The sequence below is a fragment of the Pseudomonas sp. GW823-FHT06E10 genome (assembly GCF_058794995.1).
Genome location: NZ_JBXAHJ010000003.1, coordinates 423,508 through 479,855, shown reverse-complemented (window position 1 = coordinate 479,855; position 56,348 = coordinate 423,508). Strand labels below are relative to the sequence as shown.

The 56,348-nt window shown below is 59.5% G+C and carries 53 protein-coding genes and 1 pseudogene; 15 read left to right on the top strand and 39 right to left on the bottom strand.

Annotation, left to right across the window (positions count from 1 at the left end; translation table 11 throughout):
• Positions 1-323 precede the first annotated feature (323 nt).
• From AC1Q6Y_RS07870 to AC1Q6Y_RS07845, 6 genes are read left to right on the top strand one after another with little or no spacing between them, the layout of a single operon-like run.
• On the top strand, positions 324-1,418 hold the full coding sequence (locus AC1Q6Y_RS07870; protein WP_218496194.1) for an ABC transporter ATP-binding protein: 1,095 nt from the start codon (positions 324-326) through the stop codon (positions 1,416-1,418).
• Positions 1,418-2,533, top strand: a complete 1,116-nt coding sequence (locus tag AC1Q6Y_RS07865; protein WP_057714146.1) for an ABC transporter ATP-binding protein — start codon at positions 1,418-1,420, stop codon at positions 2,531-2,533. The genes AC1Q6Y_RS07870 and AC1Q6Y_RS07865 overlap by 1 nt, the downstream gene beginning before the upstream one ends.
• Complete coding sequence (locus AC1Q6Y_RS07860) at positions 2,530-3,396, top strand: carbohydrate ABC transporter permease (protein ID WP_008046507.1); 867 nt, start codon at positions 2,530-2,532, stop codon at positions 3,394-3,396. The genes AC1Q6Y_RS07865 and AC1Q6Y_RS07860 overlap by 4 nt, the downstream gene beginning before the upstream one ends.
• 7 nt (positions 3,397-3,403) lie before the next feature.
• Positions 3,404-4,204 carry a carbohydrate ABC transporter permease gene (locus AC1Q6Y_RS07855; protein WP_008046506.1) on the top strand — a complete coding sequence of 267 codons (801 nt, stop codon included), beginning with the start codon at positions 3,404-3,406 and terminating at the stop codon, positions 4,202-4,204.
• Positions 4,205-4,214: 10 nt separating this feature from the next.
• Entirely contained in the window at positions 4,215-4,487 is a 273-nt protein-coding gene (locus AC1Q6Y_RS07850) for a DUF2160 domain-containing protein (protein ID WP_057716585.1), read from the top strand.
• Positions 4,488-4,534: 47 nt separating this feature from the next.
• Positions 4,535-6,277, top strand: a complete 1,743-nt coding sequence (locus AC1Q6Y_RS07845; RefSeq protein ID WP_150755568.1) for an ABC transporter substrate-binding protein — start codon at positions 4,535-4,537, stop codon at positions 6,275-6,277.
• 175 nt (positions 6,278-6,452) lie between these two features.
• On the opposite strand, the gene AC1Q6Y_RS07840 is transcribed toward AC1Q6Y_RS07845, so the two are convergent.
• The 28 genes and pseudogenes from AC1Q6Y_RS07840 to AC1Q6Y_RS07705 all read right to left on the bottom strand — a co-directional run bounded on the left by AC1Q6Y_RS07840 (position 6,453) and on the right by AC1Q6Y_RS07705 (position 37,022).
• The gene (locus AC1Q6Y_RS07840) at positions 6,453-7,487 is read right to left on the bottom strand and encodes a 2Fe-2S iron-sulfur cluster-binding protein (protein WP_492624316.1); all 1,035 of its coding nucleotides are present in this window, start codon (positions 7,485-7,487) and stop codon (positions 6,453-6,455) included.
• Between the two features lie 68 nt (positions 7,488-7,555).
• Positions 7,556-8,467, bottom strand: a complete 912-nt coding sequence (locus tag AC1Q6Y_RS07835; protein WP_057714149.1) for a diiron oxygenase — start codon at positions 8,465-8,467, stop codon at positions 7,556-7,558.
• A 43-nt stretch (positions 8,468-8,510) separates the two neighbouring features.
• Entirely contained in the window at positions 8,511-9,209 is a 699-nt protein-coding gene (locus tag AC1Q6Y_RS07830) for a glutamine amidotransferase (RefSeq protein ID WP_223473542.1), read from the bottom strand.
• 446 nt (positions 9,210-9,655) lie between these two features.
• A pseudogene (locus AC1Q6Y_RS07825) lies at positions 9,656-9,772 on the bottom strand (PIN domain nuclease); the annotation flags it as partial.
• On the bottom strand, positions 9,769-9,939 hold the full coding sequence (locus AC1Q6Y_RS07820; protein WP_492624315.1) for a hypothetical protein: 171 nt from the start codon (positions 9,937-9,939) through the stop codon (positions 9,769-9,771). The pseudogene AC1Q6Y_RS07825 and the gene AC1Q6Y_RS07820, both read right to left, overlap by 4 nt.
• Positions 9,940-10,152: 213 nt before the next feature.
• Complete coding sequence (nuoN, locus tag AC1Q6Y_RS07815) at positions 10,153-11,616, bottom strand: NADH-quinone oxidoreductase subunit NuoN (protein WP_340314064.1); 1,464 nt, start codon at positions 11,614-11,616, stop codon at positions 10,153-10,155.
• A gap of 7 nt (positions 11,617-11,623) precedes the next feature.
• The gene (gene nuoM, locus AC1Q6Y_RS07810; protein WP_104447789.1) at positions 11,624-13,156 is read right to left on the bottom strand and encodes an NADH-quinone oxidoreductase subunit M; all 1,533 of its coding nucleotides are present in this window, start codon (positions 13,154-13,156) and stop codon (positions 11,624-11,626) included.
• 39 nt (positions 13,157-13,195) lie between these two features.
• Complete coding sequence (nuoL, locus tag AC1Q6Y_RS07805) at positions 13,196-15,049, bottom strand: NADH-quinone oxidoreductase subunit L (RefSeq protein ID WP_492624314.1); 1,854 nt, start codon at positions 15,047-15,049, stop codon at positions 13,196-13,198.
• Positions 15,046-15,354, bottom strand: coding sequence for an NADH-quinone oxidoreductase subunit NuoK (gene nuoK, locus AC1Q6Y_RS07800; protein WP_007946416.1), 309 nt, complete (start codon positions 15,352-15,354; stop codon positions 15,046-15,048). The genes nuoL and nuoK overlap by 4 nt, the downstream gene beginning before the upstream one ends.
• Positions 15,355-15,356: 2 nt before the next feature.
• Complete coding sequence (gene nuoJ / locus AC1Q6Y_RS07795) at positions 15,357-15,860, bottom strand: NADH-quinone oxidoreductase subunit J (protein WP_053161453.1); 504 nt, start codon at positions 15,858-15,860, stop codon at positions 15,357-15,359.
• A gap of 9 nt (positions 15,861-15,869) precedes the next feature.
• Positions 15,870-16,415, bottom strand: coding sequence for an NADH-quinone oxidoreductase subunit NuoI (gene nuoI / locus AC1Q6Y_RS07790; RefSeq protein WP_191622226.1), 546 nt, complete (start codon positions 16,413-16,415; stop codon positions 15,870-15,872).
• A 12-nt stretch (positions 16,416-16,427) separates the two neighbouring features.
• Positions 16,428-17,435 (bottom strand): NADH-quinone oxidoreductase subunit NuoH, encoded by a 1,008-nt coding sequence (gene nuoH / locus AC1Q6Y_RS07785; protein WP_090456620.1) that lies wholly within the window; start codon positions 17,433-17,435, stop codon positions 16,428-16,430.
• Positions 17,432-20,146 (bottom strand): NADH-quinone oxidoreductase subunit NuoG, encoded by a 2,715-nt coding sequence (nuoG, locus tag AC1Q6Y_RS07780; RefSeq protein ID WP_492624313.1) that lies wholly within the window; start codon positions 20,144-20,146, stop codon positions 17,432-17,434. Before nuoG ends, nuoH begins: the two co-directional genes overlap by 4 nt.
• Before the next feature lie 136 nt (positions 20,147-20,282).
• The gene (gene nuoF, locus AC1Q6Y_RS07775; protein WP_057714158.1) at positions 20,283-21,638 is read right to left on the bottom strand and encodes an NADH-quinone oxidoreductase subunit NuoF; all 1,356 of its coding nucleotides are present in this window, start codon (positions 21,636-21,638) and stop codon (positions 20,283-20,285) included.
• Entirely contained in the window at positions 21,635-22,132 is a 498-nt protein-coding gene (gene nuoE, locus AC1Q6Y_RS07770) for an NADH-quinone oxidoreductase subunit NuoE (RefSeq protein ID WP_008020715.1), read from the bottom strand. The genes nuoF and nuoE overlap by 4 nt, the downstream gene beginning before the upstream one ends.
• Positions 22,133-22,134: 2 nt before the next feature.
• Positions 22,135-23,919 (bottom strand): NADH-quinone oxidoreductase subunit C/D, encoded by a 1,785-nt coding sequence (gene nuoC / locus AC1Q6Y_RS07765; RefSeq protein ID WP_057714159.1) that lies wholly within the window; start codon positions 23,917-23,919, stop codon positions 22,135-22,137.
• Positions 23,920-23,991: 72 nt separating this feature from the next.
• Positions 23,992-24,666, bottom strand: coding sequence for a NuoB/complex I 20 kDa subunit family protein (locus tag AC1Q6Y_RS07760; RefSeq protein ID WP_046037844.1), 675 nt, complete (start codon positions 24,664-24,666; stop codon positions 23,992-23,994).
• 10 nt (positions 24,667-24,676) lie between these two features.
• Complete coding sequence (locus tag AC1Q6Y_RS07755) at positions 24,677-25,090, bottom strand: NADH-quinone oxidoreductase subunit A (RefSeq protein ID WP_003223812.1); 414 nt, start codon at positions 25,088-25,090, stop codon at positions 24,677-24,679.
• Positions 25,091-25,734: 644 nt separating this feature from the next.
• A complete protein-coding gene (gene aceA / locus AC1Q6Y_RS07750; RefSeq protein WP_034146910.1) occupies positions 25,735-27,060 on the bottom strand; it encodes an isocitrate lyase in 1,326 nt (441 codons plus the stop codon).
• A 473-nt stretch (positions 27,061-27,533) separates the two neighbouring features.
• Positions 27,534-28,295 carry a secretin N-terminal domain-containing protein gene (locus tag AC1Q6Y_RS07745; protein ID WP_492624312.1) on the bottom strand — a complete coding sequence of 254 codons (762 nt, stop codon included), beginning with the start codon at positions 28,293-28,295 and terminating at the stop codon, positions 27,534-27,536.
• Between the two features lie 361 nt (positions 28,296-28,656).
• Entirely contained in the window at positions 28,657-29,082 is a 426-nt protein-coding gene (locus AC1Q6Y_RS07740) for a GNAT family N-acetyltransferase (RefSeq protein WP_492624311.1), read from the bottom strand.
• Complete coding sequence (locus AC1Q6Y_RS07735) at positions 29,075-30,244, bottom strand: ribosomal protein uL16 3-hydroxylase (protein WP_057714162.1); 1,170 nt, start codon at positions 30,242-30,244, stop codon at positions 29,075-29,077. Before AC1Q6Y_RS07735 ends, AC1Q6Y_RS07740 begins: the two co-directional genes overlap by 8 nt.
• An 87-nt stretch (positions 30,245-30,331) precedes the next feature.
• Complete coding sequence (gene purB / locus AC1Q6Y_RS07730) at positions 30,332-31,702, bottom strand: adenylosuccinate lyase (RefSeq protein ID WP_007972090.1); 1,371 nt, start codon at positions 31,700-31,702, stop codon at positions 30,332-30,334.
• A gap of 124 nt (positions 31,703-31,826) precedes the next feature.
• Positions 31,827-32,450, bottom strand: a complete 624-nt coding sequence (gene hflD / locus AC1Q6Y_RS07725) for a high frequency lysogenization protein HflD (protein WP_057714163.1) — start codon at positions 32,448-32,450, stop codon at positions 31,827-31,829.
• Complete coding sequence (gene mnmA / locus AC1Q6Y_RS07720; protein WP_057714164.1) at positions 32,447-33,580, bottom strand: tRNA 2-thiouridine(34) synthase MnmA; 1,134 nt, start codon at positions 33,578-33,580, stop codon at positions 32,447-32,449. Before mnmA ends, hflD begins: the two co-directional genes overlap by 4 nt.
• A 59-nt stretch (positions 33,581-33,639) precedes the next feature.
• Entirely contained in the window at positions 33,640-34,086 is a 447-nt protein-coding gene (locus tag AC1Q6Y_RS07715) for an NUDIX hydrolase (protein WP_492624310.1), read from the bottom strand.
• 215 nt (positions 34,087-34,301) lie between these two features.
• Entirely contained in the window at positions 34,302-36,527 is a 2,226-nt protein-coding gene (locus AC1Q6Y_RS07710; protein ID WP_057714166.1) for an NADP-dependent isocitrate dehydrogenase, read from the bottom strand.
• 327 nt (positions 36,528-36,854) lie between these two features.
• Positions 36,855-37,022 carry a hypothetical protein gene (locus AC1Q6Y_RS07705; protein WP_218496212.1) on the bottom strand — a complete coding sequence of 56 codons (168 nt, stop codon included), beginning with the start codon at positions 37,020-37,022 and terminating at the stop codon, positions 36,855-36,857.
• Here AC1Q6Y_RS07705 and icd point away from each other — a divergent pair.
• A complete protein-coding gene (gene icd, locus AC1Q6Y_RS07700) occupies positions 37,021-38,277 on the top strand; it encodes an NADP-dependent isocitrate dehydrogenase (protein WP_007972065.1) in 1,257 nt (418 codons plus the stop codon). The two genes, AC1Q6Y_RS07705 and icd, sit on opposite strands and share 2 nt — an antisense overlap.
• 80 nt (positions 38,278-38,357) lie before the next feature.
• On the opposite strand, the gene cspD is transcribed toward icd, so the two are convergent.
• On the bottom strand, positions 38,358-38,624 hold the full coding sequence (gene cspD, locus AC1Q6Y_RS07695; RefSeq protein WP_492624309.1) for a cold shock domain-containing protein CspD: 267 nt from the start codon (positions 38,622-38,624) through the stop codon (positions 38,358-38,360).
• 224 nt (positions 38,625-38,848) lie between these two features.
• Here cspD and clpS point away from each other — a divergent pair, with 224 nt between their 5' ends.
• Positions 38,849-39,232 (top strand): ATP-dependent Clp protease adapter ClpS, encoded by a 384-nt coding sequence (gene clpS, locus AC1Q6Y_RS07690; RefSeq protein ID WP_020799529.1) that lies wholly within the window; start codon positions 38,849-38,851, stop codon positions 39,230-39,232.
• A 30-nt stretch (positions 39,233-39,262) separates the two neighbouring features.
• Entirely contained in the window at positions 39,263-41,533 is a 2,271-nt protein-coding gene (gene clpA, locus AC1Q6Y_RS07685; RefSeq protein ID WP_057714168.1) for an ATP-dependent Clp protease ATP-binding subunit ClpA, read from the top strand.
• Positions 41,534-41,896: 363 nt separating this feature from the next.
• Here clpA and infA read toward each other — a convergent pair whose 3' ends face one another.
• From infA to trxB, 4 genes are all read right to left on the bottom strand, one after another.
• Entirely contained in the window at positions 41,897-42,115 is a 219-nt protein-coding gene (infA, locus tag AC1Q6Y_RS07680; RefSeq protein ID WP_002553999.1) for a translation initiation factor IF-1, read from the bottom strand.
• 111 nt (positions 42,116-42,226) lie between these two features.
• Positions 42,227-42,934 carry an arginyltransferase gene (locus tag AC1Q6Y_RS07675; RefSeq protein WP_057714169.1) on the bottom strand — a complete coding sequence of 236 codons (708 nt, stop codon included), beginning with the start codon at positions 42,932-42,934 and terminating at the stop codon, positions 42,227-42,229.
• A 57-nt stretch (positions 42,935-42,991) separates the two neighbouring features.
• Positions 42,992-43,672, bottom strand: coding sequence for a leucyl/phenylalanyl-tRNA--protein transferase (gene aat / locus AC1Q6Y_RS07670; RefSeq protein WP_057714170.1), 681 nt, complete (start codon positions 43,670-43,672; stop codon positions 42,992-42,994).
• Positions 43,673-43,734: 62 nt separating this feature from the next.
• A complete protein-coding gene (trxB, locus tag AC1Q6Y_RS07665; protein ID WP_429521614.1) occupies positions 43,735-44,694 on the bottom strand; it encodes a thioredoxin-disulfide reductase in 960 nt (319 codons plus the stop codon).
• A gap of 307 nt (positions 44,695-45,001) precedes the next feature.
• Here trxB and AC1Q6Y_RS07660 point away from each other — a divergent pair, with 307 nt between their 5' ends.
• The 6 genes from AC1Q6Y_RS07660 (at position 45,002) to cysG (ending at position 52,639) form a co-directional block, all read left to right on the top strand.
• A complete protein-coding gene (locus AC1Q6Y_RS07660; RefSeq protein ID WP_057714172.1) occupies positions 45,002-47,413 on the top strand; it encodes a DNA translocase FtsK in 2,412 nt (803 codons plus the stop codon).
• A gap of 65 nt (positions 47,414-47,478) precedes the next feature.
• On the top strand, positions 47,479-48,102 hold the full coding sequence (gene lolA / locus AC1Q6Y_RS07655; protein WP_008049385.1) for an outer membrane lipoprotein periplasmic chaperone LolA: 624 nt from the start codon (positions 47,479-47,481) through the stop codon (positions 48,100-48,102).
• Between the two features lie 148 nt (positions 48,103-48,250).
• Entirely contained in the window at positions 48,251-49,573 is a 1,323-nt protein-coding gene (locus AC1Q6Y_RS07650) for a replication-associated recombination protein A (RefSeq protein ID WP_492624308.1), read from the top strand.
• On the top strand, positions 49,573-49,947 hold the full coding sequence (gene crcB, locus AC1Q6Y_RS07645) for a fluoride efflux transporter CrcB (protein ID WP_057714174.1): 375 nt from the start codon (positions 49,573-49,575) through the stop codon (positions 49,945-49,947). Before AC1Q6Y_RS07650 ends, crcB begins: the two co-directional genes overlap by 1 nt.
• Before the next feature lie 16 nt (positions 49,948-49,963).
• Positions 49,964-51,244, top strand: coding sequence for a serine--tRNA ligase (gene serS, locus AC1Q6Y_RS07640; protein WP_057714175.1), 1,281 nt, complete (start codon positions 49,964-49,966; stop codon positions 51,242-51,244).
• Complete coding sequence (gene cysG / locus AC1Q6Y_RS07635; RefSeq protein ID WP_057714176.1) at positions 51,245-52,639, top strand: siroheme synthase CysG; 1,395 nt, start codon at positions 51,245-51,247, stop codon at positions 52,637-52,639.
• 114 nt (positions 52,640-52,753) lie between these two features.
• Here the strand turns inward: cysG and AC1Q6Y_RS07630 are convergent, their stop codons facing one another.
• From AC1Q6Y_RS07630 to tusD, 6 genes are all read right to left on the bottom strand, one after another.
• Positions 52,754-53,755, bottom strand: coding sequence for a glutathione S-transferase family protein (locus AC1Q6Y_RS07630; RefSeq protein ID WP_492624307.1), 1,002 nt, complete (start codon positions 53,753-53,755; stop codon positions 52,754-52,756).
• 91 nt (positions 53,756-53,846) lie between these two features.
• Complete coding sequence (locus tag AC1Q6Y_RS07625) at positions 53,847-54,848, bottom strand: glycosyl transferase family protein (RefSeq protein ID WP_154946703.1); 1,002 nt, start codon at positions 54,846-54,848, stop codon at positions 53,847-53,849.
• Positions 54,845-55,180, bottom strand: coding sequence for a TusE/DsrC/DsvC family sulfur relay protein (locus AC1Q6Y_RS07620; protein WP_057714179.1), 336 nt, complete (start codon positions 55,178-55,180; stop codon positions 54,845-54,847). Before AC1Q6Y_RS07620 ends, AC1Q6Y_RS07625 begins: the two co-directional genes overlap by 4 nt.
• Positions 55,177-55,470: a sulfurtransferase complex subunit TusB gene (gene tusB, locus AC1Q6Y_RS07615; protein WP_492586112.1), complete on the bottom strand. Its 294-nt coding sequence runs from the start codon at positions 55,468-55,470 to the stop codon at positions 55,177-55,179. Before tusB ends, AC1Q6Y_RS07620 begins: the two co-directional genes overlap by 4 nt.
• The gene (tusC, locus tag AC1Q6Y_RS07610; RefSeq protein WP_154861339.1) at positions 55,470-55,832 is read right to left on the bottom strand and encodes a sulfurtransferase complex subunit TusC; all 363 of its coding nucleotides are present in this window, start codon (positions 55,830-55,832) and stop codon (positions 55,470-55,472) included. Before tusC ends, tusB begins: the two co-directional genes overlap by 1 nt.
• A gap of 1 nt (position 55,833) precedes the next feature.
• On the bottom strand, positions 55,834-56,226 hold the full coding sequence (gene tusD, locus AC1Q6Y_RS07605; RefSeq protein ID WP_429521610.1) for a sulfurtransferase complex subunit TusD: 393 nt from the start codon (positions 56,224-56,226) through the stop codon (positions 55,834-55,836).
• Positions 56,227-56,348 lie beyond the last annotated feature (122 nt).

The window sequence follows — 56,348 nt, the reverse complement described above, 5'->3', positions numbered from 1 at the left end:
CCCCCCCCCCCCCCCCCCCCCCCCCCCCCCCCCCCCCCCCCCCCCCCCCCCCCCCCCCCCCCCCCCGCTCCCACAGGATCTGCGTTTATTTCCATGTTCCGGGAAAGGCACAAAACATCCGTAGAGTGTTGTTCACTAATGTTCATTGTCAACCGTTGAAGTGTTCAGTTGTTCAGTCGCGGTTGTTCATTTGTGTTCAGCAATGAACGTGACTCTGTAGTCATTTTCAGGAATTTCAAACTGAATCAATCGTTTGCAATTTCTGGCACAAATGTCGCTATACAGCTCCGGTCGCTTGACTCCAATAAGAAAAAGGCCGAGCCATGTCACTCACCCTGGAACACGTCAGCCGCACCGTCGAGGGCCAGACCTGGATCGACGATGCCAACCTGAGTTTTGAACCCGGTTCCTTCAACGTTTTGCTGGGTCGCACCTTGTCCGGCAAAACCAGCCTGATGCGCCTGATGGCCGGTCTGGACAAGCCCGACAGCGGCCGCATCCTGATGAACGGCGTCGACGTCACCCAACGGCCCGTGCGCTTGCGCAATGTGTCGATGGTCTATCAGCAGTTCATCAACTACCCGACCATGACGGTGTTCGACAACATCGCCTCGCCGCTGCGTCAGGCCGGTGTTTCCAGCGAGCAAATTCAGAGCAAGGTGCTGGAAACCGCGAAGATGCTGCGCATCGAGAGGTTTCTCAAACGCTATCCGCTGGAGCTTTCCGGTGGCCAGCAACAACGCACGGCCATGGCCCGGGCGCTGGTCAAGGATGCCGAGCTGATCCTGTTCGACGAGCCGCTGGTCAACCTCGACTACAAGTTGCGCGAAGAACTGCGCCAGGAAATGCGCGAGCTGTTCAAGGCGCGCCACACCATCGCGATCTACGCCACCACCGAGCCCAACGAGGCCCTGGCCTTGGGCGGCACCACCACCATTCTTCACGAAGGCCGGGTGATCCAGAGCGGCCAGTCTTCGTCGGTCTATCATCAGCCGCAAACGGTGCTGGCGGCGGAGCTGTTCTCCGAGCCGCCGATCAACCTGATGCCGGGGCGCATTGCCGGCAACGAAGTGAGTTTCGCCAATTTCGTGCACTTCCCGCTGAATGTCGATCTGCGCCCGGTAGGCGAGGGCGAGTTTCGTTTCGGCGTGCGACCCAGCCATATCTCGCTGGTGCCGAGCAACGACGATGACCTCGAATTGGCGGTGACCGTCGAAGTCGCGGAAATCAGTGGCTCGGAAACCTTCCTGCACGTGCGCAACGAGCATTTCCTGCTGGTGCTGCACTTGCCCGGCGTTCACGAATACGACGTCGATGCGCCGATCCGCATCTACATCCCGACCCATAAACTGTTTGTGTTCGATACGCAGGGGCGGCTGGTCCAGGCGCCGGGCCGGCGTGTCACGAGGGTTGCCTGATGGCCGAAATCCGTTTGCAGAACCTCGCCCACAGCTACACCAAGACTCCGGCGGGGCCGGAGGACTACGCGATCCGCGAGATGGACCACATCTGGGAGCAGGGTGGCGCCTACGCGTTGCTTGGCCCATCGGGCTGTGGCAAATCGACCTTGCTCAACATCATTTCCGGGCTGCTCAGCCCGTCCCAGGGTCATGTGCTGTTCGACGGCAAAGCGGTCAACAACCTGACCCCGGAGAAGCGCAACATCGCCCAGGTTTTCCAGTTCCCGGTGGTCTACGACACCATGACGGTGTTCGACAACCTGGCCTTCCCGCTGCGCAATCAGGGCATGGCCGAGGCCCGGGTGCATAGCAAGGTGCAGGAAATCGCCGAAGTTCTCGACCTGCAGAACCTGTTGAGCAAAAAGGCCCGCAACCTCACCGCCGACGAAAAACAGAAAGTCTCCATGGGGCGTGGGCTGGTGCGCGACGACGTGTCGGCGATCCTGTTCGATGAGCCGCTGACGGTGATCGACCCGCACCTCAAGTGGAAACTGCGGCGCAAGCTCAAGCAGATCCACGAACAGTTCAACATCACCATGGTCTACGTCACCCACGATCAGCTGGAGGCCTCGACCTTCGCCGACAAGATTGCGGTGATGTACGGCGGGCAGATCGTGCAATTCGGTACGCCAAGGGAGTTGTTCGAGCGCCCGAGCCACACCTTTGTCGGCTACTTCATTGGCAGCCCCGGGATGAACCTGATCGAGGTACAGCCGCAACCGGGTGGCGTCGGTTTCGCCTCGACTCACCTGCCGCTGTCCGAGGCGATGCAGCAGCGTATTGCTGAATCGGAGTGGAAAACCCTGAAGGTCGGCATTCGTCCGGAGTTCGTCCATGTGTGGGACGAAGCCTTTGATGACGCGCTGCGGGCACAGGTCGTACACGTCGAAGACCTGGGCACCTACAAGATCATGACCCTCAACCTCGATGGCGTCCCCCTGAAAGTGCGCCTGGCCGAAGACAAGCCGGTGCCGCAAGGCACGGCGTACATCAGTTTTCCGGCGCAGTGGCTGATGGTCTACGCCGATGAATTCCTGCTCGAAGCCAATGCCAACCAAGAGGCGCAGCCATGAACAAGGTGCAGAACAACAAGGCCTGGTGGCTGGTGCTGCCGGTGTTCCTGCTGGTGGCGTTCAGTGCGGTGATCCCGATGATGACCGTGGTCAACTATTCGGTGCAGGACATCTTCGACCAGTCCAGCCGCTACTTTGTCGGCGCCGATTGGTACAAGCAGGTGCTGCTCGATCCGCGCCTGCACGACTCGTTGCTGCGCCAGTTCATCTACTCGGCTTGCGTGCTGTTGATCGAGATCCCGCTGGGGATTGCGATTGCCCTGACCATGCCGACCAAAGGGCGCTGGTCGTCGGTGGTGCTGATCATCCTGGCGATTCCGTTGCTGATCCCGTGGAACGTGGTCGGCACCATCTGGCAGATCTTCGGCCGGGCCGACATCGGTCTGCTGGGGGCGAGCCTCAAGGCCATGGGCATCAGCTACAACTATGCGGCGAACACCATGGACGCCTGGGTCACCGTACTGGTGATGGACGTCTGGCACTGGACCTCGCTGGTGGCGCTGTTGTGCTTCTCCGGCCTGCGGGCGATTCCGGATGTGTATTACCAGGCGGCGCGGATCGACCGTGCCTCGGCCTGGGCGGTGTTCCGGCATATCCAGTTGCCCAAGCTCAAGAGTGTGCTGCTGATCGCGGTGATGCTGCGCTTCATGGACAGTTTCATGATCTACACCGAGCCCTTCGTGCTTACGGGTGGCGGTCCGGGCAATTCCACGACCTTCTTGAGCCAGACCCTGACGCAAATGGCGATCGGGCAGTTCGACCTGGGGCCGGCCGCCGCATTCTCGCTGGTGTACTTCCTGATCATCCTGTTGGTGTCCTGGCTGTTCTACACCGCCATGACTCACTCCGACGCCAACCGCTGAGGCCATCATGAGCAAGAGAAAGCTGATTCCACTGCTGATCTACATCCTGTTCCTGCTGGTGCCGATCTACTGGCTGCTGAACATGTCCTTCAAGAGCAACAGCGAAATCCTCGGTGGCCTGACCTTGTTTCCGCAGGATTTCACCCTGGCGAACTACAAAGTGATCTTCACCGATCCGAGCTGGTACACCGGCTACATCAACTCGGCGTACTACGTGAGCCTGAACACGATCATTTCCCTGACCGTGGCCTTGCCGGCGGCCTATGCGTTCTCGCGCTACCGCTTCCTCGGTGACAAGCACCTGTTCTTCTGGCTGCTGACCAACCGCATGGCGCCACCGGCGGTGTTCCTGTTGCCGTTCTTCCAGCTGTATTCCTCGATCGGGCTGTTCGATACCCACATCGCCGTGGCCCTGGCCCATTGCCTGTTCAACGTGCCGCTGGCGGTGTGGATTCTCGAAGGCTTCATGTCCGGCGTGCCCAAGGAAATCGACGAAACCGCCTACATCGACGGCTACAGTTTCCCCAAGTTCTTCGTGAAGATTTTCATCCCGCTGATCGGCTCCGGCATCGGCGTCACGGCGTTCTTCTGCTTCATGTTTTCCTGGGTCGAACTGCTGCTGGCGCGAACCCTCACGTCGGTGAACGCCAAACCGATCGCAGCGGTGATGACCCGCACGGTCTCGGCATCCGGTATCGACTGGGGCGTGCTGGCGGCGGCGGGGGTGTTGACCATCCTGCCGGGCATGTTGGTGATCTGGTTTGTTCGCAACCACGTGGCCAAGGGCTTTGCCCTGGGCCGGGTATGAGGAACTGATGATGGAATGGATGAGTTGGACCGTCCCGACGGCGGCGTTCTTCGGCGTCATTGCCTTGATCCTGGTGGGCATGACCACCTGGGAATTGCGTTCGCCGAGCGTGCTCAGGCGAGGTTTTCTACCGATTGCCACCACCCGTGGCGATCGGCTGTTCATCGGTCTTCTCGGCAGCGCCTACCTGCATCTGCTGGTAATCGGCGTCACCGACTGGAGCATCTGGGTCGCCTTCGCGATGTCCCTGGTGTGGCTGTTGGCTGTGATGCGTTGGGGCTAGTCGAATCGCTCGGCAATGTTGCTCCGAAACTCAATAAGGAGGTCTCTATGTTCGACAAAAACAATAAGCTGCGACATAGCATTTCATTGGCAGCCATGCTGGCACTCAGCGGTTTGAGCGCATCTGCCTGGGCCGATGCCTATGAAGACGCGGCGAAGAAATGGATCGGCAGTGAATTCAAGCCGTCCACCCTGACAGCCGATCAACAACTCGAAGAGCTGAAGTGGTTCATCAAGGCGGCGGAGCCGTTTCGCGGGATGAGCATCAAAGTGGTGTCGGAAACCATCGCCACCCACGAGTATGAGTCCAAGGTGCTGGCCAAGGCCTTCACCGAGATCACCGGGATCAAGCTGACCCACGACCTGCTGCAGGAAGGCGACGTGGTGGAAAAGCTGCAGACCCAGATGCAGTCGGACAAGAACATCTATGACGGCTGGGTCAACGACTCGGACCTGATCGGTACACACTTCCGTTACGGCAAGACCGAATCGATCACCGACCTGATGGCCAACGAGGGCAAGAACTTCACCTCGCCGACCCTAGACATCAAGGACTTCATCGGCATCTCCTTCACCACCGCGCCGGACGGCAAGATCTATCAATTGCCCGACCAGCAGTTCGCCAACCTGTACTGGTTCCGCGCCGACTGGTTCGAACGCGCGGACCTGAAAGCCAAGTTCAAGGAAAAGTACGGCTACGAGTTGGGCGTACCGGTGAACTGGTCGGCCTATGAAGACATCGCCAAATTCTTCAGCGAAGACGTCAAGGAAATCGACGGTAAGCGCGTTTACGGGCACATGGATTACGGCAAGAAAGACCCGTCGCTGGGTTGGCGTTTCACCGATGCCTGGTTCTCCATGGCAGGCGCTGGCGATAAAGGCATACCTAACGGCTTGCCGGTGGACGAGTGGGGGATCCGCGTCGAGGATTGTCATCCGGTCGGCTCCAGCGTGACCCGCGGTGGCGACACCAACGGCCCGGCGGCAGTGTATGCGACCACCAAGTACGTTGACTGGATGAAAAAGTACGCGCCACCGGAAGCGGCGGGCATGACTTTCTCCGAATCAGGTCCCGTGCCATCCCAGGGCAACATTGCCCAGCAGATCTTCTGGTACACCGCGTTTACCGCCGACATGACCAAACCGGGCTTGCCGGTGATGAACGCCGACGGCACGCCGAAATGGCGCATGGCGCCTTCGCCGAAAGGTCCATATTGGGAAGAGGGCATGAAGCTCGGTTATCAGGACGCCGGTTCCTGGACATTCATGAAGTCCACGCCTGAGAAACAAAAACTGGCGGCCTGGCTGTACGCGCAGTTCGTGACCTCGAAAACCGTGTCGCTGAAGAAAACCATCGTCGGCCTGACCCCGATCCGCGAATCGGACATCAACTCCCAGGCCATGACCGACCTGGCGCCGAAACTCGGTGGCCTGGTGGAGTTCTACCGCAGCCCGGCCCGCGTGCAATGGACCCCGACCGGGACCAACGTGCCTGATTATCCTCGCCTCGCGCAGTTGTGGTGGAGCCACATCGCCGAAGCCGCCAGCGGCGAGAAAACCCCGCAAGAGGCGCTGGATGGCCTGGCCAAGGATCAGGACGCAATCATGACCCGTCTGGAACGCTCGAAGGCACAAGCCACCTGCGCCCCGAAAATGAATCCAGAGCGCGATGCTCAATACTGGTTCGACCAACCGGGCGCCCCGAAACCGAAACTGGCGAACGAAAAGCCTAAGGGTGAAACCGTGAGCTACGCCGAACTGCTGAAATCGTGGGAGGCGGCGCGCAAGTAAAGCACTGGAGTTGTGAAAGGCGAACGGCACCGGAAGGTGCCGTTTTTTATAGTTGCTTGTGTCACCGCATTCGCCGGCAAGTTGGCTTGTTGGGTCGCCGCATCGCAGCGAAAACGTCGTTGAAACGATGTCGATAGTTCAGATCACCGCGCCACCCTCGGTTCGTGCAAGCCGGTCAGATCTCAATTGAGAGCTCACCACCCTCGGCATATGTGCAACAAGCCAATGCGTAGCCCGACTCCAGTTCCGCAGTGCTGAGCGAGAAGTCAGGCGCTCTTTTGCATGCCCCGGAAATAACCTTGATCCTGCAACTGCCACAGATGCCTGAGCGGCACTGACTGCGGATGGGTACATGATTGGTTTCCAACGCATCAAGCAGCGTTTGTCCACTACTGACCTGGAAATGGTGGTCCTGCTGATTTGATCGAGCACAGACAGTGGTCAGCGGGCTGTGTTCGGCTGCTGGTTCTGACTGTTCCACGCTGCTGAACGCTTCAATGAAACAGGGGATGTTGTGATTCAGCTCCTTGACCAATACCTGCTGGGCGACGGAAAAGCCATGGCTGCCGCAAATGACTGCCGCGTCGACGGGAACTGAATCCGGTAAGGAAAGTTTAACCAGCCGTCCTCCGGTAAAGTGGTGAGAGTGTGTATCGATTGATTCTCGAGTAATAAAAAAACGAACGTTGAACCAGTTCGATCGAAACGCTAAGGCGAGGAGTTCCGCGAGGAAAGGTATGCTCGCAATCGTAGGTGAACTAACCAGCAGCGTTACTCTGGGAATGGGTTTATCTTTGCTTTCAAGCTCGACAAGGCTACGGATCAGCGCGATCGGCAATGTGATGCCGATACCGCCTGCCAGCATCAAGACATGCCGGTAGGCGATAATACTGTCCGAAGTGATGTTGCCACCAACGTTGGAAAAACAAAGGAGTGATCCGCAGCCGACGTTCGAATACAAAGTGTCCGATACTCCATTGTTGCCGGTGCGCTTGACCGTGATTTCAATTTGATTGATATCTCGCACCGCCGTGATCGAGTAATTACGTTGTTGTGCCGTGCCAGAGCGGTCTGGATGATTGATCGCAATATATCGTCCCGGCTTTAATTCATTGGGTTCAATGCATTGGGGCAATCGAAGCAGGTAAGTCTTCGTGTTGGTTGCTGCATCTGAGATTTTCTCGCAACTCAAGAACGTAAGCCGCTCCATGGTCGTCCCCTTCATGGTAAAGAGATAAGTACGTTTTTAATGAGTTGTTCAAGAAGTGCCAACTGATATCAGTGGGTTTCTTCGAGACCTATTCTGCTCAGCAATTTGTCGACCGACTCGGTGTAAACGTTGACTTCGCCAAGTGTTGCCGTGTCGTGGATGATGTCCGCATAGCGAGGCAGGCGAGCATGAGAAAATGCCATTTCCCACGCCCCCATTTCATTGTTTGCAAACATTGATACGGTTTTTTTAATAATGGCCTTTAAATGCGTTTTTTCATGTTGAGATAGCGTCGATATCAGATCTGCCGCTACATAACTGAATACACTGGAATGACTCCATTCATCCATCGCATGGGTCTTGGTGACTTGATGGCAAATACTTTGAACGGAGCTGTCTTCTGCCAGCGTTTTAAGATAGTCCGTAATCAGCGTTTCACTGGCGCAGGCGATACCGAAGCGAGTGAGTCTGCGCTCCCATTCGGCAGAACAGGACGATAGCACCCAATTCTTCCATTTGATCAGGTTGAAGTCGGTGAAATTCAGGTGTGCAAGATCTCTGTGGTGATAAATGTAGTTGCATGCGGTGACTGACATTTTGGTGTGCAGTGCTTCGTCAAGCAGTGCTTCGGAGATGGACTCCTGAAGCAATGCTCGATTCCTGGTTGCGCTGGGTGGCGTTTTGATGATGTCTTCGCAGGCTGGCGTGACGATGTCGCATTCGATATAAATGGTTTTCAGGTTGTAGATGATCCATGCATATGAAAGGCATGTTGATTTCATTTCGGGAGAGGCTTCGATCCAGGCAGGGTGATTTCTGAAGGGAAGCAAGCTCTCGCAAAAGTCGTTTTTGCCGGGATCGAAGGCTAGCTCGGAATAAGTAGGTTGTTTGTTATTGACTGCGGCTCGGGTGCTCCAAAGCACCGAAAGTTTTTCGAGCATCTGTGCAACCGAGTAAGTTTGAATGTCGTGAGTGTTCATGATAGTTACCTTTTGTTCTAAATAGTCGGCCCGATGTGCTTTGTTAGAGTGGCAGGTCGAGCCAGTTTGAAATGATTTTCGGGGCAACGGTTTTCAATGACTTACCGTGTAAAGCTACCTGTCGACGCAAGTCGCGAGGGTCAATTGAGGCCATGTTCAATTCGGCTGCGTGGCCGATCAGCCATTGTTCAAAGCGGTCAGGATCAATTTCCAGGTGGAACTGTAGACCCAGTATGTTTTTGCCGACACTAAACGCCTGATTGGCACAGAGTTTACTGCTCGCCAAGTGATGAGCCCCTTTGGGGATGTCGAATTGATCTCCGTGCCAATGCAATACGGCGACATCGTCGTTCAATAGATCAAGGCAGGAAGGGTGTGCGTCATTACTCAACTGTAAAGGGCTGAAGCCAATCTCCAAGTGCCCCATTGGATAAACGGAGGCTCCCAACACCCTCGCTATCAGCTGGGCACCAAGACAGATTCCCAACGTTTTTTTGTTGCTTTGCAAACGTGCATTGATAAGTGCAATTTCATTTTCTATGAATGGGTATTTTTTTTCATCATAAGCACCGATCGGCCCTCCCAATATCACCATCAGATCAGGCGTTATGGGATCAACTGCCTGCAGCTCTTCCGAAGTGGCATCAATAATATGAATATTATAATTGCGTTGAATCAACGGCTGTTCAAGTGTGCCAAGATCTTCAAAGTTTAAGTGTCGAATCACGAGTGCGTTTTTCATTGTGGCCCGTTTCTTGTAGTTGATCTGGGCGATAAATTAAACTCGGTACTCAGGTGTTGTCGAACGGCAAAATGTAAGAATTATGCAATAACATTTTTATTTGTTTGGGTTTTTATCCGTCGCCGGCCTCAATTCACTATGAATGCGAGGACTTTCTGACTCGGTCTTTAGGGGGGCGTGATGCAAACGCCGAATAAAGATTGAATATATGTGACAAGAACTGACGTTCACATGGGAAGCATCCCTTCGGAAACCTGAATCAATAGCTGTTTGCAATGCTTGGTTCTTGCTGTCGGCGATTTCTGATGGGACATACAGATATTCTCCGGCAATAGGGTGGGCATCGATCTTAAAAAAAACAAACGCAAAAACGCCACTCGGAGGTGCCGTTTTGTTTGGCCAGTGCCCCCGGATCGCCCCCGGAGCAGGCTCGCGAACAGGCCATCCGCTGCGCTGACATAAATGTCGGCAGCGTTCTCAATGAGCTTTCTGGCTTTACCCGAAAGCTGCGGATCATCACTGAGTGTCCAGAGTAAATTACGCGTGTCGAGTAGAAGCCTCATTCGTGAGTGCTTTCAAAAACATCAAGCATTTCAACTGGTAGTGGCGCGTCAAAATCTTCTGGAAGCACCAATTTGCCTTTCATCGTTCCGATTCGCTGCCCGACATTACCTTTGCGTTCGGCAGCAAAGGCATCGAAACCCTCTACGATTTCGGAAAAAAATCTCACGTTTTATTGTTAGTTCTCGCATTGGTTTACCAATCTAGAAGTCATTCAAGATAGAACCAAGTGCTCAATGCTGGATGTAGGACGAGGCGGGTAATCCCGCATGAGCTTTCGGGGATTGTCGGAGGAGGGGAGCGCGCCGGTAACATATCCTACAAACGCAAAAACGGCACCCGAAGGTGCCGTTTCTGTTTACTACTGAATGGCTCTAAGCGATCAACCCGCCAGGCCCGACTGTTGAACCAGGTTCAGCAGCGGTTGTGGGTACAGGCCGAGGAAGAAAGCCAGTACCGCGATGGCCAGCAGCATCACGCCGCCTGCCTTCTGTTCCCAGTGCAATTGAGCGTCGACGCGGCGCAGGTTTGGCTCGATCAGGTACAGGGTGACCATCACTCGCAGGTAGTAGAACACGCCGATGGCACTGCCCAGTACCAGGGAGCCGACCAGCCACCACTGATGGGACTCGACGCCGGTGGCGATGATGTAGAACTTGCCGATGAAGCCTGCGGTCAGCGGGATACCGGCCAGGGACAGCATCATCACGGTCAGCACGGCGGTCAGGTACGGACGGCGCCAGAACAGGCCGCGGTATTCGTACAGGGCGTCTGCGTCACGGCCTTTGTACGGCGAGGACATCAGGGTGATCACACCGAAAGCACCGAGGCTGGTGATCACGTAGGTGACCAGGTACACGCCGATGGCTTCCACGGCCAGGCCCTTGCTCGCCACCAGGGCGATCAGCAGGTAGCCGAAGTGGGCGATGGACGAGTAACCCAGCAGACGCTTGAGGTTGCTCTGGGTCAGGGCCAGCAGGTTACCGAACAGGATCGACGCGATGGCGATGATGGTCAGCACGTTGCTCAGGACGCCGCTGCTTGCAGCAGGGGAGATCTGGAACAGGCGCACCATGACCGCGAACACAGCCACTTTCGAAGCGGTAGCGAGGAACGCTGCGACCGGTGCCGGAGCACCTTCGTAAACGTCTGGAGTCCAGAGGTGGAAGGGCACCAGCGACAGCTTGAACGCCAGACCGATCAACATCATGCCCAGGCCCAGCTGCGCCAGCGAGCTTGGCAGACCAGTAGCCGCCAGCGCCTGACCGATGCCGACGAAGCTCAGGGAACCCGAGTCTGCGTACAGCAGTGCCATGCCGAACAACAGGAACGCGGAGCCGGCAGCCGACAGCACCATGTACTTGATACCGGCTTCCAGCGAACGCTTGTTGAAGAAGGCATAGGCCACCAGACCATAAACCGGCACCGACAGCAGTTCCAGACCGACGAACAACCCGGCCAGGTGCTGTGCGCTGACCAGCACCAGGCCACCGGCGGCGGACATCAGGATCAGCAGGTACAGTTCTTCACGGTTGCCCGGGTAACCCGTGCCACCATCGCCGAGGTAGGCGTGGGCGAGGGTGACACAAGCGAGGGTGGCGACCAGGATCAGCGCCATGTACAAGCAAGCGAAGCTATCGATTTGCAGCAGTGGGGTCACAGCCAGTGGCGCGACCTTCAAGGCTGGCAGGATCGACAGCAACGCCAGGTTCAGACCCGCCACCGACAGCAGGAAGGTCTGGGAGTGGTTGCGGCGCCAGGCAATTGCCAGCATCACCACGATGATCGTGGCGCTGGTAATCAACAGCGGCGCTAGCGCGATAAAGTGTTGAGTCGTGAATTCCATAGCGCTCTTACCGGGCCGAAGCGAGTTGAGTGAAGGCGGTGCCGAGCCATTGCTGCACGCCATGCATCGTAGCGGCAGAGGTATCGAGGAACGGTTGTGGGTACACGCCGATGTAGATCAGCAGTGCAGCCAGACCGACCACCATGATCATTTCGCGACCATCCATGCCATGCAGTACCGCGTCCGATTTGGCCGGGCCGAAGTAGGCACGATGGATCATGATCAGCGAGTAGACCGAACCGAACACCAGGCCGGACGTCGCGATAATGGTGACCCATGGAGCGATCGGGAAGGTGCCGATCAGGATCAGGAACTCACCGACGAAGTTGCCGGTACCCGGCAAGCCCAGCGACGCAGCGGCGAAGAACAGGCTGAGGGCCGGCAGGTAAGCGATCTTCGACCACAGGCCACCCATTTCACGCATGTCGCGGGTGTGGGTGCGTTCGTACAACTGGCCACTCAGGATAAAGAGTGCCGCCGCCGACAGACCGTGGGCCAGCATCTGCATCACCGCGCCCTGCAGCGCCAGTTGGCTGCCGGAGTAGATGCCGATCAGAACGAAGCCCATGTGGGAAACGGACGAGAAGGCAATCAGACGCTTGATGTCGGTTTGCGCGAACGCCAGGAACGCACCGTAGAAAATCCCGATCAGACCCAGGGTCATGGCGAACGGCGCGAACTCGGCCGACGCATTCGGGAACAGCGGCAGGGCGAAACGCAGCAGGCCGTAGGCAGCGGTTTTCAGCAAGATACCGGCGAGGTCGACGGAACCTGCAGTCGGCGCCTGGGCGTGAGCGTCAGGCAACCAGGAGTGGAACGGCACGACTGGCAGCTTCACCGCGAAGGCGATGAAGAAGCCGAGCATCAGGATGTACTCGGTGGTCGTCGACATCTTGGTTTTCAACAGGTCGGCGTAGTTGAAGGTAATCACGCCGGTGTCGTTGAAGTTGACCAGTACCAGACCCAGGATCGCCACCAGCATGATCAGGCCGGAAGCCTGAGTGAAGATGAAGAACTTGGTCGCCGCGTAGATCCGGGTTTTCTTGCCGTCCGAAGAACTGTGACCCCAGAGCGCGATGAGGAAGTACATCGGCACCAGCATCATTTCCCAGAAGAAGAAGAACATGAACAGGTCGAGGGCGAGGAACACACCGACGACACCGCCCAGGATCCACATCAGGTTCAGGTGGAAGAAGCCCACGTGACGCTGGATCTCTTTCCACGAGCAGAGTACCGAGAGGACACCCAGCAGACCGGTCAGCATGATCATCAACAGCGACAGGCCGTCGAGGGCCAGGTGCACGTTGATGCCGAAGCGCTGGATCCAGACGTGCTTGAACTCAAGCGCCCAGGTCGGGTCGGCGCCAGGCGCCGGGGCAAATGAATAATCACCGTTGGCCCACAGCCAGAGGCCGAGGGAAAGCAACAGGGACATGGTGATCAGCGCAATCCAGCGGGGGAGGGTGGCGCCGAAGCGCTCACCCATCCAGCACAGCAGGCCGCCGATGAAGGGGATCAGGATTAGCCAAGGCAGAATCATGACGGGCTCAATTCCTTTCGCAAGTTCGCAAGGTTCATATCAGACCGCTACCAGCACGACGGCGCCGATAACCAGCACGGCACCAGCAGCCATCGAGGCGGCATACCAACGCAGTTGACCGGTCTCGGTACGGCTCAGGGCGGTGTGACCGCCTTTGGCCATGCGCGGGATCAGACCGATGGTCTGGTCCAGCGGGTCTTTGCGCAGGATGTGGATGATCGCCAGGTACGGCTTGACGAACAGTTTGTCGTAGATCCAGTCGAAGCCCCAGGCAGCGAACCACCAGGCCGAGAGGATACGGCCGATGCCGCTGTTGGCGATGGCGGTGACGAAGCGACGCTTGCCGAGGAACAGCAGCGCAGACAGCAGGATACCGGCCAGGGCGATGGCGCCCGACGCGATTTCCAGACTGTGCTTGGCTTCGCCGCCGGCATGGCCGACGCTTTGCGGCAGTACGCCGTGCAGCGGTGGAACGATCATCGCGCCGATGGCGGTGGACAATACGATCAGCACCGACAGTGGCAGCCAGTGGGCGATGCCGTGACCGGCGTGGGCTTCGGTCTTCGCTTCACCGTGGAACGCGATGAAGATCAGGCGGAAGGTGTACAACGAAGTCATGAATGCGCCGACCAGACCTGCGTAGAGCAGACCGTGGTTGCCGCTGGCGAATGCTTCCCAGAGGATTTCGTCCTTGGAGTAGAAGCCTGCGGTCACCAGAGGCAGGGCCGCCAGGGCCGCGCCGCCGACGATGAAGCTGGCGTAGGCCAGTGGCAGCTTTTTCCACAGACCACCCATCTTGAAGATGTTCTGCTCGTGGTGGCAGGCAACGATCACCGAACCGGACGCAAGGAACAGCAGGGCCTTGAAGAAGGCGTGGGTCATCAGGTGGAAGATCGCGCCATCCCAGGCACCGACGCCCAGGGCCAGGAACATGTAGCCGATCTGGCTCATGGTCGAGTAGGCGAGGATACGCTTGATGTCGGTCTGAACCAGGGCTGCGAAGCCAGCCAGGACCAAGGTCACACCGCCGACGATGCCCACCAGGTGCAGGATTTCCGGCGCCAGGGTGAACAGGCCGTGGGTACGGGCGATCAGGTAGACACCGGCGGTCACCATGGTTGCGGCGTGGATCAGTGCCGAAACCGGGGTAGGACCGGCCATCGCATCCGCCAGCCAGGTTTGCAGCGGCAGTTGCGCGGATTTACCGACAGCACCACCGAGCAGCATCAGGGTGGCCATGACCATCCAGAAGTCGCCGGACTGGAATTTCTGCGGAGCCAGCACCAGCAGTTCCTGAACGTTCAGCGTACCCAGTTGGGCAAACAGAATGAACAGGCCGATGGCCATGAACACGTCACCGATACGGGTCACGATAAAGGCTTTGAGTGCGGCGTTACCGTTGTTGCGGTTGCTGTAGTAGAAACCGATCAACAGGTAGGAGCACAGGCCCACGCCTTCCCAGCCGAAGTACAGGAACAACAGGTTATCGCCCAGCACCAGGAACAGCATGCTGGCGATAAACAGGTTGGTGTAGGCGAAGAAGCGCGAGTAACCGGCTTCACCGCGCATGTACCAGGACGCGAACAGGTGGATCAGGAAGCCGACGCCAACCACCACACCGAGCATGGTCAGGGACAGACCATCCAGGTACAGGGCGAAGTTCGGCGTGAAGCCTTCCACCGCCATCCACTGCCACAACACCTGGGTGTAGTGGCCGCCTTCAGGTGGTGCGACATTGAATTGCCAGATCACGTAAGCCGCGACGATGGCAGACAAGCCGACGGAACCGACGCCGATCAGCGCCGAAAGGTTTTCCGAGAGACGGCCGCGAGAAAACGCCAGCAGCAGGAAACCGATGAGAGGGAACAGGAAAGTCAGATAGAGAAGATTCATCCGCGCATCTCACTGGCAGCGTCGATATCGAGCGTGTGGAAGCGGCGATACAGTTGCAGCAGGATCGCCAGGCCGATACTGGCCTCGGCGGCTGCCAGGCTGATCACCAGGATGAACATGATCTGTCCATCCGGCTGTGCCCAGCGGCTTCCGGCAACGATGAACGCCAACGCGGAGGCATTCATCATGACCTCCAGGCTCATCAGCACGAAAAGGATGTTGCGGCGGACCATCAGGCCGACCAGACCGAGGCAGAACAGGATGCCGGCGACCGCCAGACCATGCTCCATGGGGATAGCAGGCATCGTCATTGCTCCTTGGCTTCGTTGCGGCCCAAGTGGAACGCCGTGACGGCTGCGGCGAGCAGCAGCATCGAGGCGAGTTCGACCACCAGCAGGTACGGACCGAACAGGCTGATGCCCACGGCCTTGGCGTCTACGGTGGTATGGCCGATGGCTTCACCGGTCTGGTGGGAGAACAGCACGTACAGCAGTTCCACCAGCAGCAGCGCAGCGAGGAGCACCGGGCCGCCCCAGATACCGGGCTTGAGCCAGACGCGCTCTTGCTGAACCGAGGCCGGGCCAAGGTTCAGCATCATCACCACAAACACGAACAGCACCATGATGGCGCCAGCGTAGGCGATCACTTCCAGGACGCCGGCGAACGGCGCGCCGAGGGCGAAGAAGGTCATCGCCACGGCAATCAGCGAAATGATCAGGTAGAGCAGGGCGTGCACAGGGTTGGTGTTGGTGATCACGCGAAGCGTGGACACCACAGCGATACCCGATGCGAAATAGAAAGCGAATTCCATCTTTCTTCCTTAAGGCAGCAAGCTCTTCACGTTGATCGGCTGGGCTTCGTTCTGCGCGGAGCCTTTCGGCTTCCCGGCAATCGCCATACCTGCAACACGATAGAAGTTGTAATCAGGGTTTTTGCCGGGGCCGGAGATCAGCAGATCTTCTTTCTCGTAAACCAGGTCCTGACGTTTGAACTCGGCCATTTCGAAATCCGGTGTCAGCTGGATCGCGGTGGTCGGGCAGGCTTCCTCGCAGAGGCCGCAAAAAATGCAGCGCGAGAAGTTGATGCGGAAGAAGTCCGGGTACCAGCGACCGTCTTCGGTTTCAGCTTTCTGCAGCGAGATGCAACCGACCGGGCACGCCACGGCGCACAGGTTACAGGCTACACAACGCTCTTCGCCGTCGGGGTCGCGGGTCAGGACGATACGACCACGGTAGCGCGGCGGCAGGTAGACCGGTTCTTCCGGGTACTGCAGCGTGTCGCGCTTGCGGAAGGCGTGGCCGAAAATCATCACCAGGCTGCGAAGCTGGGTGAAGAAGCCATGCACGATGTCAAATATGTACTTCATGATTCTCTATCCTCACTGAGCCGCGACGGCGGGCGTGTTGAGCAACACGATCGCAGCGGTCACCAGCATGTTGACGAGGGTCAGCGGCAGGCAGAACTTCCAGCTGAAATCCATCACCTGGTCATACCGTGGGCGCGGAATCGAAGCGCGCAACAGGATGAACATCATGATGAAGAACGCGGTTTTCAGTGCGAACCAGATGAACGGGATCTGCGGCAGGATGCCGAACGGACCGTGCCAGCCACCGAAGAACAAGGTCACCAGCAGCGCCGAGATCAGCACGATGCCGATGTACTCGCCGACGAAGAACATGCCCCATTTCATGCCGGCGTATTCAATGTGGTAACCGTCTGCCAGTTCCTGTTCCGCTTCCGGCTGGTCGAACGGGTGACGGTGAGTCACGGCCACGCCAGCGATGAAGAAGGTCAGGAAGCCGAAGATCTGCGGAATGATGAACCACAGGTTCTGCGCTTGATATTCAACGATGTCGCGCATGTTGAACGAGCCGACCTGGATCACGATGCCCATCAGCGACAGGCCCATGAACACTTCGTACGACACGGTCTGCGCCGAGGCGCGCAAGCTGCCCAGCAGGGCGAACTTGTTGTTGCTCGACCAGCCGGCGAACAGCACCGCGTAGACCGACAGGCCAGCCATGGCGAAGAAGAACAGGATACCGATGTTGATGTCCGCCACGCCCCAGGTCGGGGTGATCGGGATGATCGCGAAGGCAATCAGCAGGGCGCTCATGGCGACTACCGGTGCCAGGGTGAAGATCATCTTGTCGGCGAATGGAGGCGTCCAGTCTTCCTTGAAGAACATCTTGATCATGTCGGCGGCGATCTGGAACGCGCCGAACGGACCTACGCGGTTCGGACCGTAACGGTCCTGCCAGAGGGCGAGCAGACGACGCTCGACCCAACTCAGCAGGGCACCGCAAACCACCACGGCGAGCAGAATCACCACGGCCTTGAGGACCGTGATGATGATGTCGATCACTTCAGGAGTGAACCAGGTCATTGAGCTGCCTCCTGCAGACCGTCAACGGATTTGCCAAAGATCGCTGGCGGAATGCCGGCGATGCCCGCAGGCAGTGCCACCAGACCGGCGCCCAGCTCTTCGTTGATGCGCAGCGGCAGACGCAGGGTCTGACCAGCGACATTCAAGCTCAGCATCGCGCCGTCATTGACACCCAGGCGGTCGGCTTCGGACTTGGCCAGCGACACGTAGGCGGCCGGGATGCGTTCCTGAACCGGAGCGGCTTTCGAAGAGTTCTCTTCGCTGCCGAACAGGTGGAAGAACGGCACGACCTGCCAGGTGCCCTGGGCCGGGTTGAACGCGCGCGGAACACTGGCGAACCAGTTCAGCGAGTCACCGGTGCTTTCGATCAGGCGGGTGCCCGGGTCGCCAGCGCGGATGTGACCACCGACTTCGTCCTGGAACTTGTTCCAGGCTTGCGGCGAGTTCCAGCCCGGAGACCAGGCGAATGGCACTTGCTGACGCGGTTCGACCGAGCCCGAGTAACCTTCCATCGAGAAGTTGAACGCGGTGTCGTTGTCTTGCGGGGCACGCGGTTCGTGCACGTTGATGTCGGCGCGCATGGCGGTACGACCGGAGTAACGCAGCGGTTCGCGGGCCAGTTTCATGCCCTTGATGCGGAACGCGGCGGACGGTGCGGCATCGACGATGCGATTCAGGATCGAAGTGCTGGAAGCGACGGCGGCGGTGGCGTGGTCCAGTTGGGTCCAGTCGATCGGCTGGTTCAGCAGGGTCGCGCGCAGGGCATGCAGCCAGCGCCAGCCTTCGTGAACCAGGATGCTCGCGTCCATGTACTTCGGATCGAAGACCTGGAAGAAGCGCTGGGCGCGGCCTTCCTGGCTGACCAGGGTGCCGTCGCCTTCAGCGAAGCTGGCGGCTGGCAGAACCAGGTGCGCGCGATCGCTGGTGGCAGTCTTCTGATGGTCGGCGACGATCAGTACTTTGGCGGCGGTCAGGGCGGCATCGACCTTGGCCTTGTCGGTACGGGTATACAGATCGTTTTCGAGCACGACGATGGCGTCGGCACGGCCATCGATCACGGCTTGCAGCGCGGCGTCGACCGATTCGCCACCGAGCATGGCCAGGCCGAGGCTGTTGGCCTCTGGCACGATCAGGCTGATGGAACCGTTCTTCTCGCGCAGTTTCAACGCTTTGGCGATGTTCGCAGCAGCTTCGATCAACGCCTTGGAACCCAACGAGGTACCGGCAATGATCAGTGGACGCTTGGCAGCGAGCAGGGCGTCGGCAATGCGCTTGGCCAGTTCGAGTGCTTCAGCATCCAGGCCTTCAACGGCTGGAGCGCTGGCGTCGAGGGCGTGAGCCACGGCGAAACCGATGCGGGCCAGGTCGTCTGGAGCGGCGTGAACGCATTCTTCCGCGATGTCGTCGAGCTTGGTTTCAGCCAGGCTGGCGATGAACAGCGGGTTCAGCGCGTGCTGGCCGATGTTCTTCACCGCGGCGTCGAGCCAAGGCTGGACGCGCATGGCGTCGGCCATGTCTTCGGCCTTGCCCTTGACCGATTGACGCAGGGACAGGGCCATGCGCGCAGCGGTCTGGGTCAGGTCTTCACCGAGGACGAACACGGCGTCGTGGTCTTCGATGTCGCGCATGTTCGGTACTGGCAGCGGGCTGTCTTTGAGCACTTGCAGGACCAGGCGGATGCGCTCCAGCTCGGCAGCTTCGATACCGGAGTAGAAGTGCTCGGCACCGACCAGTTCACGCAACGCGTAGTTGCTTTCGAGACTGGCGCGGGGCGAACCGATACCGACGATGTTGCGACCGCGCAGCAGGTCGGCGGCTTTATCCAGCGCTTCGTCGAGGCTCAGCTTGGTGCCGCCCGCCAGCTGCGGCTGGCGTGGGCGGTCTTCGCGGTTGACGTAGCCATAGCCGAAACGGCCACGGTCGCACAGGAAGTACTGGTTCACCGAACCGTTGAAACGGTTTTCGATACGACGCAGTTCGCCGTAACGCTCGCCCGGGGAGATGTTGCAACCGCTGGAGCAGCCATGGCAGATGCTCGGCGAGAACTGCATGTCCCATTTACGGTTGTAGCGCTCGGAGTGAGTCTTGTCGGTGAACACACCGGTCGGGCAGACCTCGGTGAGGTTGCCGGAGAACTCGCTTTCCAGGGTGCCGTCTTCAACGCGACCGAAGTACACGTTGTCGTGGGCGCCAAACACACCAAGATCGGTGCCGCCGGCGTAGTCCTTATAGAAGCGCACGCAGCGGTAGCAAGCGATGCAGCGGTTCATTTCGTGGGAAATGAACGGGCCCAGTTGCTGGTTCTGGTGGGTACGCTTGGTGAAGCGGTAACGGCGCTCGTTGTGGCCGGTCATTACCGTCATGTCTTGCAGGTGGCAGTGACCGCCTTCTTCACAGACCGGGCAGTCGTGAGGGTGGTTGGTCATCAGCCATTCGACAACACTGGCGCGGAAGGCCTTGGATTCTTCATCTTCGATGGAGATCCAGGTGTTGTCGGTGGCAGGGGTCATGCAGGACATCACGATACGACCACGGGTGTCGTTCTCGTCGGTGTACTGCTTGACCGCGCACTGGCGGCAAGCGCCAACGCTGCCGAGGGCAGGGTGCCAGCAGAAATACGGAATATCGAGGCCCAGAGACAGACATGCCTGTAACAGGTTGTCTGCCCCATCGACTTCGAGCGCTTTGCCGTCTACGTGGATAGTGGCCATGGTTCAAAGTTCTTCGTTGGCCCGGTGTCAGCGGGCGTGGCTAATGGAATCTTGTTATCCGTGTGAATCAACACAGCCGTTAAAGGCGTCATCACACGAAAAGCGAAGGGCACGGACCCTTCGCTTTTTTAAGCGTTTACGCGCCGACTACGATCGGCCTTGCCAGAGGCGGGACGGCGGCGCTGACAGGCGCGATACCGGCTTCGAACTCATGGCGGAAGTATTTGATTGCGCTGCCCAACGGCTCCACGGCGCCCGGTGCGTGAGCACAGAAGGTCTTGCCTGGGCCGAGGAAACCGACCAGACCCAGCAGGGTCTCGATGTCGCCTGGCTGGCCCTCACCGTTCTCGATGGCCATCAGGAGCTTGACGCTCCATGGCAAGCCATCGCGGCAAGGGGTGCAGAAGCCGCAGGATTCGCGGGCGAAGAACTGCTCCATGTTGCGCAGCAGGGACACCATGTTGACGCTGTCGTCCACCGCCATGGCCAGGCCGGTACCCATGCGGGTGCCCACTTTGGCGATGCCGCCGGCGTACATTTGCGCGTCCAGGTGTTCCGGCAACAGGAAACCGGTACCGGCGCCGCCAGGCTGCCAGGCCTTGAGCTTGTAACCGTCGCGCATGCCGCCGGCGTAGTCTTCGAACAGCTCGCGACCGGTGACGCCGAACGGCAGTTCCCACAGACCCGGGTTCTTGACCTTGCCGGAGAAGCCCATGAGCTTGGTGCCCATGTCTTCGCTGCCTTCGCGAGCCAACGATTTGTACCAGTCCACGCCGTCGGCAATGATCGCCGGCACGTTGCACAGGGTTTCGACGTTATTCACGCAAGTCGGCTTGCCCCACACGCCAACGGCGGCAGGGAAGGGCGGCTTGGAGCGCGGGTTGGCGCGACGGCCTTCGAGGGAGTTGATCAGTGCGGTTTCTTCACCGCAGATATAACGCCCGGCGCCGGTGTGAACGAACAGCTCGAAATCAAAACCCGAACCCAGGATGTTCTTGCCCAGCAGGCCGGCTGCCTTGGCTTCTTCCACGGCACGGTTCAAGTGCTTGGCGGCGGTGGTGTATTCGCCACGCAGGAAGATGTAGCCACGGTAGGTTTTCAGTGCGCGGGCACTGATCAGCATGCCTTCGATCAGCAGATGGGGCAGTTGCTCCATCAGCATGCGGTCTTTCCAGGTGTTGGGCTCCATTTCATCCGCGTTGCACAGCAGGTAGCGGATGTTGATGGATTCGTCCTTTGGCATCAGGCCCCACTTCACGCCAGTGGGGAAGCCTGCACCGCCGCGGCCTTTGAGGCCGGAGTCTTTCACGGTCTGGACGATGTCGTCCTGGGCCATGTCGGCGAAGGCCTTGCGCGCAGCGGCGTAACCGTTCTTGGCCTGGTACTCGTCGAGCCATACGGCTTCGCCGTCGTCACGCAGACGCCAGGTCAGCGGGTGAGTCTCGGCCGAACGCTTGATGCGGTTGGCCGGACCGAAGGAAGTCAGGGTCATACGTAGCCCTCGAGCAATTTGGCAACGCCTGCAGGCTGCACATCACCGAAAGTGTCGTCGTCGATCATCAACGCCGGCGCCTTGTCGCAGTTGCCGAGGCAGCAGACCGGCAGCAGGGTGAAACGACCGTCGGCGGTGGTCTGACCCAGGCCGATGCCGAGCTTGCTCTGGATTTCGCTGACCACGGACTCGTGGCCGCCGATGTAGCAGACCATGCTGTCGCAGACGCGGATGATGTGACGGCCCACTGGCTGACGGAAGATCTGGCTGTAGAACGTCGCCACGCCTTCAACGTCGCTGGCCGGGATGCCGAGGATCTCGCCGATGGCGTACAGGGCGCCGTCCGGCACCCAGCCACGTTCCTTCTGGACGATCTTCAAGGCTTCGATCGACGCCGCGCGCGGGTCTTCGTAGTGATGCAGCTCGTGCTCGATGGCCGAGCGCTCGGTTTCACTCAAGGTGAAACGGTCTGTCTGGATAAGCGTGCTGTTCATGCTTAGCGGTCCACGTCGGCCATAACGAAATCGATACTACCCAGGTACGCAATCAAGTCCGCGACCATGCTGCCTTTGATCACCGAAGGGATCTGCTGCAAGTGCGGGAAGCTTGGGGTACGAATCCGGGTGCGGTAGCTCATGGTGCCGCCATCGCTCGTCAGGTAATAACTGTTGATGCCCTTGGTCGCTTCGATCATCTGGAAGGATTCGTTGGCCGGCATGACCGGGCCCCACGAAACCTGCAGGAAGTGCGTGATCAAGGTTTCGATGTGCTGCAGGGTGCGCTCTTTCGGCGGCGGCGTGGTCAGCGGGTGATCCGCCTTGTACGGGCCTTCCGGCATGTTGCGCAGGCACTGGTCGATGATCCTGATGCTCTGGCGCATCTCCTCGACACGCACGATGCAGCGGTCGTAGGCATCGCCGTTGGCGGCGAGCGGCACTTCGAATTCGAAGTTCTCGTAGCCCGAGTACGGACGCGCTTTACGCAGGTCGAAATCGCAACCGGTCGAACGCAGGCCGGCACCGGTGACGCCCCATTCCAGGGCCTCTTTGGTGTTGTAGTCGGCGACCCCGATGGTCCGGCCACGCAGGATGCTGTTGTCCAAGGCGGCTTTCTGGTATTCGTCCAGACGCTTTGGCATCCACTCGACGAAATCCTTGACCAGTTTTTCCCAACCACGCGGCAGGTCGTGGGCGACGCCACCGATGCGGTACCAGGCCGGGTGCAGACGGAAACCGGTAATGGCTTCGATCACCGTGTACGCGCGCTGGCGGTCGGTGAAGGTGAAGAACACCGGGGTCATGGCGCCGACGTCCTGGATGTAGGTACCCAGGAACAGCAGGTGGCTGGTGATCCGGAAGAACTCGGCCATCATGATGCGGATGACGTCGACCTTCTCCGGCACCTTGATGCCGGCCAGCTTCTCGACCGAAAGCACGTACGGCAGGTTGTTCATCACGCCGCCGAGGTAGTCGATACGGTCGGTGTACGGGATGAAGCTGTGCCAGGACTGACGCTCGGCCATCTTCTCGGCACCACGGTGGTGGTAACCGACGTCCGGTACGCAGTCTACGATCTCTTCACCGTCCAGCTGCAGGATGATGCGGAACGCACCGTGCGCGGACGGGTGGTTCGGGCCGAGGTTGAGGAACATGTAGTCCTCGTTCGGACCGGAACGCTTCATGCCCCAGTCTTCCGGCTTGAAGCGCGCGGACTCTTCCTCAAGCTGTTGCTTGGCCAGGTTCAGGGTGAACGGGTCGAACTCGGTGGCACGGGCCGGAAAGTCCTTGCGCAGCGGGTGACCTTCCCAGGTCGGCGGCATCATGATGCGCGACAGGTGAGGGTGACCTTTGAAGTCGATGCCGAACATGTCCCAGACTTCACGCTCGTACCAGTTGGCGTTCGGCCAGATGCTGGTGACGGTCGGCAAGCTGAGGTCGCCCTCGGACAAGGCAACCTTGATCATTACGTCACTATTACGTTCGATCGACATCAAGTGATAGAACACGGAGAAGTCGACGCCGTTCGGCAGCCCTTGACGCTTGGTGCGCAGACGTTCGTCCACGCCGTGCAGGTCATAGAGCATGACGTACGGCTTGGGCAGGTTACGCAGGAAGGTCAGGACTTCGACGAGTTTGGCGCGGGCAACCCAAAGCACCGGCATGCCGGTGCGGGTCGGCTGGGCGGTGAACGCCTCCGGGCCAAAACGGTTGTTCAGTTCGACGACCACATCCTGGTCGTCTGCCTTGTAAGGCGGGATGTACAGAGCACTGCCTGTAGTCATGGTTATTTATCGCTTTCGGTCAACGTAAAGAATGAAGCCAGGTTCTCGTTCTATTTAAGAAGCAGATCTGGATCAGACTTCGTCGGGGCTGCGCAGGTTGGTGACTGCGATTCGCTGTTCGCGGCGCTTTTCCTTCTCGGAAGGCATCTCGGCGCGATAGACGCCTTGATCACCAACGACCCAGGAAAGCGGGCGACGCTCCTGTCCAATCGACTCCTGCAACAGCATCAAGCCTTGCAGGAAAGCCTCAGGGCGGGGCGGGCAGCCAGGCACGTAGACGTCCACGGGCAGGAACTTGTCCACCCCTTGAACGACGGAGTAGATGTCGTACATGCCACCGGAGTTGGCGCACGAACCCATGGAGATGACCCATTTAGGCTCGAGCATTTGCTCGTAGAGACGCTGAATGATCGGCGCCATCTTGATGAAGCAGGTACCGGCGATAACCATGAAATCCGCCTGGCGCGGCGATGCCCGGATAACCTCGGCGCCAAAGCGCGCGATGTCGTGGGGCGCCGTGAAGGCGGTGGTCATTTCCACGTAGCAGCACGAAAGACCGAAGTTATACGGCCACAGGGAGTTCTTGCGCCCCCAGTTGATCGTGCCGTTAAGCACGTCTTCGAGCTTGCCCATGAAAATGTTTTTGTGGACTTGATCTTCTAACGGATCGGAAACGGTTTCCCGCTGGCCAATCGGATACTGCTCGTTAGGAGCATCGGGGTCGATCCTGGTGAGATTGTATTGCATTGCCAAAGCCTCATTGTTTCAGCTTCGCTTGCCGCTTGCGCCGAGCTTCCGGAGCCCAGTCAAGGGCGCCCACTCGGAATAGGTAGACAAGGCCTGCCAACAGAATTGCTATGAAAACGAGAGCTTCGACGAATCCGGTCCAGCCGCTTTCGCGGACGGACACAGACCATGCAAAGAGAAAGAGGGCTTCGATATCGAAGATCACGAACAACATCGCGACCAGATAGAATTTGGCTGAGAGCCGCAAGCGGGCGCCACCTGTAGGTAGCATGCCGGACTCGAACGGTTCGTTTTTGCTGCGGCCCCAGGCTTTTGACCCAAGGAGGCTGGAGACGCCCAGCATGAAGGCACAGAGGCCGACGACGCCTAGAAGGAAAATGGCAAAGCCCCAGTTGTGGGCCATGAGTCCTGTCGCTTCGGGCATGCTGGTAATCCTTAACAGAGAGCAAAGGTCTCTGAGCTTGAAAAGAAACAAAAGCAGTGACGATATGTCGCAGCAATCAATCCCGCTGATTTTATGGCTAAACACCCGGCAAGTAAAATTCCTATAGCGAAATTATTTATAGGAATAAGGACATAGCGCGCTTCAAAAGCCCCGCAGGCCTTGCGCCTTGGGCATTAGCCGGCATTTCGTCAATTATGTTTTGTAGGGAATGTAACGAACATAGTTCGTGCTAAATGATAATCAATATTGTTTGGCTTGGTTTTTAAACTGCTTATCCTTCGGATACTCCGGAAGTTGTCTTATATGGGCGTTACAGCAAGTAGCGGCGGAGAGCGTTTTAGCGGATTTTTCTGACGGTCGTAGCGCTCTGGATCAATGTTTTTCCAGGTCACCACCATCCCCTGTAGGAGCGAGCCTGCTCGCGATGGTGGTCAACGATGACGCTGGGGGCCTGAAACCCAGCGGCGTCCTCAGGTTTATCGCGAGCAGGCTCGCTCCTACAGAGGGGCGCTCATTGAATCGCAGGCAAAAAAACGCCCCGAACCAGTCGGGGCGTCAGAGGTGCAGCGCTGCGGTTAGCTTTCTATTCGGTCCGCAGCGGCTGATGTCTCAGGCGAAGCAGATCAGTGGAACTGTTCTTCTTCAGTCGAACCGGTCAGTGCGGTTACCGAGGACGAGCCACCCTGGATCACGGTGGTCATGTCGTCGAAGTAGCCGGTGCCCACTTCCTGCTGGTGCGCCACGAAGGTGTAACCCTTGGATGCGTCAGCGAATTCCTGCTCTTGCAGCTTCACGTAGGCAGTCATGTCGTTGCGGGCGTAGTCGTGCGCCAGGTTGAACATGCTGTGCCACATGTTGTGAATGCCGGCCAGGGTGATGAACTGGTGCTTGTAACCCATGGCGGACAGTTCGCGCTGGAACTTGGCGATGGTCGCGTCGTCCAGGTTTTTCTTCCAGTTGAAGGAAGGCGAGCAGTTGTACGACAGCAGTTGGTCCGGGTATTCCTTCTTGATCGCTTCAGCGAAGCGACGAGCCTCGTCCAGATCCGGCTTGGCGGTTTCGCACCAGATCAGGTCGGCGTACGGAGCGTAGGCCAGGCCACGGGCGATGGCTTGGTCCAGGCCGGCGCGCACTTTGTAGAAACCTTCCTGGGTGCGTTCGCCAGTCACGAATGGCTGGTCGTACGGGTCGCAGTCGGACGTCAGCAGGTCAGCGGCGTTAGCGTCGGTACGGGCCAGGATGATGGTCGGAGTACCGGCAACGTCAGCAGCCAGGCGAGCAGCGGTCAGCTTCTGTACGGCTTCCTGGGTAGGAACCAGTACCTTGCCGCCCATGTGGCCGCATTTCTTCACGGAAGCCAGCTGGTCTTCGAAGTGAACGCCGGCGGCGCCTGCTTCGATCATGCTCTTCATCAGCTCGTAAGCGTTCAGTACGCCGCCGAAACCGGCTTCGGCGTCAGCCACGATTGGCGCGAAGTAGTCGATGTAACCGTCGTCGCCCGGGTTCTTGCCGGCTTTCCACTGGATCTGGTCGGCACGACGGAACGAGTTGTTGATGCGCTTGACCACGGTTGGAACCGAGTCCACCGGGTACAGCGACTGGTCCGGGTACATCGATTCGGCGGAGTTGTTGTCCGCAGCCACTTGCCAGCCAGACAGGTAGATCGCCTGGATGCCAGCCTTGACTTGTTGTACAGCCTGGCCGCCGGTCAGGGCGCCCATGCAGTTGACGAAATCTTTCTCAGGACGGAAGGCTGGCTTGGCACCCTGGGTCACCAGGTTCCACAGCTTCTCGGCGCCCATTTTTGCAAAGGTGTGCTCAGGTTGAACCGAGCCACGCAGGCGGACGACGTCAGCAGCGGAGTAAGTGCGTGTCACGCCTTTCCAGCGCGGGTTTTCAGCCCAGTCTTTTTCGAGGGCTGCAATTTGCTGTTCGCGTGTCAGTGCCATGGGAGATAAACCTCGTCGCGTCTTTATGAAAAGTTGTTCTGCGGTGGAAAATTCCTGCGCTCGCTGACCAGAAGCTTAAGCGGTCAAGTCGGATTCGGCGGGGAGGGCGACGGGATGAACGATCGGCTCGAGGGGAAGTGAGCAGGTAAAGGCGAACTGCGGGCGCATTCGGGCGTCGTGGGCCTTGGTGCGAACATCAGTGTGGTGCCGGGTTACCTATTACGCTTCCGTCCCTCGGGACAACTTCGTTCCAGTCGACAACCTCGTCAAACACACCTTGTGGGCGGTACAGACACGAAGCGGTTCGCGGGGTAGGTGCGAACATCGCCTCGAAGGCCCTTGCCAGGGCCTCTGATTAGCGGGAGCGAGGCCATCATGCCTTCGCTTTTTTGGCTCGTCAAACGTTTTGTAGTGCTTTTTTTAAGGCACTACATCTTTGGTCTAATACGACTCGTCAGTCAGTTTTTGGTGCTTTAGTCCAAGGTGTCGACTTTCACCCGCAAAGTCATGTCGTTGCGGCTCTGGGTCGAGTAGCTGCGGGTCAGGCCCTGTTTGTCGGCCTGGGTCTGGCCGTTGACCCCGGCCAGCAGGATCCACTCGCCGAGGTGGCCGGTGACGGTTGTGTCGGTGCTTTGTACGTTCACTACATCGGGACGTTCCTGGCTCATGCGATCACGGTTGGTACTGATCGACAGGTGGACGATGTCGCCGGTGACGTTTGCGGTGACGTAGAAGCCCTGGGTGACGTTGCGGTATTCGGTCTGGCTGCGCAGGTCGCCGTAGGAATCGGTCTGCGAGCTGGTCAGCGGCACGCTCTGGCCGACCTGGATCAGCGCCGGTGTGCCTTCGCTGGCCTGCACCTGCTGAATGCCGCCGTCACGACTGTCGGTGGTGTAGTTGATGATGCGGGTCTGGCTTGGCTTGGCGCCGTTCACCGAATAACCCTGGTCACCCTGGAAGTTGTTGTCGCTGGTGTCGACGGTGATCAGCAAGCGCTTGGGTGCGGTGTCGAGTTGGGAAAGAAGGGCTTTAAGTTCGTCGATCTTGCGTTGATCGGCGTTGGCGATCAATTGATTGCCGTAGGCGCTGACCTGTCCGTTCTTGCCGACGAAATCCTGCGCCACCGGCAGCAGGTCGGCACTGGTGTGGTATTTGAGGGGGATGATTTCTGTGGCAGCCAGCACCGAAAAACTACAGCCGAGCAGTAGGGTGGTGAGCAGGGTGCGTAGGGACATGTCCGTTATCTCCGCGTTCTAAAAGCTTGATATTGCCACTTTGTCGGCCCGGGGTTTGTGGGAGCGAGCTTGCTCGCGATGGGCGTGAACGATAATGCTGGAGGTCTGATACCCCGCGGCGTTCTCAAGACCATCGCGAGCAGGCTCGCTCCTACAGTTTGTCGGCCCGGGGTGGGGTAAGTTGAATCGTAGACAGCAAAACGCCCCGGTATCCGAAGATAGCGGGGCGTTTTGTGGTGTTTCGTCGGGCCTCATCGCGAGCAAGCTCGCTCCCACAGGGATCGATGGTGTTGCTGAAATCTTCAGCAACTCACAAATCCAATGTGGGAGCGAGCTTGCTCGCGATGGCGGCACCTGGGCCTTATGCCGAATGGCGAACCATGTCCACGTGCGGAATCCCGGCTTCCAGGAACTCCTCACTGACCATGTGAAAGCCCAGTCGCTCATAGAACGCCGTGGCTTGTACCTGGGCGCTGAGCATCTGCTGCTTCAGCCCGCGCTCTTCGGCTTCACCAATCACTGCTTGCATCAGTGCATCGCCGACTTTCAGGCCGCGCCAGTCCTTGAGTACCGACACCCGGCCGACGTGCCCATCGGGCAGCAGGCGGGCGGTGCCAATCGGAAATTCGCCTTCGAGGGCGAGGAAATGCACGGCCGTTACATCGTCGGCATCCCATTCCAGCTCGGGCGGAACGGATTGCTCGGCGACGAACACCGTCTCACGAATGCGCCGGATCTCGGCGTTGTCCTTCTGCCAGTCTGCGACACGTACGTGAATCTTATTCATCGGCAAACCCCAGGCTTCCTTGCTTGACCAGTTCGCACAGCAGCCCGCGACCGTCTTCGTCGCTCAGCCAGTCGCCAAGGTTGTCGGCGTGCAGCGCGTCGGCGGCGCAGATCATCTTCAACAATTCGCGCAGTTTGCCCGGCAGGTAACGGCTCTGGCCGCTGGCGAACAGCAGCAGGTCGTCATCGACTTCAGACCACGCCAGGCGCGCGCTCGGGTTGCGAATCAGGATCGCGCCTTGTTCCAGGGCGGACATGAAGTCCTCTTCTTCGACGTCTTCCGGGCCCACCACCAGTTCCGGGTAGCGTGGCTCGGTCATGAACTGGCCGAACCAGGTCAGCAGCAGGCGCTCGTCGCTCATGTGCTCGGCCAGCAGGCCTTTGAGGCGGTCGAGAGCGTCGCGCTGGATCTGGTGAGGGTCGGCGGCCGGCAAGGCGTCGGCGTCGGTGTAGCGTTCTTCGTCCGACAGGAACTGGCTGAGGAAGTCGGTGAAGTGGGTCAGCACTTCAGCGGCGCTCGGTGCGCGGAAGCCGACCGAGTAGGTCATGCATTCATCAACGGCAACGCCGCAATGGGCCAGGCGCGGTGGCAGGTAGAGCATGTCGCCCGGTTCCAGCACCCATTCATCGGTGGCTTCGAATTCGGAGAGGATGCGCAGGTCGGCGTGGGCCAGCATCGGGCTCTCGGTGTTGCACATCTGGCCGATCTTCCAGTTGCGCTTGCCGTGGCCTTGCAGCAGGAACACGTCGTAGTTGTCGAAGTGCGGACCAACGCTGCCACCCGGTGCGGCGTAGCTGATCATCACGTCGTCGATGCGCCAGCTCGGCAGAAAGCGGAAGTTTTCCAGCAGTTCGCTGACTTCCGGGACGAACTGATCCACGGCTTGAACCAGCAGGGTCCAGTCAGTTTCAGGCAGCTTGCTGAATTCATCTTCGGCGAACGGGCCGCGACGCAGTTCCCACGGGCGCTCGCCATTCTCGATGATCAGTCGCGATTCGACTTCTTCTTCCAGCGCCAGGCCGGCCAGTTCGTCGGCGTCGATCGGGCTTTCGAAATCAGGAATGGCCTGGCGGATCAGTAGCGGCTTTTTCTGCCAGTAGTCGCGCAGGAATTCCCGTGCCGTGATGCCGCCCAGAAGTTGAAGAGGAATATCAGGATTCATGTGTAACCTATTGAAAAAATGCACTTTTCAGACGGGAATAAAAACGCCCGGCGCGGCCGGGCGTCTTATAAAGGGTCTAGCGGTCGATCAGATGCGTTTGGCTTGTTCTACAGCGTTGCCGATGTAGTTCGCCGGGGTGAGCAATTTCAGCTCGGCCTTGGCGGCGGCTGGCATGTCCAGGCCGTCGATGAAAGTCTGCAGCGCTTCCGGGCTGATGCCCTTGCCGCGGGTCAGTTCTTTCAGCTTTTCGTACGGGTTTTCGATGTTGTAGCGACGCATCACGGTCTGGATCGGCTCGGCCAATACTTCCCAGCAGGCGTCCAGGTCGGCGGCAATCTTCTGCTCGTTGAGCTCAAGCTTGCTGATGCCCTTGAGGCTGGCTTCGTACGCGATCACGCTGTGGGCGAAGCCGACACCGAGGTTGCGCAGTACGGTGGAGTCGGTCAGGTCGCGCTGCCAGCGGGAGATCGGCAGTTTGCTCGCCAGGTGCTGGAACAGTGCGTTGGCGATACCCAGGTTGCCTTCGGAGTTTTCGAAGTCGATCGGGTTGACCTTGTGCGGCATGGTCGACGAACCGATTTCGCCAGCGATGGTGCGCTGTTTGAAATAACCCAGGGAGATGTAGCCCCAGATGTCGCGGTCGAAGTCGATCAGGATGGTGTTGAAGCGGGCGATCGCGTCGAACAGCTCGGCAATGTAGTCGTGCGGTTCGATCTGCGTGGTGTACGGGTTGAAGCCCAGGCCCAGCTCGTCTTCGATGAAGGCGCGGGCGTTGGCTTCCCAGTCGATCTCAGGGTAGGCCGACAGGTGTGCGTTGTAGTTGCCGACAGCGCCGTTGATCTTGCCCAGCAGGGGAACGGCAGCGACCTGGGCGATCTGGCGCTCCAGACGGTAAACCACGTTCGCCAGTTCTTTGCCCAGGGTGGTCGGCGAGGCCGGTTGACCGTGGGTGCGCGACAGCATCGGCACGTCGGCGAAGCGGATGGCCAGTTCGCGGATGGCGTTGGCGGTCTGGCGCATCAGCGGCAGCATCACGTCATCACGGCCTTCGCGCAGCATCAGGGCGTGGGACAGGTTGTTGATGTCCTCGCTGGTGCAGGCAAAGTGGATGAATTCGCTGACCTTGGCCAGCTCCGGCAGCTTGGCCGCTTGCTCTTTGAGCAGGTACTCGATGGCCTTGACGTCGTGGTTGGTGGTGCGCTCGATCTCTTTGACGCGCTCGGCGTGCTCCAGAGAGAAGTTTTCCGCCAGGGTGTTGAGCACAGCGTTGGCTTCGGCGGAGAACGCCGGCACTTCACTGATGGCAGGGTGAGCGGCCAGGCGCTGGAGCCAGCGCACTTCAACCAGAACGCGGGCACGGATCAGGCCGTACTCGCTGAAAATTGGGCGCAGGGCCTGGGTTTTGCCGGCGTAGCGGCCGTCAACAGGGGAAACCGCAGTGAGCGAAGAAAGCTGCATGGGGTGTTCTCGGACAGTCGGGCAACGAAATGGGGCGCGTATCATACATGAAAAAATCCGCCGGTCCGTCGCCAACTGACCGGCGTATTACGCGTATTGCTGAGTTCGGTTCTGTCGATGCGGGTTATTCGTTACGCATCAAGGGGTAAAGCTCTTTGAGCAATTTGCGGCGGCTGATCACCAGTTGCCAGCGATGACCGCCCAATTGCCGCCACAGGCGTGCTGAGCGAATGCCGGCCAGCAGCAGGGCGCGAATTTTCGAGGCGTTGCTCGGTTGTTGCAGGTTGCGCATGTCGCCGTGCACCTGAATGCGCTGGCGCAGTGTGCTCAGGGTGTCCTGATACAGCGCGCCGCAGGCGGCGATCACGTTTTCGTGGGCCGGGCCGAAGTGTTCGACCTGGGACTGAATCTGCGGCAGGCGTTTGCCGATCACGTCGAGCATGTCGCCGCGTTTGGCCAACTGACGCTCAAGGCCGAGCATGGCCAGGGCATAACGCAGGGGCTCGCGCTGCAGGGCGCTTGGGTCGCGTTCGAGGGCGCCGATCAGTGCGCGGTAGCCTTCGCGCAGGTTGATGTCGTCGCCACCATAGACTTCCAGCGTGTCCTTGGGGTCGCGGATCAGCAGGCTGCCGAGCATGCAGCTCAGGCCGGCTTCGTTGGTCTGGCCGGTCTTGGCGATCCTGTCCACCAGCACCGCGGCGAGAAACACCCCGCCCAGTGCCGTCAGTTGCTCCTGAATCGGGTTCATAGGGCCTGGCCCTTGCTCGTCCACGGCTCGGCTACTTCAATCACGCCGCCGCCGAGGCAGATTTCACCGTCATAGAACACCACGGACTGGCCCGGAGTGACCGCGCGTTGCGGATCATCGAAAGTCGCGCGATAACCGGTGGCGGTTTTTTCCAGGGTGCAGGGCTGGTCGCTCTGGCGATAACGCACCTTGGCGGTCAGTTTGCGCGGCTCGGTCAAATCGACCGGGTTGACCCAATAGATGTCCGAGGCGAGCAGGGCGCGGGAGAACAGGTAAGGGTGATCATTGCCCTGGCCAACGATCAGTTCGTTGTGTTCCAGGTCTTTGATCAGCACATACCACGGCTCGTCGCCGGCGTCTTTCAGGCCGCCGATGCCCAGGCCCTGACGCTGGCCGATGGTGTGGTACATCAGGCCGTGGTGACGACCGATGACTTCGCCTTCGGTGGTCTTGATCTCGCCCGGTTGCGCCGGCAGGTATTGCTTGAGGAAGTCGCTGAAGCGGCGTTCGCCGATAAAGCAGATCCCGGTGGAGTCCTTTTTCTTCGCGGTCGCCAGCTCGTACTTCTCGGCAATGGCGCGCACTTGCGGTTTTTCCAGCTCGCCGACCGGGAACAGGGTCTTGGCGATCTGTTCGCCACCGACGGCGTGCAGGAAGTAGCTCTGGTCCTTGTTCGGGTCCAGGCCCTTGAGCAGTTCGGTGCGACCATCGATGTCGCGACGACGCACGTAGTGGCCGGTGGCGATCAGGTCAGCGCCAAGCATCATGGCGTAGTCGAGGAACGCCTTGAACTTGATTTCGCGGTTGCACAGGATGTCCGGGTTCGGCGTGCGTCCGGCCTTGTATTCGGCCAGGAAATGCTCGAACACGTTGTCCCAGTACTCGGCGGCGAAGTTGGCGGTGTGCAGCTTGATGCCAATCTTGTCGCACACGGCCTGGGCGTCCGCCAGGTCATCCATGGCGGTGCAGTATTCCGTTCCATCGTCTTCTTCCCAGTTCTTCATGAACAGGCCTTCCACCTCATAACCCTGCTCGATCAGCAGGAGGGCGGAAACGGAAGAGTCCACGCCGCCGGACATGCCGACAATGACGCGCTTCTTTTGTGTGTCAGAAGGGGCTGGATCACGCATAGGGATTCAATGAGTGTCTTGAAAAAGGACGCGATTCTAGCAGGCTCGGGCCCGCAAGGCTAAAGAGAAGGACGGATCAATTCGAGGCCGAAGTGTTGGCCTGCCAGATAGTCGTCGATGCAGCGGATGATCAGCTCGCTGCGCCAGTTGTCGCGCTGCTCGATTAATTCCTCACGGGTCAACCACTTGGCGCCGACGATGCCGTCATCCAGTTGATAATCCGCGTGGTGTTTCAGTGGTTTGGCGATGAAGCAGACCCGCTGGTAGGTCACGCCATTGCTCGGGGCGGTGTAGAGGTAAATGCCCAGTACGCCGGTCGGTTCGACGTCCCAGCCGGTTTCCTCGAGGGTTTCGCGCACGGCGGCTTCGGTCAGGGTTTCATCCGGATCCAGATGGCCGGCGGGCTGATTGAGCACCGCGCGTCCGTGCTTGAGTTCCTCGACCATCAGGAAGCGGCCGTTGTCTTCGACGATGGTGGCGACGGTGATGTGGGGTTTCCAGTCCATAAAACTTCCTCAGTTTTGAATGTTGAAACACTATCCCTGTGGGAGCGAGCTTGCTCGCGATGGCGGCGAGTCAGTCACCAGAGGTGTTGGATGATATACCGCTATCGCGAGCAAGCTCGCTCCCACAGGGGTTGTGTGTTTATTCGGTATTGTGTGAGGTCCGGAAAACACAAACCCCGGCACAGGGCCGGGGTTTGTGATGTTCCCTTACAACCTTAAACCAGCGCAGCGACAGCCGCGTTGAAGGTTGCGCTTGGGCGCATGGCTTTGCTGATCAGCTCGGCGTCGGCGTGGTAGTAACCGCCGATGTCCACTGGCTTGCCCTGAACGGCGTTGAGTTCGGCAACGATGGTCGCCTCGTTTTCGGTCAGGGTCTTGGCCAGGGTCGCGAACTGCGCTTGCAGTGCAGCGTCTTCGGTCTGGGCAGCCAGGGCCTGAGCCCAGTACAGCGCCAGATAGAAGTGGCTGCCGCGGTTGTCGATATTGCCGACTTTGCGCGATGGCGACTTGTTGTTGTCCAGGAACTGGCCGGTGGCCTGGTCCAGGGTCTTGGCCAGAACCAGCGCCTTGGGGTTGTTGTAGGTCACGCCCAGGTGTTCCAGGGACGCGGCCAGGGCCAGGAATTCACCCAGCGAATCCCAGCGCAGGAAGTTTTCTTCCAGTAGTTGCTGAACGTGCTTCGGAGCCGAACCGCCGGCGCCGGTTTCGAACAGGCCACCGCCGTTCATCAGCGGCACGATCGACAGCATCTTGGCGCTGGTGCCCAGTTCCATGATCGGGAACAGGTCGGTCAGGTAGTCGCGCAGTACGTTGCCGGTTACCGAGATGGTGTCCTTGCCGGCGCGGGTACGCTGCAGGGTGGACTTCATCGCGTCGACCGGTGCCATGATCTGGATGTCCAGGCCGGCAGTGTCGTGATCCTTCAGGTAAGCCTGAACTTTCTCGATCACTACGCCGTCGTGGGCGCGCATCGGGTCCAGCCAGAAGATCGCCGGGGTGCTGCTGGCGCGAGCACGGTTGACGGCCAGTTTGACCCAGTCCTGGATCGGCGCGTCTTTGGTCTGGCACATGCGGAAGATGTCGCCGGCTTCAACAGCCTGTTCCATCAGCAGGTTGCCCTTGCTGTCGGTGACGCGAACAACGCCGTCAGCCTTGATCTGGAAAGTCTTGTCGTGAGAACCGTACTCTTCGGCTTTCTTCGCCATCAGGCCAACGTTCGGCACGCTGCCCATGGTGGTCGGATCGAACGCACCGTTGGCTTTGCAGTCTTCGATCACGGCCTGGTAGATGGTGGCGTAGCAGCGATCCGGGATCACGGCTTTGGTGTCGTGCAACTGGCCGTCGGTGCCCCACATCTTGCCGGAGTCACGGATCATTGCCGGCATCGAGGCGTCGACGATCACGTCGCTCGGCACGTGCAGGTTGGTGATGCCTTTGTCGGAGTTGACCATCGCCAGGGAAGGGCGAACGGCGTAGACCGCCTGGATGTCAGCTTCGATCTGCGCTTGCTGCTCGGCAGGCAAAGCCTTGATACGAGCGTACAGGTCGCCGATGCCGTTGTTCAGGTTGAAGCCGATCTGTGACAGCACGTCAGCGTGCTTGGCCAGTGCGTCTTTATAGAACTCGGCAACGATCTGGCCGAACATGATCGGGTCGGAGACCTTCATCATGGTGGCTTTCAAGTGAACCGACAGCAGCACGCCTTGTGCCTTGGCGTCTTCGATTTCAGCCGCGATGAAGCTGCGCAGGGCGTTTTTGCTCAGTACCGCGCAATCGAGGATCTCACCGGCTTGTACGCTGGTTTTTTCTTTCAGGACGGTCGCGGTGCCGTCTTGGGCGATCAGTTCGATCTTCACGGCGTCAGCGGCGTCGATCAGGGCGGCTTTTTCGCTGCCGTAGAAATCGCCGGTGCTCATGTGCGCGATGTGGGACTTGGAGTCCTTGGCCCACGCGCCCATTTTGTGCGGGTGCTTGCGTGCGTAGTTCTTGACCGACAACGGCGCGCGGCGGTCGGAGTTGCCTTCGCGCAGGACCGGGTTCACGGCGCTGCCCTTGATCTTGTCGTAACGCGCCTTGGCTTCCTTGTCGGCGTCGCAGGTGACGGTCTCAGGGTAGTCCGGCAGTGCGTAGCCCTGGGCTTGCAGCTCTTTGATCGCGGCTTGCAGTTGCGGAACCGAGGCGCTGATGTTCGGCAATTTGATGATGTTGGCTTCAGGCGTAACGGCCAGGGCGCCCAGTTCGGCGAGGTGGTCGGCTACGGCTTTGTCACCCAGTTGCTCGGGGAAGCTGGCCAGGATGCGCCCTGCAAGAGAGATATCGCGGGTTTCAACGGCGATATCAGCCGAGGCGGTGAACGCCTCTACGATAGGCAACAGTGAATAGGTGGCGAGGGCAGGAGCTTCGTCGGTGAAGGTATAGATGATCTTCGAGCGGGTGGGCATATTCGGATTAACTCTCTCTTCTTTGCTAAAGCGTGCGCAGAAACTCGAGGGCGCCGGGTAAGCGCGTTCGTTCAAAGTCATCCATGAGCCGAATATCGAGGTTTCGTTGCTGTGATGTTGGGTGCATCAGTAGGGCGTCAAGTAGCCGGACTGCGATAACAGGCCGGCTTGCCGGGCGGAAAGTCTCATCGTAGAGCACTTCAGCCGTCGTGACCCTGTGGTCAGCGGGCGGCATTATACATAGGTAGCTGGCAATCTGCCGATGGTTCATATGCAACGAATGTCGTCCATTGGTCTAAAGGTCGCAGGGGCGAGCAGGGCGTAAGGTCACTCGTCGTGCTTGTTTTTGGCGCTTTTCCCTTTGCTTTCAGGCTTGTAGCGCGCGAGTTGCAAGGCTTTGCGCCAGATCGATGGAACATAGGGTTTGCGCGCCGATTCAACTGGGTTACGCTCGAACCAAGCCAGATGTTCAATCCAATCAATGGAGTTCAGCATGGGTTACAAGAAGATTCAGGTTCCAGCCGTCGGCGACAAAATCACCGTCAATGCAGACCATTCTCTCAATGTTCCTAATAACCCGATCATCCCCTTCATCGAAGGTGACGGCATTGGTGTCGACATCAGCCCGGTCATGATCAAGGTTGTCGATGCTGCTGTTAAGAAGGCCTACGGTGGCGAACGCAAGATTTCCTGGATGGAGGTGTACGCCGGGGAGAAAGCGACTCAGGTTTACGATCAGGACACCTGGCTGCCTCAGGAAACCCTGGACGCGGTCAAGGATTACGTGGTTTCCATCAAGGGCCCGCTGACCACCCCGGTCGGTGGCGGCATCCGTTCCCTGAACGTAGCCCTGCGTCAGCAGCTCGACCTGTACGTCTGCCTGCGCCCGGTGCGCTGGTTCGAAGGCGTGCCTAGCCCGGTCAAGAAGCCAGGCGATGTCGACATGACCATCTTCCGCGAGAACTCCGAAGACATCTACGCGGGCATTGAGTGGAAGGCCGGTACGCCGGAAGCCACCAAGGTCATCAAGTTCCTGAAAGAAGAAATGGGCGTTACCAAGATCCGTTTTGACGAGAACTGCGGTATCGGCGTCAAGCCGGTGTCCCTGCAGGGCACCAAGCGTCTGGCGCGCAAGGCCCTGCAATATGTGGTCGACAACGATCGCGATTCGCTGACCATCGTGCACAAAGGCAACATCATGAAGTTCACCGAAGGTGCCTTCAAGGAATGGGCCTACGAAGTGGCGGCTGAAGAGTTCGGCGCGACCCTGCTCGACGGTGGCCCGTGGATGCAGTTCAAGAACCCGAAAACCGGCAAGAACGTCATCGTCAAGGATGCCATCGCCGACGCCATGCTCCAGCAGATCCTGCTGCGCCCGGCCGAGTACGATGTGATCGCGACCCTGAACCTGAACGGCGACTACCTCTCCGACGCCCTGGCGGCGGAAGTGGGCGGTATCGGTATTGCGCCGGGTGCCAACCTGTCCGACACCGTCGCCATGTTCGAAGCCACCCACGGTACGGCGCCGAAGTACGCCGGCAAGGACCAGGTCAACCCGGGGTCGTTGATCCTGTCGGCTGAAATGATGCTGCGCCACATGGGCTGGACCGAAGCGGCCGACCTGATCATCAAGGGCACCAACGGCGCGATTTCCGCCAAGACCGTGACCTATGACTTCGAGCGTCTGATGGAAGGCGCCAAACTGGTGTCGTCTTCCGGCTTCGGTGATGCGCTGATCTCGCACATGTAAGAAAACGCAGGCACACAAAAACCGCCTGATTCAAGTAGATGAGTCAGGCGGTTTTTTTATGGCGCTATGACGGTGTGGACTTACACTGTAACGGTCTGTTGCGGGGCGGATGCCGTCGCTTTCGAAGCGCCCACCGGGCTGCCGATGTTGACCGCGTGCAGGCCTTTGGGGCCCTGGATGATGTCGAATACGACAGATTGCCCGGCTTTCAGGGTTTTATAACCTTCCATCTGGATGGCGGAGTAGTGGGCAAACAGGTCTTCTGTCTTGCCGTCCTCATTGATGAAACCGTAACCCTTGGCATTGTTGAACCATTTGACCTTGCCGCTGACCTTGCCGCCTGACATACCCAACTCCCTCTGCAACACACTCCATCACTGGAGTATCATCCAGTACATCCGCAGTCGAATCTGTAAATAAGATTGACTCCGCGGACCTTTTTTACCCACTGTGGGCTCTATTGGTTGTAACACCGTTTTGCCGATAGTCAAGCTGACCCGGCAGTCGGAGTTGAAATCGCTGATAGCCGCCCCCACCACTGTATTTGAACAACTGACGAACCTTTCTTTCCATGCATGCAATCAGCCAGATTCGACTAACATTCAATCAGGATCGCCCGACTCTCCAGAAGGATCGCCCGGAGGAACACGACGACGATTCCGCAGGCATTGCTGTTCAGGAGGCCAAGCCTGCTTTACAGGCGCCGCCGATGTACAAGGTGGTTTTGTTCAATGATGACTACACACCGATGGATTTCGTCGTCGAAGTGCTCGAGGTGTTTTTTAACCTGAATCGCGAGCTGGCGACCAAGGTCATGCTGGCCGTCCACACAGAAGGACGGGCAGTATGTGGAGTGTTTACCCGCGACATCGCCGAGACCAAGGCCATGCAGGTCAACCAGTACGCCAGGGAAAGCCAGCATCCGCTACTCTGTGAAATCGAGAAGGACGGTTAATCGCCGGACACTTGGGTATGAGGTGAAGCTATGTTAAACCGCGAGCTCGAAGTCACCCTCAATCTTGCCTTCAAGGAAGCTCGTTCGAAGCGTCATGAGTTCATGACCGTCGAGCACCTCTTGCTGGCCCTATTGGACAATGAGGCTGCCGCCACCGTTCTGCGTGCGTGCGGCGCAAACCTCGACAAACTCAAGCATGACCTGCAGGAGTTCATCGACTCCACCACGCCATTGATCCCCGTGCATGACGAGGATCGCGAAACCCAGCCAACCCTGGGCTTCCAGCGTGTACTGCAACGTGCTGTGTTTCACGTACAGAGCTCGGGCAAACGCGAAGTGACTGGCGCCAACGTGCTGGTCGCGATCTTCAGTGAGCAAGAGAGTCAGGCGGTGTTCCTGCTGAAACAGCAGAGCGTTGCCCGTATAGATGTCGTCAACTACATCGCCCATGGCATTTCCAAAGTGCCGGGGCATGGCGATCACTCTGAAGGTGAGCAAGATATGCAGGACGACGAGGGCGGTGAGTCTTCTTCCTCAGGCAATCCCCTGGATGCTTATGCCAGCAACCTCAACGAACTCGCGCGCCAGGGTCGCATCGATCCGCTGGTGGGGCGTGAGCTGGAAGTCGAGCGCGTTGCGCAGATCCTGGCGCGTCGGCGCAAAAACAATCCGCTGCTGGTGGGCGAGGCGGGCGTGGGTAAAACCGCGATTGCCGAAGGCCTGGCCAAGCGCATTGTCGACGACCAGGTACCGGACCTGCTGGCCAACAGCGTGGTTTACTCTCTTGATCTCGGCGCGTTGCTGGCCGGGACCAAATACCGTGGCGATTTCGAGAAGCGCTTCAAGGCGTTGCTCAATGAACTGAAAAAACGTCCGCAGGCGATCCTGTTCATCGACGAGATCCACACCATCATTGGTGCGGGTGCCGCGTCCGGTGGCGTCATGGATGCCTCGAACCTGCTCAAGCCGCTGCTGTCCTCGGGTGATATCCGTTGCATCGGTTCAACCACCTTCCAGGAATTCCGCGGCATCTTCGAGAAGGACCGTGCCTTGGCCCGGCGCTTCCAGAAGGTCGATGTGTCGGAGCCTTCGGTGGAAGACACCATTGGCATTCTGCGCGGCCTGAAGGGGCGTTTCGAAAGCCATCACAATATCGAATACAGTGATGAGGCCCTGCGCGCGGCTGCCGAACTGGCCTCGCGTTACATCAACGACCGTCATATGCCGGACAAGGCTATCGATGTCATCGACGAGGCGGGTGCCTATCAGCGCCTGCAACCGGTCGAGAAGCGTGTGAAGCGCATCGAAGTGCCGCAAGTCGAGGACATCGTCGCGAAAATCGCGCGCATTCCGCCAAAACACGTCACCAGTTCCGACAAGGAACTGCTGCGTAACCTCGAGCGTGACCTGAAGTTGACCGTGTTCGGTCAGGATGCCGCGATCGACTCGCTGGCAACCGCGATCAAGCTGTCCCGTGCCGGCCTCAAGTCCCCTGACAAGCCTGTCGGTTCGTTCCTGTTCGCAGGGCCTACCGGTGTCGGTAAAACCGAAGCGGCGCGTCAGTTGGCCAAGGCCTTGGGTGTCGAGCTGATTCGTTTCGACATGTCCGAGTACATGGAGCGCCACACCGTATCGCGTCTGATCGGTGCGCCTCCTGGTTATGTCGGATTCGATCAGGGCGGTCTGCTCACCGAAGCCATTACCAAGCAGCCACACTGCGTGTTGTTGCTCGATGAAATCGAGAAGGCGCATCCGGAAGTCTTCAACCTGCTGTTGCAGGTCATGGACCACGGTACGTTGACCGATAACAACGGGCGCAAGGCGGATTTCCGTAACGTGATCGTCATCATGACGACCAACGCCGGTGCCGAGACTGCAGCCCGGGCTTCGATCGGTTTCACCTATCAGGATCACTCGTCCGATGCGATGGAAGTGATCAAGAAGAGCTTCACGCCGGAATTCCGCAACCGTCTGGACACCATCATCCAGTTTGGTCGCCTCAGTCATGAGGTTATCAAGAGCGTGGTGGACAAGTTCCTTACCGAGCTTCAGGCGCAACTGGAAGACAAGCGTGTGTTGCTGGAAGTCACCGATGCAGCCCGCAACTGGCTGGCCGAAGGTGGCTACGACGCGGCGATGGGTGCTCGCCCAATGGCTCGCCTGATCCAGGACAAGATCAAGCGTCCGCTGGCGGAGGAGATTCTCTTTGGCGAACTGGCCGAGCATGGCGGTGTGGTACACATCGACATCAAGGACGGAGAGCTGACCTTCGAGTTCGAGACCACGGCCGAGATGGCCTGACGTTAAACCGCAAAACAAAAAGGCGCCGAGAGGCGCCTTTTTGCTGTCTGTTGATCGGCATGTCTGCTGTCTGTGGGAGCGAGCTTGCTCGCGATGGTCGTCAACGATGATGCGGGGAGTCTGACTTGACGTGGTGCTCTCAGGTTTTTCGCGAGCAAGCTCGCTCCTACAGGAGGTGGGGGGGGTAAATTACAGGCAAACAAAAACGCCCGGCATAAGCCGGGCGTTTTGTATTGACTTGCTTAGCGAGTGAGCCCTATCTCTGTAGGAGCGAGCTTGCTCGCGATGTTCGTCAATGATGATGCGGGGACTCTGACTTGACGCGGTACCGTCAGGTTTTTCGCGAGCAAGCTCGCTCCAACCTTATCGAGCGCGGTAAGTGATGCGCCCTTTGCTCAAGTCATAAGGAGTCAGCTCTACGCGCACTTTGTCGCCGGTAAGAATACGGATGTAGTTCTTGCGCATCTTGCCGGAGATGTGCGCGGTTACGACGTGCCCATTTTCCAACTCCACACGAAACATGGTGTTGGGCAGGGTGTCGACGACAGTGCCTTCCATTTCGAAGCTGTCTTCTTTCGACATGCAGTAAAGCCCTCGGTGTCCAATGAATGGCCCGGTGCAACTGCGCCAGGCAAAAGCGGCGTGCATTGTGCCCGAAAAATGGGGTTTAAGCCAAGGGGTTTAGGGGCGGCTCTAGTTTAGAACCACCCAGCGCTGATTAATCAGCAACTCAATAGGGCGATATTGAGTCTTGTAGTTCATTTTTTTGCAGTTTTTGATCCAGTAGCCGAGGTAGACCGCATCCAGCCCCAGCCGCCTGGCCTCGGCGATTTGCCACAGGATCGCATAGCGCCCAAGGCTGCGGCGCTCTTCGGAGGGTTCGTAGAAGGTGTAGACCGCCGAAAGACCGTTCGGCAGTAAATCGGTGACGGCGACGGCCAGCAGCCGGCCATTCAGGCGAAATTCATAAAATCTTGAAAACGGCAGGTCCCGCACCAGGAATGTCGAAAACTGGTCGCGACTCGGCGGGTACATGTCGCCATCGGCGTGACGCTGTTCGATATAGCGCTGGTAGAGGTCGAAGTATTCTTCGTTGAAGCCGGGCTTGGCTGGACGTACCTGCAAATCCACGTTGCGCTTGAAGATGCGTTTCTGTTGCCGGTTGGGCGTGAACTGTCCCACGGGAATGCGCGCCGGAACGCAGGCATTGCAATTCTGGCAATGCGGCCGATAGAGATGATCGCCACTGCGACGAAACCCCATCTCCGACAGGTCTGCATAGACATGCACATCCATGGGCTGGCTAGGGTCGAGGAACAGGGTTGTGGCCTGCTCCTCCGGCAGATAACTGCAAGAGTGCGGCTGAGTGGCATAGAACTTCAATCGCGCCAACTCGGTCATGATCAACCCTCGGGATAATGCTTTTGAATAAGTGTAAGCCACCTGCGCAAAAGTCGCTCAGCAAACCCAGCTAGCGCGATTGGGCTGGTCCAGATGCCTGGCCAGATAGTTGGCAAATTCATGGCGGGGTATCGCCCGGGCTCCGAGACTGTGCAGGTGATCGGTGGGCATCTGGCAATCGATCAGTACAAAACCCGAGTCTTTCAGATGCCGCACCAGTGTGGCAAAGCCGAATTTCGAGGCGTTGTCAGCGAGGCTGAACATGGACTCGCCGAAAAACAGCTGGCCCATCGCCAGGCCGTAGAGCCCGCCCACCAGTTCGTCCCCGTCCCACACTTCCACCGAGTGCGCGTGGCCACGCCTGTGCAGTTCGATGTAGGCGTCCTGCATGGCCTCGGTGATCCAGGTGCCGTCGGCGTAATCCCGGGGCGCGGCACAGGCGCGGATGACGGCGGCGAAGTCCTGGTCAAAGGTCACTTGATAGCGTTGCTGGCGTAGCAGTTTGTTCAGGCTGCGCGAGACGTGCAATTCGTCGGGAAACAGCACCGTACGCGGGTCCGGAGACCACCAGAGGATTGGCTGGCCCTCGGAAAACCAAGGGAAGCAGCCGTGGCGATAAGCCGAGATCAGCCGATCGGCGGACAGATCACCACCGGCGGCCAGCAGCCCGTTGGGGTCGCGCATGGCCTTTTCCAGTGGTGGGAAATGCAAGGTATTGCGTTGTAACCAAGTCAGCATGGCATCCGGGCTTGCAGAAGGGGAGGGCAGTGGCGGGTGTTGGCCCGCCATAAAGTTTGCCTTCAAACGGTTGGAATGTCGTCCAGGTATTTTTCAGCGTCCAGCGCCGCCATGCAACCGGCACCGGCAGATGTAACGGCCTGGCGATAAACGTGGTCGGCCACGTCACCGGCGGCAAACACACCTGCAATCGCCGTAGCGGTGGCATCGCCTTCGCTGCCACCCTTGACCTGCAGATACCCGTCGCGCATTTCCAGTTGGCCCGTGAACAGGTCGGTGTTGGGTTTGTGGCCGATGGCGATAAACACCCCGGCCAGCGGCAGCTCCCGGGTTTCACCTGTGTGACTGTCCCGCAGGCGGGCACCGGTCACGCCGCTGGCATCGCCGAGCACTTCGTCCAGGTTTTGGTTCCAGTGCAGGCGAACATTGCCGTTGGCGGCCTTTTCAAAGAGTTTGTCCTGGAGGATTTTCTCCGAGCGCAGTTTGTCGCGCCGATGGATCAGGTGCACTTCTTTGGCGATGTTCGACAGGTACAAGGCTTCCTCGACCGCCGTGTTGCCGCCGCCGACCACGGCAACCACTTGATTGCGATAGAAAAATCCATCACAGGTCGCGCACGCCGAAACTCCTTTGCCGGCGAACGCTTCTTCCGACGGCAGGCCCAGGTATTGCGCGGAGGCGCCGGTGGCAATGATCAAGGCGTCGCAGGTGTAGGTGCCGCCATCGCCGATCAGCTCGAACGGCCGTTGTTGCAACTTGGCGGTATGGATGTGGTCGTAAACGATCTCGGTGGCAAAGCGTTCGGCGTGTTTTTGCATGCGATCCATCAGCACCGGTCCGGTCAGGCCTTCAACGTCGCCTGGCCAGTTATCCACTTCGACGGTGGTGGTGAGCTGGCCACCTGCCTGGATGCCGGTAATGACAACCGGCTTGAGGTTGGCGCGGGCGGCATAAACTGCCGCGCTGTAACCGGCAGGGCCGGAGCCCAGGATAATCAGGCGGGAATGCTTCGCTTCGCTCATAAAAAACACCTCATAAGCCTTTGTCACCAAAGAGAATGCATGCTCAAATTGAATGGCATGTCATGTGCTGTTGACTATGCTGCATCCAAGGGTCTCAAGCATGGCGTCGTGCGTACAAACCCGTACAATGCCCTGCGTGTTACATATATTCAGTGTGCGCCGTGTTTATAGAAACAGGGGTGCAGTGTTAAAAGTAGTCCCGGTTACACGTGTTAACTTTATTACCTGCCTGGATTGGGCAGTTTTTTCGCGGTTTTTATAGACATTCACCAGATGGACGCGCCATTGGCGCAGGAAAAGAAGCGTTTTGAAGAAATCCACCGCAGCACCCAAACCAGCCGTCGTGCCGCTCTGGCGCCAGCACTTGCACTACCGACTCAAGGAAGGTGCGCTGATCGCCATCGGTGCCTTGTGCCTGTTCCTGATGATGGCCTTGTTGACCTATGGCAAGGACGATCCGGGCTGGAGTCATAACAGCAAGATCGACGATGTACAGAACTTCGGCGGGCCAGCGGGCTCCTACAGCGCCGATATCCTGTTCATGGTGCTGGGTTACTTCGCCTACATCTTCCCGTTGCTGCTGGCCATCAAGGCGTACCAGATCTTCCGCCAGCGTCACGAGCCGTGGCAGTGGAGCGGGTGGCTGTTCTCCTGGCGCCTGATCGGCCTGGTGTTCCTGGTGCTGTCGGGCGCCGCTCTGGCCCATATCCATTTTCATGCCGCGACCGGTCTGCCGGCCGGTGCGGGCGGTGCGCTGGGGGAAAGCCTCGGCGAACTGGCCAGGAACGCCCTGAATATCCAGGGCAGCACGCTGTTGTTCATTGCGTTGTTCCTGTTCGGCCTGACTGTGTTTACCGACCTGTCGTGGTTCAAGGTGATGGACATCACCGGCAAGATCACCCTCGATCTGTTCGAACTGTTCCAGGGCGCCGCCAATCGCTGGTGGGCGGCCCGTACCGAGCGCAAACAGCTGGTTGCCCAGTTGCGTGAAGTCGACGACCGTATGGATGAAGTGGTTGCGCCGACCGTTACCGACAAACGCGAGCAGGCCAAGGTCAAGGAACGTCTGATCGAACGTGAGCAAGCCCTGAGCAAGCACATGTCCGAGCGCGAGAAGCAGGTGCCGCCGGTGATTGCGCCCGCGCCGCCAAAGCCCGCCGCACCGAGCAAACGCGTCGAGAAAGAAAAGCAGGCGCCGCTGTTCGTCGACAGTGCCGTGGAAGGCACCTTACCGCCGATTTCGATTCTCGACCCGGCGGAAAAGAAACAACTCAATTACTCGCCTGAATCCCTGGCTGCGGTCGGCCACTTGCTGGAAATCAAGCTCAAGGAATTCGGCGTTGAAGTCGCAGTGGATTCGATCCACCCGGGCCCGGTGATCACCCGTTACGAAATCCAGCCGGCGGCCGGGGTAAAAGTCAGCCGAATCTCCAACCTGGCCAAAGACCTGGCCCGTTCCCTGGCCGTGACCAGCGTGCGCGTGGTGGAAGTGATTCCGGGCAAGACCACGGTCGGTATCGAGATTCCCAACGAAGATCGGCAGATCGTGCGTTTCTCCGAGGTGTTGTCGACTCCGGAATACGACAACTTCAAATCCCCGGTCACCCTGGCCCTGGGCCATGACATCGGCGGCAAGCCGGTCATCACCGACCTTGCGAAAATGCCGCACTTGCTGGTCGCCGGTACCACCGGTTCCGGTAAGTCGGTGGGTGTGAACGCGATGATCCTGTCGATCCTGTTCAAGTCTGGCCCGGAAGACGCCAAGCTGATCATGATCGACCCGAAAATGCTGGAACTGTCGATCTACGAAGGCATTCCGCACCTGCTGTGCCCGGTTGTCACCGACATGAAAGACGCCGCCAACGCCCTGCGCTGGAGCGTTGCCGAGATGGAGCGACGCTACAAGCTGATGGCCAAGATGGGCGTGCGAAACCTGTCGGGCTTCAACGCCAAGGTCAAGGAAGCCCAGGACGCCGGCGAGCCGTTGAGTGATCCGCTGTACAAGCGTGAAAGCATCCACGACGAAGCGCCACTGCTGCAGAAGCTGCCGACCATCGTGGTCGTAGTCGACGAATTCGCCGACATGATGATGATCGTCGGCAAGAAGGTTGAAGAACTGATCGCCCGTATCGCGCAAAAGGCTCGTGCGGCCGGTATCCACTTGATCCTTGCGACCCAGCGTCCGTCGGTGGATGTGATCACCGGTCTGATCAAGGCCAACATCCCGACCCGCATGGCGTTCCAGGTATCGAGCAAGATCGACTCGCGGACCATCATCGACCAGGGCGGCGCCGAACAACTGCTGGGCCACGGTGACATGCTCTACATGCCGCCGGGTACCAGCCTGCCGATTCGTGTTCACGGTGCTTTCGTGTCCGACGATGAGGTTCACCGCGTGGTGGAAGCCTGGAAGCTGCGGGGTGCGCCGGAATACAACGACGACATCCTCAATGGCGTCGAAGAGGCGGGCAGTGGCTTTGAAGGCAGCAGCGGTGGCGGCGACGGTGACGATCCCGAGGCCGACGCGCTGTACGACGAAGCGGTCCAGTTTGTGCTGGAAAGCCGTCGTGCCTCCATTTCCGCGGTTCAGCGCAAGCTGAAGATCGGCTACAACCGCGCTGCGCGCATGATCGAAGCCATGGAAATGGCCGGGGTCGTGACGTCCATGAACACCAACGGTTCGCGTGAAGTCCTGGCCCCGGGGCCGGTGCGCGACTGACCCGAGTATGAAAGGGGGGGCGCCTTTGCGCCTCCCGCACTCCCACGAATGTTATGAGGACTCCCATGCGTCTGATCCGCATGCTGTTGCTGCCGGTACTGGCCTTGACCACGCTCCAGGCTAACGCCGATGACAAGGACGTGGCGCGCCTGACCCAACTGCTGGAAAAATCCCAGACCCTGACCGCACGTTTCTCGCAACTGACCCTTGATGGCACAGGCACCCAATTGCAGGAAACCGCCGGCGAGATGTCCCTGCAGCGTCCGGGCCTGTTCTACTGGCACACCGATGCGCCAGCCGAACAGACCATGATCTCCGATGGCAAGAAAGTCACCTTGTGGGACCCGGATCTGGAACAGGCCACCATCAAGAACCTCGACCAGCGCCTGACCCAGACCCCGGCCTTGCTGTTGTCCGGTGACGTGTCCAAGATCAGCCAGAGCTTCGACATCAGTGCCAAGGAAGCCGGCGGCGTGATTGACTTCACCTTGAAGCCGAAGACCAAGGACACCCTGTTCGACAGCCTGCGCCTGTCGTTCCGCAATGGCCTGGTCAATGATATGCAACTGATCGACAGCGTCGGCCAGCGCACCAATATCCTGTTCACCGGGGTGAAGGCGAACGAGCCGATCCCGGCGTCCAAGTTCAAGTTCGATATTCCCAAGGGTGCCGATGTAATCCAGGAATAAAACGCAAAACCCTGTAGGAGCGAGCCTGCTCGCGATGAACGCAAAGACACCGCAGGGTGTCAGGCTGCCAGCGTTATCGTTGACGTCAATCGCGAGCAGGCTCGCTCCTACAGGGAATAGAGGACCAGTGAGGTTTTAAACGTACGCCATGGATCTGTTTCGCAGCGCTCCCATCGCCCAGCCCCTGGCCGCCCGTTTGCGCGCGGCCAATCTGGACGAGTACGTCGGTCAGGAACACGTGCTCGCTCGCGGCAAGCCCCTGCGCGAGGCGCTGGAGCAGGGTGCCCTGCATTCGATGATTTTCTGGGGGCCGCCGGGCGTGGGCAAAACCACCCTGGCGCGATTGCTCGCGGAAGTCTCGGACGCGCACTTCGAAACGGTCTCGGCGGTGCTGGCCGGGGTCAAGGAGATCCGCCAGTCGGTGGAAATCGCCAAACAGCAGGCCGCGCAGTACGGCCGCCGCACCATTCTGTTCGTCGACGAAGTGCATCGATTCAACAAGTCCCAGCAGGATGCGTTCCTGCCCTATGTCGAAGACGGTACGCTGATTTTCATCGGCGCAACCACGGAAAATCCCTCGTTCGAACTCAACAACGCCTTGCTGTCGCGGGCGCGGGTCTATGTGCTGAAAAGCCTCGACGAAGCGGCCCTGCGCAAACTGGTGCACCGCGCGCTGACCGAAGAGCGTGGCCTGGGTAAACGTAACCTGACCCTCAGCGACGAAGGCTTCCAGATGCTGCTGTCGGCCGCCGATGGCGATGGTCGGCGTCTGCTCAACCTGCTGGAAAACGCCTCGGACCTGGCGGAAGACAACAGCGAAATCGGCACCGACCTGCTGCAAAGCCTGCTCGGTGACACCCGCCGACGGTTCGACAAGGGCGGCGAAGCGTTCTACGACCAGATTTCCGCGCTGCATAAATCGGTGCGCGGCTCCAACCCCGACGGCGCCTTGTACTGGTTCGCACGGATGATCGACGGCGGTTGCGACCCCTTGTACCTGGCCCGGCGTGTGGTGCGCATGGCCAGCGAAGACATCGGCAATGCCGACCCCCGCGCCCTCAGCCTGTGCCTGGCGGCCTGGGAAGTGCAGGAGCGCCTCGGCAGCCCCGAAGGCGAGTTGGCGGTGGCCCAGGCCATCACCTATCTGGCCTGCGCGCCAAAGAGCAACGCGGTGTACATGGGCTTCAAGACGGCATTGCGCGCCGCCGCCGAGCACGGCTCGCTGGAAGTGCCGCTGCACCTGCGCAACGCGCCGACCAAGCTTATGAAACAATTGGGCTACGGCGATGAATACCGTTATGCCCACGATGAGCCGGACGCCTATGCCGCTGGCGAAGACTATTTCCCGGAAGAACTCGACCCGATCCCGTTCTATCAGCCCGTGCCCCGTGGCCTGGAGTTGAAGATCGGCGAAAAACTCAATCACCTGGCGAAACTCGACCGTTTAAGCCCAAGGCAGCGGAGAAAATAGTGCTTCCCTTGATCGTTGCGGTTTCCGTCGGCGGGATGGCCGGCACGTTGTTGCGCTTCGTCACGGGCAACTGGATCAACGCGAATTGGCCTCGGCACTTCTATACCGCGACGCTGGCCGTTAATATCGTGGGCTGTTTGCTGATCGGCGTTCTATACGGTCTGTTTTTGATACGCCCGGAGGTGCCCATCGAGGTGCGTGCCGGGTTGATCGTTGGCTTCCTCGGGGGGCTGACGACTTTTTCATCCTTTTCACTGGATACGGTGCGCCTGCTGGAAAGCGGGCAAGTGCCGCTAGCCCTGGGCTATGCGGCGCTCAGCGTATTCGGCGGGCTGCTTGCCACCTGGGCCGGCCTGTCCTTGACCAAACTTTGATAAACGAGAAACCGACATGCTCGATTCCAAACTGTTACGTAGCAACCTTCAGGACGTAGCGGACCGCCTGGCATCCCGTGGCTATACCCTGGATGTTGCGCGCATCGAAGCGCTGGAAGAACAGCGCAAGACCGTCCAGACCCGCACCGAAGCACTGCAGGCTGAACGTAATGCGCGCTCCAAATCCATCGGTCAGGCCAAGCAGCGCGGCGAAGACATCGCGCCGCTGATGGCGGACGTCGAGCGCATGGCGGGCGAATTGAGCGCGGGTAAAGTCGAACTGGACGCGATCCAGACCGATCTGGACTCGATCCTGCTGGGTATCCCCAACCTGCCGCACGAATCGGTGCCGGTCGGCGAAGACGAAGACGGCAACGTCGAAGTGCGCCGCTGGGGCACCCCGACTGCCTTCGATTTCCCGGTTCAGGACCACGTCGCCCTGGGCGAGAAGTTCGGCTGGCTGGACTTCGAAACCGCCGCCAAGCTGTCCGGCGCCCGTTTCGCCCTGCTGCGCGGCCCGATTGCCCGTCTGCACCGCGCCCTGGCGCAGTTCATGATCAACCTGCACGTCACCGAGCACGGCTACGAAGAGGCCTACACGCCTTATCTGGTCCAGGCCCCGGCGCTGCAAGGCACCGGCCAGCTGCCGAAGTTCGAAGAAGACCTGTTCAAGATCGCGCGCGAAGGCGAAGCCGACCTGTACTTGATCCCGACCGCTGAAGTGTCGCTGACCAACATCGTCGCCGGCGAAATCGTCGATTCGAAACTGCTGCCGATCAAGTTCGTCGCCCACACGCCGTGCTTCCGCAGCGAAGCCGGTGCATCGGGTCGTGACACCCGCGGCATGATCCGCCAGCACCAGTTCGACAAGGTTGAAATGGTGCAGATCGTCGAGCCATCGAAATCCATGGAAGCGCTGGAAGGCCTGACCGCCAACGCCGAGAAAGTCCTGCAATTGCTGGAACTGCCTTACCGCACCCTGGCGCTGTGCACCGGCGACATGGGCTTCAGCGCGGTCAAGACCTACGACCTGGAAGTGTGGATCCCGAGCCAGGACAAGTACCGCGAAATCTCGTCGTGCTCCAACTGCGGCGACTTCCAGGCCCGCCGCATGCAAGCGCGTTTCCGCAACCCGGAAACCGGCAAGCCGGAACTGGTACACACCCTGAACGGCTCCGGCCTGGCGGTGGGCCGTACCCTGGTCGCGGTGCTCGAGAACTATCAGCAGGCCGACGGTTCGATCCGTGTGCCTGAAGTCCTCAAGCCCTACATGGGTGGCCTTGAGGTCATCGGCTAAATGAACTATCTGCCGCTGTTTCACAACCTTCGCGGCAGTCGTGTGTTGGTCGTCGGCGGGGGGGAGATTGCCTTGCGCAAATCCCGCCTGCTGGCCGATGCCGGTGCGCTGCTGCGGGTGGTTGCACCTGAAATCGAAGCGCAATTGCGCGAGCTGGTTGCCGGCAGCGGTGGCGAGTGCCTGTTGCGTGGCTACGCCGAGGCGGATCTGGACGGTTGCGGGCTGATCATTGCCGCCACCGACGATGAAACGCTGAACGCACAAGTCTCCGCCGATGCCCATCGGCGTTGCGTGCCGGTCAACGTGGTGGACGCGCCGGCCCTGTGCAGTGTGATCTTCCCGGCCATCGTCGACCGTTCTCCCTTGATCATTGCAGTGTCCAGCGGCGGCGATGCGCCGGTGCTGGCACGTTTGATTCGCGCCAAGATCGAAACCTGGATTCCTTCCACCTACGGTCAATTGGCCGGGCTGGCTGCGCGATTCCGTCATCAGGTCAAAGGCCTGTTTCCGGATGTGCAGCAGCGTCGGGCGTTCTGGGAAGATGTTTTCCAGGGCCCGGTTGCCGATCGGCAACTGGCTGGGCAGGGCGGTGAAGCCGAGCGGTTGCTCCAGGCGAAAATCGATGGTGAGGCGCCAGTGGCGACCGGTGAAGTCTATCTGGTGGGCGCAGGGCCAGGTGATCCCGACCTGCTGACGTTCAAGGCATTGCGTCTGATGCAGCAAGCCGACGTGGTGCTGTACGACCGTTTGGTGGCACCGGCGATTCTCGAACTGTGCCGTCGCGACGCCGAGCGGGTTTACGTCGGCAAGCGCCGATCCGATCACGCGGTGCCGCAGGATCAGATCAACCAGCAATTGGTGGATCTGGCCAAGAAAGGCAAGCGTGTGGTGCGATTGAAGGGCGGCGATCCGTTCATCTTCGGTCGTGGTGGCGAGGAGATCGAAGAGCTGGCGGCCCATGGCATCCCGTTCCAGGTCGTGCCGGGGATCACGGCAGCCAGCGGTTGCGCGGCCTATGCCGGGATTCCGCTGACCCACCGCGATTATGCGCAGTCGGTGCGTTTCATCACCGGCCACCTCAAGGACGGCTCCAGCGATTTGCCATGGGCCGATCTGGTCGCCCCGGCGCAAACCCTGGTGTTCTACATGGGGCTGGTGGGCTTGCCGATCATCTGCGAACAGTTGATCAAGCATGGTCGCGCCGCCGATACCCCGGCGGCACTGATCCAGCAGGGCACCACGGTCAACCAGCGGGTGTTTACCGGCACCCTGGCGGACCTGCCACGACTGGTGGCAGAGCATGAAGTGCATGCGCCGACCTTGGTGATCGTGGGTGAAGTGGTGCAACTGCGCGAGAAACTGGCGTGGTTCGAAGGGGCTCAGGGGCAGGTCTGAGATCGAGTTGCCCCATCGCGAGCAAGCTCGCTCCCACAGGGGATTTGTGAACGACACAAATCATTTGTGGGAGCGAGCTTGCTCGCGATGGGGCCTTCAAGTCCTCCAAAAATCTCAGGCCTTGCGCCAAACCCCTTTCCCACTCAACCGCTCCCGATCATGGGTCGCGGTGAAGTCCTGGGCTGGGCCTTTCGGCACCACACCCGTCGGGTTGATGGTGCGGTGGCTGGCGTAGTAGTGATTCTTGATGTGTTCAAAATCCACCGTCTCGGCGATCCCCGGCCACTGGTAAATCTCCCGCAGCCAGTTCGACAGGTTCGGATAATCCGCAATCCGCCGCAGGTTGCACTTGAAGTGCCCGTAGTACACCGCGTCGAAGCGAATCAGCGTGGTGAACAGGCGGATGTCCGCTTCGGTCAGGTACTCGCCCGCCAGATAGCGGTTGGCGCCCAACAGCAGCTCCAGCCGGTCCAGCTCGGCAAACACCTCATCGAAGGCTTGTTCATAAGCCTGTTGCGAGGTAGCAAACCCGGCGCGGTACACGCCATTGTTCACCGCCGGATAAATCCGCTCGTTCAACGCATCGATTTCTCCCCGCAGCGGTGCCGGGTAGAAGTCCAGGTCGTTACCGGTCAGATCGTCGAAGGCGCCATTGAACATGCGGATGATTTCCGATGATTCATTGTTGACGATGCGCTTTTGCTGTTTGTCCCACAGCACCGGCACGGTGACGCGACCGGTGTAGTCGGCGGTGTCGGCGGTGTAGCGCTGGTGCATGAATTCGAAATGGTCGAGCTTGTCGCCGGTCGACCCCAGGTGCTGGTCGAAGGTCCAGCCGTTTTCCAGCATCAACCAACTGACCACCGAAACGTCGATCAGGTTTTCGAGGCCTTTGAGTTTGCGCAGGATCAGTGTGCGATGGGCCCACGGACAGGCCAGGGACACGTACAGGTGATAGCGCCCGGGCTCAGCCGCGAAACCGCCGACGCCGGTCGGTCCCGGCTTGCCGTCAGCGGTCAGCCAGTTGCGACGCTGCGCCTGTTCGCGCTGGAACGCGCCGTCCTTGCTGCTCTCGTACCACTTGTCCTGCCAGCGGCCATCCACTAACAAACCCATGTTCAAGACTCCCGAAACCCATAATCGATGGAGTCGAGTCTATTCCGATGAGTTCGAACAAAAAGCGCAAAGATCGGGCGCGAATGATCGATTAAATCGATTTGTCCCGCGCAGCCCAGTATTTTTCAGCGGTTTCGAAGGCCTGTTCGCGGGTCTGGCCGAGGCCACGCAGGGCCAAGGCCATGGTCGAGATCAGGGCCATTTGCGGGTAGCTGTCGACCACGTCGCCACGCCAGACCGCTTTCAAATGCTCAGGATCAAGCGAGGCAGGTTTGACGTGACGCTGCGCCGACAACTGCGGCCATTCCTCGTCCCAGCTCTCGCCGCCGCTCGTACCGTACAGGTGGCTGTCGGCGTCCGGGTTGATCTCGATCTCGCCGCCATCGCCCTTGATCACAATGGCGGTATCACCGAGCAATCCACTGGCGTCGCGATGCACGGCCTGATAACCCGGGTGGAAAATGCTCTGCAGGCCGCAACGGGCGCCCAGCGGGTTGAGAATCCGCGCCAGGGAGTGGATCGGCGAGCGCAGGCCCAGGGTGTTGCGCAGATCGATCATGCGTTGCAGCTGTGGCGCCCAGTCCATCAATGGCATGAAGGCCAGGCCGCCGTTATCCAGCGCCGAACCCACCTGTTGCCAGTTACGGCACAACGGGATGTTCAATTCGCCCAGCAGTTGCTCGCTGTACAAGCGTCCGGCCGTGTGGGCGCCGCCGCCGTGCATGAAAATCCGCACGCCGTTTTGCGCCAGGCACTTGGCCGCCAGCAGATACCACGGCAAGTGCCGCTTCTTGCCGGCATAGGTCGGCCAGTCCAGATCCACTGCCATTGCCGGAGGATTCAGGCGTTCGCGCAATGCCTCGGTGAAACCCGCCATCTCCTCGAAGCTTTCTTCCTTGTGCCGCAACAGCATCAGGAAGGCGCCGAGCTGGGTTTCCTCGACCTTTTCATCGAGCACCATGCCCATGGCTTCCCGGGCCTCGACCCGGGTCAGGTCACGGGCGCCGCGCTTGCCTTTGCCAAGGATCCGTACGAACTGGGCGAACGGATGCTCGGCGGGCGTTTCGAGTGTCAGTGCTGGGTAATCGGTCATAAGCAATTCGTCGGTTTGGGCAGGCCCGCCAGTTTCGCGGCGAGTTTGGCGGGAGTGCCTTTGAACAGTCGGTTCAGGTGCAGGCTGTTGCCTTTTTCCGGGCCGAGTTTCAGGGCGGTGTACTTGATCAACGGGCGGGTGGCCGGTGACAGCTGGAATTCGGCGTAGAAACTGCGCAGCAGTTCGAGGACTTCCCAGTGTTCGGGCGTCAACTCGATGTCTTCGGCAGCCGCCAGGGCACTGGCCACATCGGCGGACCAGTCACTCAGTTCGACCAGGAAACCGTCCTTGTCCAGTTCGATGGCGCGGGGGCCGACCGTCAATGCCTTCATAGCCAACTGTTGACCTTGTCGTAGTGAATCGACAGCTCGACGAAGGCCGGGTAATCGATGGCACTGGCCCAGTCTGGAACCGCAAGCGCACGGGCCCGGGCATCTTCGGCCAGCACGAACAGCTTCAGGCCACGGGCGCTGAGCGCAGTGAACGGCGCGGTGCCTGGTTGCAACGCATAGGCGGCATCACCGGACAACAGCAACCCGTCGTTGGCGCCGATCACGCGCAGGCAACTGGTCAGGCGTTCATCGCCGAACGGGGAATGAGACAACACATGCAAAGTCGACATCAGAGGGTGATCACCTGGTCGTAACGGTCAATGAGGGCGGTGATTTCGTGGGCGGCCAACACTTGGGCTTCTTCCAGCGACAGGCCGCTGGGGTCCAGGCCACGCTGGGTGATGCTGTCGCCACAGGCAAACAGTTCCTCGACACCGAACATCGGCAGGGCTTGCAGGTTGGCGCTCAGGTCTTTCTGTTGCAGGGCCTTGGCGTTCTGACCGGCGGCCAGCTGGAACACGCCGTCATCGAGAAACAACAGGCCGATCGGCAGATCGAAAGCGCCCCCGGCCAGCACGATATCCAGCGCTTCCCGCGCGCCTGGGCCGGACCATGGCGACTGGCGGCTGATGATCAATATGGATTTGGCCATGTCATGCACCTCCGAAACAGATCAGACGGTCGGCATCCTGCGCGGCGTCATGCAATTGGCCGAGGCCGGACAATTCCCACGGCGCGCCGACGGCTACAGCCTCGCGTTGATAGCGCCTGGCTTCTTCCTCGTTCAACACGCCACGACGCAGCGCGGCGGCGATGCACACCACGCCATCGAGTTGATGGTCACCGACAAAGGCACGCCATTGCTTGGGCAAGTCCGGTTCATCCTGAGGCGTGACCACGCTGGCGGACGCGTTGTAGACGCCGTCCTGATAGAAAAACAGCCGGACAATCTCGTGCCCGCCGGCCAGCGCGGCCTGGGCGAACAGCAGGGCGCGGCGCGAGGAGGGCGCATGGGCGGCGGAAAATACGGCGATGGCGAACTTCATGACGGACTCGATCAGCGAAACTGCCGCCATGATAATGCTTTATCGGCGGGGCGGCTAAAGTGATGTTGACTGGGCGGGGGGGGGGGGGGGGGGGGGGGGGGGGGGGGGGGGGGGGGGGGGTA

Excerpts from the sequence above, each read along its gene's own strand:
- AC1Q6Y_RS07870 (WP_218496194.1), top strand. The coding sequence starts at position 324 with ATGTCACTCACCCTGGAACACGTCAGCCGCACCGTCGAGGGCCAGACC.
- AC1Q6Y_RS07865 (WP_057714146.1), top strand. The coding sequence starts at position 1,418 with ATGGCCGAAATCCGTTTGCAGAACCTCGCCCACAGCTACACCAAGACT.
- AC1Q6Y_RS07860 (WP_008046507.1), top strand. The coding sequence starts at position 2,530 with ATGAACAAGGTGCAGAACAACAAGGCCTGGTGGCTGGTGCTGCCGGTG.
- AC1Q6Y_RS07855 (WP_008046506.1), top strand. The coding sequence starts at position 3,404 with ATGAGCAAGAGAAAGCTGATTCCACTGCTGATCTACATCCTGTTCCTG.
- AC1Q6Y_RS07850 (WP_057716585.1), top strand. The coding sequence starts at position 4,215 with ATGGAATGGATGAGTTGGACCGTCCCGACGGCGGCGTTCTTCGGCGTC.
- AC1Q6Y_RS07845 (WP_150755568.1), top strand. The coding sequence starts at position 4,535 with ATGTTCGACAAAAACAATAAGCTGCGACATAGCATTTCATTGGCAGCC.
- AC1Q6Y_RS07840 (WP_492624316.1), bottom strand. The coding sequence starts at position 7,487 with ATGGAGCGGCTTACGTTCTTGAGTTGCGAGAAAATCTCAGATGCAGCA.
- AC1Q6Y_RS07835 (WP_057714149.1), bottom strand. The coding sequence starts at position 8,467 with ATGAACACTCACGACATTCAAACTTACTCGGTTGCACAGATGCTCGAA.
- AC1Q6Y_RS07830 (WP_223473542.1), bottom strand. The coding sequence starts at position 9,209 with ATGAAAAACGCACTCGTGATTCGACACTTAAACTTTGAAGATCTTGGC.
- nuoN (WP_340314064.1), bottom strand. The coding sequence starts at position 11,616 with ATGGAATTCACGACTCAACACTTTATCGCGCTAGCGCCGCTGTTGATT.
- nuoM (WP_104447789.1), bottom strand. The coding sequence starts at position 13,156 with ATGATTCTGCCTTGGCTAATCCTGATCCCCTTCATCGGCGGCCTGCTG.
- nuoL (WP_492624314.1), bottom strand. The coding sequence starts at position 15,049 with ATGAATCTTCTCTATCTGACTTTCCTGTTCCCTCTCATCGGTTTCCTG.
- nuoK (WP_007946416.1), bottom strand. The coding sequence starts at position 15,354 with ATGCCTGCTATCCCCATGGAGCATGGTCTGGCGGTCGCCGGCATCCTG.
- nuoJ (WP_053161453.1), bottom strand. The coding sequence starts at position 15,860 with ATGGAATTCGCTTTCTATTTCGCATCGGGTATCGCTGTGGTGTCCACG.
- nuoI (WP_191622226.1), bottom strand. The coding sequence starts at position 16,415 with ATGAAGTACATATTTGACATCGTGCATGGCTTCTTCACCCAGCTTCGC.
- nuoH (WP_090456620.1), bottom strand. The coding sequence starts at position 17,435 with ATGACCTGGTTCACTCCTGAAGTGATCGACATCATCATCACGGTCCTC.
- nuoG (WP_492624313.1), bottom strand. The coding sequence starts at position 20,146 with ATGGCCACTATCCACGTAGACGGCAAAGCGCTCGAAGTCGATGGGGCA.
- nuoF (WP_057714158.1), bottom strand. The coding sequence starts at position 21,638 with ATGACCCTGACTTCCTTCGGTCCGGCCAACCGCATCAAGCGTTCGGCC.
- nuoE (WP_008020715.1), bottom strand. The coding sequence starts at position 22,132 with ATGAACAGCACGCTTATCCAGACAGACCGTTTCACCTTGAGTGAAACC.
- nuoC (WP_057714159.1), bottom strand. The coding sequence starts at position 23,919 with ATGACTACAGGCAGTGCTCTGTACATCCCGCCTTACAAGGCAGACGAC.
- AC1Q6Y_RS07760 (WP_046037844.1), bottom strand. The coding sequence starts at position 24,666 with ATGCAATACAATCTCACCAGGATCGACCCCGATGCTCCTAACGAGCAG.
- AC1Q6Y_RS07755 (WP_003223812.1), bottom strand. The coding sequence starts at position 25,090 with ATGCCCGAAGCGACAGGACTCATGGCCCACAACTGGGGCTTTGCCATT.
- aceA (WP_034146910.1), bottom strand. The coding sequence starts at position 27,060 with ATGGCACTGACACGCGAACAGCAAATTGCAGCCCTCGAAAAAGACTGG.
- AC1Q6Y_RS07745 (WP_492624312.1), bottom strand. The coding sequence starts at position 28,295 with ATGTCCCTACGCACCCTGCTCACCACCCTACTGCTCGGCTGTAGTTTT.
- AC1Q6Y_RS07740 (WP_492624311.1), bottom strand. The coding sequence starts at position 29,082 with ATGAATAAGATTCACGTACGTGTCGCAGACTGGCAGAAGGACAACGCC.
- AC1Q6Y_RS07735 (WP_057714162.1), bottom strand. The coding sequence starts at position 30,244 with ATGAATCCTGATATTCCTCTTCAACTTCTGGGCGGCATCACGGCACGG.
- purB (WP_007972090.1), bottom strand. The coding sequence starts at position 31,702 with ATGCAGCTTTCTTCGCTCACTGCGGTTTCCCCTGTTGACGGCCGCTAC.
- hflD (WP_057714163.1), bottom strand. The coding sequence starts at position 32,450 with ATGAACCCGATTCAGGAGCAACTGACGGCACTGGGCGGGGTGTTTCTC.
- mnmA (WP_057714164.1), bottom strand. The coding sequence starts at position 33,580 with ATGCGTGATCCAGCCCCTTCTGACACACAAAAGAAGCGCGTCATTGTC.
- AC1Q6Y_RS07715 (WP_492624310.1), bottom strand. The coding sequence starts at position 34,086 with ATGGACTGGAAACCCCACATCACCGTCGCCACCATCGTCGAAGACAAC.
- AC1Q6Y_RS07710 (WP_057714166.1), bottom strand. The coding sequence starts at position 36,527 with ATGCCCACCCGCTCGAAGATCATCTATACCTTCACCGACGAAGCTCCT.
- icd (WP_007972065.1), top strand. The coding sequence starts at position 37,021 with ATGGGTTACAAGAAGATTCAGGTTCCAGCCGTCGGCGACAAAATCACC.
- AC1Q6Y_RS07705 (WP_218496212.1), bottom strand. The coding sequence starts at position 37,022 with ATGCTGAACTCCATTGATTGGATTGAACATCTGGCTTGGTTCGAGCGT.
- cspD (WP_492624309.1), bottom strand. The coding sequence starts at position 38,624 with ATGTCAGGCGGCAAGGTCAGCGGCAAGGTCAAATGGTTCAACAATGCC.
- clpS (WP_020799529.1), top strand. The coding sequence starts at position 38,849 with ATGCATGCAATCAGCCAGATTCGACTAACATTCAATCAGGATCGCCCG.
- clpA (WP_057714168.1), top strand. The coding sequence starts at position 39,263 with ATGTTAAACCGCGAGCTCGAAGTCACCCTCAATCTTGCCTTCAAGGAA.
- infA (WP_002553999.1), bottom strand. The coding sequence starts at position 42,115 with ATGTCGAAAGAAGACAGCTTCGAAATGGAAGGCACTGTCGTCGACACC.
- AC1Q6Y_RS07675 (WP_057714169.1), bottom strand. The coding sequence starts at position 42,934 with ATGACCGAGTTGGCGCGATTGAAGTTCTATGCCACTCAGCCGCACTCT.
- aat (WP_057714170.1), bottom strand. The coding sequence starts at position 43,672 with ATGCTGACTTGGTTACAACGCAATACCTTGCATTTCCCACCACTGGAA.
- trxB (WP_429521614.1), bottom strand. The coding sequence starts at position 44,694 with ATGAGCGAAGCGAAGCATTCCCGCCTGATTATCCTGGGCTCCGGCCCT.
- lolA (WP_008049385.1), top strand. The coding sequence starts at position 47,479 with ATGCGTCTGATCCGCATGCTGTTGCTGCCGGTACTGGCCTTGACCACG.
- AC1Q6Y_RS07650 (WP_492624308.1), top strand. The coding sequence starts at position 48,251 with ATGGATCTGTTTCGCAGCGCTCCCATCGCCCAGCCCCTGGCCGCCCGT.
- serS (WP_057714175.1), top strand. The coding sequence starts at position 49,964 with ATGCTCGATTCCAAACTGTTACGTAGCAACCTTCAGGACGTAGCGGAC.
- cysG (WP_057714176.1), top strand. The coding sequence starts at position 51,245 with ATGAACTATCTGCCGCTGTTTCACAACCTTCGCGGCAGTCGTGTGTTG.
- AC1Q6Y_RS07630 (WP_492624307.1), bottom strand. The coding sequence starts at position 53,755 with ATGGGTTTGTTAGTGGATGGCCGCTGGCAGGACAAGTGGTACGAGAGC.
- AC1Q6Y_RS07625 (WP_154946703.1), bottom strand. The coding sequence starts at position 54,848 with ATGACCGATTACCCAGCACTGACACTCGAAACGCCCGCCGAGCATCCG.
- AC1Q6Y_RS07620 (WP_057714179.1), bottom strand. The coding sequence starts at position 55,180 with ATGAAGGCATTGACGGTCGGCCCCCGCGCCATCGAACTGGACAAGGAC.
- tusB (WP_492586112.1), bottom strand. The coding sequence starts at position 55,470 with ATGTCGACTTTGCATGTGTTGTCTCATTCCCCGTTCGGCGATGAACGC.
- tusC (WP_154861339.1), bottom strand. The coding sequence starts at position 55,832 with ATGGCCAAATCCATATTGATCATCAGCCGCCAGTCGCCATGGTCCGGC.
- tusD (WP_429521610.1), bottom strand. The coding sequence starts at position 56,226 with ATGAAGTTCGCCATCGCCGTATTTTCCGCCGCCCATGCGCCCTCCTCG.